We start from the raw sequence: 57,671 nt of genomic DNA, 5'->3' as shown, positions 1-57,671 counted from the left end.
GGCCATGATATTACATGGACAACCAACTTCAATATCTCATTCAACAGAAACAAAGTATTGGATATGGGTGGTTTAGACAACGTGGTTGTAAACGGTATCGGATCTGCGCAAAATGGTGTAGCTATACTTAAAGTTGGCAAACCATTAGGCGAGTTTTATGGCTACCAGTTTTTAGGAACATGGAAAACCAGCGAAGCGGCACAGGCTGCACTATATGGTATGAAACCGGGTGACGCTAAATACGCTGATTTAAACGGTGACCACAAATACAGCACTGATGATTTAACCGAAATTGGTAACGGTACCCCAAGCTATACTTTTGGCTTCATCAATGATGTTACTTATGGTCGTTTTACACTGAGCTTTATGTTCCAGGGTACGCATGGCAACCAGATCTTCTCGGGTACTATTCCGTACACTTTAGGTGGTTTGGGCGATGCGCGTAACGCAACCTCAAAAACTGCTTTAAATATCTGGACACCTGCAAACCAAACAGATGTACCAACCTTTAGCAGCACCAGTCAGAATTTTATTAACAGCAGCCGTTTCGTATATAACGCAAGCTACATCAAGCTTAAAAACCTTGCGCTGAACTATAATATCCCGACAGGTGTGTTAGAGCATATCAAAATCAAAAAACTTGAAGTATATGTGAGCGGGCAAAATCTATTTACAATTACCAAATATCCTGGTTACGACCCAGAGGTAAGCAATGCTACCAATGCGCTTACTGCTGGTTTAGAAACCGGTGTAATACCTAACCCGCGTACTTACACTATGGGTTTAAGGGCCACATTATAATATTGAATAGGTTATTGTCATAAACTTAAAGAGAAATGAAAACAAAATATTATTTATACATCACACTGTTTGCAGCTGCAGCCTTTTCTGCTTGTCAGAAATTGAACGAAGACCCCAAGGCAAGCTTAACGCCGCAAACGTATTTCAAAACCCAGTCAGATCTGGATGCATCTGTGGCAGCAATTTATCAGCAGCTTACTATTGATGGTGCCTGGGCATTTACCAGTAAAAGTACCTCTTATTTCGGGGCGGATGATTTGACGACAGATCCAGGCTTGAACAAGGGCGATATGCGCGCCTTCGACCAGTTAAATGGTAGCGCCGGTAATAGCAGCATGGTCGCTGAGTGGCAAGGCCCGTGGACTGCCATTTACCAGGCTAACAACGTGCTTTCTAATTATCAGAAAGTAAATTCAACCGATGTACTGAAAAATCAGGCAGCCGGTCAGGCTTACTTTTTACGTGCATTAGGTTACTATTATTTAGTTAGAACCTTTGGCGCCGTGCCAATTATCAACGGTACCATTGATGTAAACGATCGCCCGGACAGAAGCCCGGTGGCCGATGTTTACAACTTTATAGTAGGCGATTTAAAAGCAGCCAAACGTTTGTTACCGGTTTCTTTCCCTGGTTTACCGGGCAAAGCAAACCAGATGGCCGCACGCTCATTACTGGCCGATGTTTATTTAACCATGGCTGGCTGGCCTTTAAAAGTAACATCAAACTACGCGCTTGCAGCATCAGAAGCTGATACGGTAATTAATCAGGGCGGTTATACTTTGGTATCTGATTTTGGAAAAGTTTTTACAACCAATAACAGCACCGAGTCTGTATTTGCGTTACAGTTTAACGTAGGCGGTGGTTCACCTAACCGTACATTTGGCTCATCATGCGTGCCTTTGGATGAGGTTGCAACTAACGGTTCGAGCGGTTGGGACGATTATTATCCTGAAATTAACTTCTACCTCAACGCGCCTAAATGTACCCGTACAGATGCTACTTTCTATACCACTATTAAACTGCTCCAGGCGGATAAAACAACCTTTAAACTGGTTGACTGGAGTTCGAAAGAAACGCATGCCGGCCACCCTTATTATAAAAAGTTCAGAGCTGGGGTAGGTGATGGTGTTACCGAAACCGCAACTGCTCTTTTAAGTATCAACCCAAGTACTAACAAAGCAACAGATATTATCAGGTATCCGTTAGTGCTGTTAGATTATGCCGAGGCAACAGCTATGGCAGGCAGCGCACCAACAGCGCAAGGTTATGCAGCCATTAACCAGGTTCGTCACCGCGCAGGTTTACCGGATTTGACAGCAGGACTTGGCGGTACTGCCTTCAGAGACTCGGTAGTTAAAGAACGTGCTTATGAGTTTGCAGGCGAGTTTGGTATCCGTTGGTTTGATATTGCCAGGTTACAATTACTGCCGCAAATTAACGCCGCGCGAAGCCCGCTCGAAAATCCGCTGATTTTAACAGGTGGTGATCTGAGCACACGTTATCTGGCACCTATCCCAATTAACGAGATGTACCGGAACCCTAAGTGGACACAGAACCCCGGATATTAATATCATAAACAAGTTTGGCCATGTAATACGTGGCCAAACTTGTTTAAATTCTTTTTAGATTTAGGCTACCAATTAGCGGTAAATAATGACCGAAGACCGTATTAGAGATAATTCATTAAATGTGCTGAGCAAGAGAAAGATCATTTTGTTTAAAGTGATCGGTATTGTTATTGTTCCTTTACTTATCGTGTTATTTGCCGAACTCTGTCTGCGGCTTTTTCATTATGGCGATAATCTCAACCTGTTTATCGAAGCCCCTAATGATGCCCGTTATTGGATGATGAACCCGGATGCATCCAAAAGATATTTTACTAATCAAACTATAGCTACCAACGGGAATAAAGAACTTTTTGCCAAGGTTAAGGCTCCCAACACCATCCGCATTTTTGTACTGGGCGAATCAACCACTATTGGTTATCCTTATTTCCATAATGGTTCTTTCCATCGTTGGTTGCAGTATCGTTTAATGCATACCTATCCTGATAAAAATTTCGAGATAATTAACCTGTCGCTCACTGCGGTTAACTCTTACACTGTTTTGGGTTTTGCGCGCGAGGTTGTAAATTATCAACCAGATGCGGTACTAATTTATTCCGGGCATAATGAGTTTTATGGTGCAATGGGCGTTGGATCTACCCAGGCCATCAGTGGTAACCCTCATTTGGTGAATTTTATTTTACGGTTACGGGAATTTAAACTGGTGCAGTTGTTCTCGCATCTTTATCAATCCATTGGAAAACTAGCGGCTAAGAATGCCGGCAATGGAGAAAGCCGGATGCAATTAATGGTTAACAGTGAGCAAATTCCCTACAAATCTGATTTATATAACAGGGGGATTGAACAGTTTAAATATAACATGAATGAAACTGTTAAGCTTTTTAATGATCATCATGTTCCGATATTATTGAGCAATTTGGTGAGTAACGAAAAAGATCTGAAACCATTTATTGACATCCAACCGAACAACTCCAATCATTCAATCTTCGAAAGCAATTACAAGCTCGGGCTGAAAGCCTATCAGGATAAAGACTATAGTTTGGCTGCTAAGTATTTGCAGGCAGCCAATCAACCATATAATGGTAGTGCATTATGTAACTATTACCTGGGTAAGTCGGCGTATGCGCAAAGTAATTACCCGCTGGCAAAAGCATGTTTTGATAAAGCCCAAAGTCTGGATGCTTTACGATTTCGGGCACCTGAAGAATTGAATGAGGTTGTCGCGAAATTATGTAACCAATATCCGTATGCCCATTTGGTAAACACTAAAGCAGTATTTGAAGCACAAGCGGATAATCATATCATTGGCAATGAGTTAATGACCGACCATGTGCATCCTAATTTAAAAGGATATGCAATTATGTCTGATGTTTTCTATCAGCAATTAAAGAAGACACATGTTTTACCTAGGGAGGGAGATGAAATGACCTTCGATCAGTTAAGCAGGCAAATGCCGCTCACAAAAGTAGATTCATTGGCCGGTGATTATCGCATTGCTAACCTTAAAACTAAATGGCCATATAATGAGGCAGCGAAGGATACCATCACTGCCAAAAGTGTGGAACAGCAATTAGCTTATGCTGCGGTATTCAACAACGAAAACTGGGCGACTACAACAGATAATTTATACAGCTATTACATCAGCCAGAATAATTTACAAGCAGCCAAAAAAGTGGTTGAAGGTGTAGTGCTCGAATACCCAACCCGTGAAGAAGTTTACGAAAAGCCTGCCATGCTCAATGCTCGTTTAAATGATTTGGAAGGGGCTGCTTTTTACTTCAGAAAGTCATTTGACATCGCACCATCGTTTGATAAGGCGAGGTACATTTTTGTGTTGTATTTAGATTTAGATAAACCTGCATTGGCGATGCCTTATATCGATTATGCTATAGCCAATAACCAGAGTTCATTTAATTTAAATGAGGTTAAGCGCCAGGCGGAACAGGTTATTCAATTGCAAAAAAATTTGAATGGGGCTTCGGATGTGAATAAGCTTAATCAGATTGCTGCCTGTTATCTCAGAATGAATAATAAAATAGCAGCCTCGAAATACATTCAGAAAGTATTACAGATAGATAAGCAGAATGCGGAGGCTTTGGCAATGCTTCCGAAGACCGAAATTAAAACAGCAAACTAATGTTAATGATCAAGAAGCAACAGTGTGTGGAATTTGGGCAGGTAGCAATATTGGTTGTGTTGTTCTTTGCCCTCAAATATAAAACGGCTATATGGGTTGATGTGGCATTTAGCCTGGCATTGGTAACCGTATTAATCCCTTACCTGTTTTTTCCTTTTGCTTTTTTGTGGTTGGGGTTATCGAAGATATTAAGCGTGGTTGGACCGGTTATATTGATGCCCATTATATTTTTTGTAGTCGTGATGCCGGTCGGTTTATTCCGTAAATTAATGGGGAATGATAATTTGAAACTGAGGCAATTTAAAAAAGCATCAGGATCGGTAATGCACGTTCGCGACCATGTTTTTACCCAAGACGATCTCATCCATACTTTTTAAAAATGCAACATGGAGTTTATTAAAGAACTATTCCTTTTCCTCAAAACACGTAAACGGTACTGGCTTATCCCCCTCATAGTGGTTTTTGTTTTGTGTGCAGCGCTGATTGTGCTGAGCAGCGTACCCGCATTGGCGCCTTTTATTTACACCATATTTTAGTTGTTATGCCGTTGGTAATATTAGGTATTTCGGCATTTTATCATGATAGTGCGGCTGTACTGCTTATCGACGGTGAGATTATTGCCGCAGCCCAGGAGGAGCGTTTTACCCGCATTAAACACGATTCATCTTTCCCCCAAAACGCAGTTAACTACGTATTGCAGGAAGCCGGTTTAACTTATGCCGATATTACTAGCGTTGCCTTTTATGATAAACCGCTGTTAAAATTCGAACGCCTGCTCGAGACTTATCATGCGTTCGCACCGAAAGGTTTATTGAGTTTTGTTACGGCTATTCCCTTATGGTTAAAGGATAAACTTTTTATTAAAGGCGCATTAAAGAAAAGATTTTCGATCGATGGTAAATCGCCTGCACTTTTATTTCCCGAACATCATTTATCGCATACAGCAAGCGCTTATTACCCATCGCCATATCAGGAAGCAGCCATACTTACGGTTGATGGGGTAGGTGAGTGGGCTACCACCACAATATGCCACGGCAGGGGTAAAGAGATCAGGATATTGATGGAGCAACATTTTCCGCATTCTGTTGGCTTGTTATACGCAGCGTTTACTTATTATCTCGGTTTTAAGATTAACGAAGGTGAATATAAAGTAATGGGACTGGCATCTTATGGAAATCCAGAATCGACAGAAGTTTCAAACTTTAAAGAGAAGATAAAAGCAGATTTAGTCGACATCAGAACTGATGGCTCAATTTTACTCAACATGAAATATTTTGAGTTTGCTACCGAACTTAAAATGACTAATAATAAACGCTGGGCTGCCTTGCTCAGCGTAAACAAACGGGAACCGGATGAAGAACTAAACCAACAGCATATTAACCTTGCCCTGGCTATACAACAGGTAACAGAAGAAATAATGATCAGCCTTGCCCGCACGGCAAAGCGTTTAACAAATTCAGATAACGTGGTGATGGCAGGAGGTGTGGCCTTAAATTGTGTAGCCAATAGCCGTATCCAGGATGAAGGCATTTTTAAAAACATCTGGATCCAACCTGCTGCCGGTGATGCAGGTGGGGCTTTAGGTGCTGCTTATGCTGCGCATCATATTTATCATGATCAGGAGAAAATAAATTCTTCTGTAGATTTGATGAAAGGCGCTTACCTGGGCCCGGGGTATGATGATAAGTCCATTTTAAACACGATCAAAAAGCATGGTGCATTGTATGAGCATTATCCCGATTTTACTGAACTCGCCACTACAGTAAGCGAACTGATAGCAGATGGTAAAGTGATCGGTTGGTTTCAGGGGCGGATGGAATTTGGCCCACGGGCATTAGGTAACCGGAGTATTTTAGGTGATGCCCGCAACCCGTTGATGCAAAGCATCATCAACCGTAAAATTAAATTCAGGGAAGATTTTCGGCCTTTTGCGCCATGTGTTTTGGAGGAGGATACGCATCTGTACTTTAAAATGAATGCACCTTCGCCATACATGTTGTTTGTAAAGCAGGTTAATGATAATCTACTAAAGCCTCACCCGCCTAATTACTGGGAGCTGGATATGTATACACGTTTGGCTTATTCCCGATCTACCATACCTGCCGTAACACATGTAGATTATTCGGCACGGGTACAAACGGTGAATAAGCATATAAACCCTAAATTGTGGCAATTGCTTTCGGCCTTTAAAACGCTGACTGGAGATGGGCTGCTTGTTAACACTTCTTTTAATGTTAAGGACGAACCAATAGTCTGCACACCCGAAGATGCTTACCAGGACTTTCTAAAAACGGGCTTAGATGTGCTGGTGCTGGGAAATTATCTGTTGAAAAAGTAATCCGCTTTCCCCGTTAAGGAAATATTAAAGTTTAATTATTGTTATCGGTTTATTTAGTGAAAAACTAAAGCTATTATATGATCAACTCCATTTTAAAAACGATAATTATTCTGCTCGTACTGGTATCTGCCAAAGCAATTGCCGCAGCACCAGGCTCATTGCAAGACAAGCATATCAAATATATTGGCCGCTGGGATTTTAGTAATTCGTCCGAATATTTTAGTTACTGGGGAGGTGCCTATATCAAAGTAAACTTTACAGGTACTACCGTTAAATTAAGGACAGGCCACAAAACAAACTTCTTCGCCAAAATAGATAACGGCCCATGGATTAGTTTCCTTAACGTGGGCGATACCGTTAACCTTAGTCCCACACCCTTAACTAATACAACCCATACCATTACTGTTGCACAGGGTAAGGATTATGATTACGAGTTTAGCTTTAAGGGATTTTTATTCGATGATAAGGCCCGGACAAGCGAGCTTCCTGTATCAAAAATATTAGTAGAATATATTGGCGATTCTATTACAGCTGGTTACACCGATGCGCAAGTCAATGTGTCAGACTATGGATGGATTGCTGCCGAGAAATCAGGTGTCGAGCACACCCAGATCGCATTCCCCGGTATTTGCCTGGTTGATGGCGTAAAAGGGGTAGGGATGGAAGTTCAATATTTTAAATTAAAAGGTGCCAAAACAGTTACCCCCGAAGATTGGGATTTTAAGAGATACACGCCCCGGGTTATCGTAATTAATTTAGGTACAAATGATAATGCCAATAAAATACCCGACAGCCTTTTTAGAGAGCGTTATATTAAATTTTTAAAAGATATAAGGACTAAGTTTTTAGATGCCCAAATTTTAGTAATGCGGACATTTCTGGGGCTAAAAGAGACACCTACGCTCGCGGCAGTAAATGCACAAATTGCGGCAGGAGACAAAAAGATACACTTTATTGATACCAAGGGCTGGATAACTGTTAATACCGATGATTATAACGATGGTGCACATCCAAGTGTAAGCGGCCAGGTAAAAGCAGGCAATAAATTAGCTGAGGTACTTGCGCCTTATTTGTAAGTAGAATCAGTAGCGAGTCAGGAAGGCAACACGCTGGTAGTGGGGTGCGTTTGATAATATTTTTCCAGTTCTTTTAACCGTTCTATCTGGCCGGGGCGCGGGTTGATGAAGGTCCTCACTTTTTTAACCAGGGCAAAGGCATCTTCAAAAGTTAATCCTGTGCTAATCAAATAGGCGATGGCCATAGTAGGGCCGCGTCCTAAACCCTGGCGGCAATGCACATACACCTTGCCGCCATTCTTAATTTCATTACCGGCAAATTCAGCACCGCGGATCAATATATCTAAATCTGGGGGCGTATTATCTAAAGTGGGCAGGTGCAGGTATTTAAAACCTTCATATTGAGATTCCTGGTAAACGGGATGCATCCGCATATTAATAATAGCGGTTATACCAAGTGACTTTAGTTTTTGAAGACCAGCCAAAGTATATTGGCTGCCAAGGAATAGGTTGGCGGTTATCTGGCTGCGTTTTAGTGTTGGGATGCCATTAAATAGGCGATAAATATTATCCCACACCTTTTGCATAAAAATTATGATCAGCGTAAAAAGGCTTTTGATTTTAGCCAGCATATTTTCAGGAGTTTAGAGGTAAAACAACAGATAAAGAAGCCGGCACTACTTTAATATGCAGGCTCGTGGCTTTATCCTCACAATCATCACACAAATACAATTGTTCTTCAGGCATGGTAATGGTTACTTCCCGGCAGGCCCAATGGCTCACTGCATCCGTTTCATGGCCGAATAAAGCACTACCTGCTGCCTTAAGGATAGAGAGCACGCCGGTATCTTTCAGCAAAACAACATCCAGCAGGCCATCATTTATATGGATGTCGGGGCTTAGTTGCAAGTCGCCTATACCCATACTGCCCGAATTGGTAACTGTTAAAGATACCCCGTTAGCATTAACCGTTTCCCCATCTATATTTAATTGATAGGAGACAGGCTCGGCTTCATAGATACTTTTGATCGTGGCAACACCATAAGCCAGTTGCCCTATTTTGTCTTTGAGATCGGGGTCGGTTTCCGTAATCATTTCAGCCATAACACCAAGGTTCACCCTGAGTAAAAAAGACCGGTTATTAACCAGCCCGGTGTCAATTGTTTTTAATTGATATTGATTTTGTTGAATTAATCTTAATGCAGTTTCCGTATCCTGTGGTATGCCCAGTTCTTTGGCCAACACATTGGCCGTGCCGCCCGGGATAATAGCCAGCGGTATGCCGGTGCCAATGAGCGCAGCGGCAGCTTCAGTTACACTGCCATCACCACCATAAACAGCCACAAGGTCGGTTTCGGGCAACACCTTTCGTATCAGATCAGCTGCTTGTTCACCTTCTTCAAGTACATGCACTGTGATCGGCTGTCTCCCGCTGTCATGAAATATCCGGTCAATCATTTCCATTATCGGCTCATCCTGCCCGGCGCCCGGATTGATGATTAGGTATATACGTTGGTGTTGTTTCATTTTTACTTTGGTTGATAACAATGATATGGGGCTATTGCTTCTGAAATTGTAAATTAATTTTAGTGCAGATTAAAATTCATGAAAGCGTAACGTTGTCTTTATAAGCATTTACCATCTTGTAACTCACATAAAACAAATGCCATGAAAACAGAAAATTTTGAAACCACTGATCTGCTGGAAAATGGATCATTTTTAGCTGTGTCTGATCCTGAGCCGGATGACGACAATGAAACTGATGAACTTGCAGATGATGATACTGACGAGGACTACGATCTGGAAGATGAAGACGCAGATATCGAAGACCCTGCAGATGAAGAGCTGAACGAACAGCCGCTTCTGGAAGATGACGACGAATAATACCTAACGAACATAAACCGGGCTAATTAGCCGATAGGTTATGTTACTTTAAAAACATTTGCTAAAGAGGGCAAAGCCAACAGATGGTTTTGCCCTCTCTTTTTTGGTATATCTTTTTTTGATTTCTGTTGTTTATAATTAGTCTAAATAAATACATTTGCAGAAAATTAAAACTATGATTAAACGATACGCTCTGCTTTTATTAGCCATACTTTTCTGCGCTACATCTACCTATGCACAAACAACCGGCGATGTTACCGGTAAAATTACAATGGTAAGCGGCCAGCCGTTTGCATCCGCATCGGTATCTATTGTACAACTGGCAAAAACAACATTGTCTGACGAGCATGGCAACTATGCACTCAGAAACTTACAGCCAGGTACTTACCAGTTAAAAATTCAGGTGCTAGGCGCGGCCGAGCAAGATTTACAGGTAACTGTTGTTGCCGGCCAGGCTACAACTGCCAATTACCAATTTACTAAAGAAAACATCAGCGCCCTGCAAGAGGTAACCGTAACCGGTAATACCAATAAGTTTTCGAAGAAGGAAAGCGTTTATATTGCGAAACTGCCTTTAAAGAACTTAGAAAACCCGCAGGTTTATAACTCGGTTTCTAAAGAACTTATCCAGGAGCAAATGGTGGTTGATCTGGGTAGCGTGGGTAAAGACATTCCCGGCGCTGGTATCCCTACCGTAGCCAACCAGGGCCGTGTTACTTTTCACTCCAGAGGTTTTGAGGTTGAACCTAACGGCCGAAACGGCGTTGCTGGTACAGCTTTCTCGGTAATCGATCCAGCCAATCTTGAGCGTATAGAAGCCCTTAAAGGCCCTTCTGCTACTTTATTTGGTAATAGCGTTTCCAGCAGTTATGGTGGTTTTGTTAACCGGGTCACTAAAAAACCTTATAACGGTTTTGGCGGCGAAGTTGCCTATTATGGAGGTAGCTGGAACTTAAACCGCTTAACACTGGATATAAATACACCTGTTAATGCTGATAGAACAGCCTTGTTTAGATTAAATGGCGCTACAACGTATCAGAAAAGCTTCCAGGATCAGAGTTTTAGCAATACTTTAAGCCTTGCGCCAAGTTTCTCGTACCAGATAACAGATCGTTTATCCTTATTGCTCGATGTAGAATTTGGCCAGGCTAAAGCAACCTCTGTGGTACGTTTTAACCCTTATGCAGGCAGCAACAAAACACAAACTATTTTGGATACAGAGTTTCCTTACAAAAAAACTTTCCTGAGTAATGATTTACCGTACCAAACGCAAATGGTAAACATCTTTGCACAGCTTAATTATAAGATCTCTGGTAACTGGACTTCACAAACCATCATTTCACGCGCCAGATCAAACATCAACGGTTATATTACTGCACTTACCGGGATTAAAAACACCGGTACCCCAAAACCAGGCGCTAAGGATTCTTTGATCAGGCCGCAGGTTATTGTGGGATCTACCTCTTTTACTGCTACAGATGTACAACAGAACTTTATCGGCGATTTTAAGATCGGCCATTTCCGTAACAGGATCGTAGCCGGTTTAGATTATTATGGTAATTACAATGATTTTGATCGTGTAACTGTTAATACATCTACAGTTAACTTTATTAAACCATCACCTAAATATGTGGTAAACAAATTCAGGGTCGATTCATTAACTACCAGCGGTACTTTAAGAAAAGAGACCAATAGGGATAACACATATTCGGCTTATGCATCTGATGTGTTCAACATTACAGATCAGTTAAATGCCATGGTTAGTTTAAGGGTTGATCACTACCAGTACCTGGGTAATTATAACATTACTACCGGTGTAACCGGTGGTGGTATAGGTACAAGCGGTTCACAAGCTGGGCCATTCGGTCAAACCGCATTATCGCCTAAAATGGGTTTAGTTTACGAGCCTGTTAAAGATCATCTATCGTTTTTTGGTAATTACCTCAATGGTTTCTTCAATCACAGCGGTACTGCTAAAGACGGTAGTATCTTTAAACCGGAACATGGTAACCAGGTTGAATTTGGTGTTAAAGGCGATGTGCTCGACCATAAATTGGTTGGAACCATTAGCTTATACAACATCAATGTCGCCGATGTATTACGTACCGACCCCACCGATGCTAATTACCAGATCCAGGATGGCACACAACGCAGCAAGGGCTTAGAGGTAGACTTAACAGCTAACCCATTTCCGGGATTAAACCTTGTGGCTGGTTACGCTTATAACGATATTAAATTCACAAAAGGCGATCCATCGGTACAGGGTTTAAGACCTGCACTATCTGGCCCCGGTACTACTGTTAATTTCTGGGCAAGTTACCGCATGCTGGCTGGCGATTTAAAAGGTTTAGGAATTGGATTTGGCGGTGATTATGGCAGCAAATCATATCAAACCAACACGCAAACATCAAAATTGATCATTCCGGCTTATACCATGCTCGATGCTTCGTTATTTTACGATCAGCCGAGATACCGTATTGGTTTCAAGGTTGATAACCTGACGAGCGAAAAAGCTTGGTCAGAGCGTTTAACGCCGCAAGCACCAGCTACCTTTATTGGTAGCTTAGCGCTTAAATTCTAATTAGAACCATTTAATTCTGAATGATGAACAAACGTGTGACGATCACCATTGCAACCTGTATTGCATTTCTATTAATGTTCACAATGTTTTCGTTAAATGCGAGCGCAAGTGCATACTGGTTAGAAGTTTCAGGCTCTGGAAAGGTAAACGAGGCTGTAACCATCCAGGTATGTTACGGTAGCATTGATGATTATGGTGTGCGCCAGCGCGATACAGGTAAAGAACTGAAGCTAACCGGTGATTTCAAATTCTTTGTAACACTGAGTGATGGTAATCGCGAAGAAATTCAATTACACCCTAAAAAAGATTGCTGGGAAGGAAGTTTTTTACCGAGGGCGAATGGTATCTACCACATTGCAGGTATAAATGATAAACACCCCGTGGTTGATCGTTCAAAGTCAGGCGGTATCAATGAAAAACCGGTTGATTATCTGTGTGCCGATTATACGGTTGGTAATGGTACGTTGTTGGACAAGCCAACTCAGCAACTTGATATTATTACCCATTATGAAGGGAGGAAGGTGATTATAAAGACATACAATAATGGTTCGCCAGCTGCATCCGGAACAAAACTTCGGGTCTTTAACCCTGATAACTGGGAAAAGGAACTGACTTTGGATGAGCATGGGGAAGCTACTTTTGTACCCACTATAAAAGGCTTATACATCATCCGCCAGGATTGGATTGATAAAACAGCCGGGACCTATTTGGGGACAGCCTTTGCCGATACAAGATACCGGTGTAATTACTGCTTGAAATTTGAGTAACCTATAAATCAAAAGGCTTTAGTTATTACTAAGGCCTTTTGATTTTAATTATGGTATAATCATTCGGTTCGTCGGGTAAAACCGGGTGTTGGTCTATTATTCCTGCATCATAACCAAAGATGAGAGTTTCCTGACATTGAAAATGGATTAATATACGTTCATTTGTATTGACGAAAGCGTCAAACTAAACGGTAAAAAAAATGGCCACAAGAGACACAGGAGCCGAACAGTTAATAAAAGACACTGCTAAACGCATATTTTTTGCCGAAGGCAGAATGAATGCCACCACGCAGGATATTGCCGATGCTGCGGGTGTAACACGTACATTGGTTAATTATTATTTCCGATCAAAAGAGGCATTGTTTAAACAAGTTTTTGATGAATCGATGTATGATATGGGCCGCCGCATGGATGAGGTGTTGGTATCGGACATTCCTTTTCAAAAAAAAATAGAAAACTTTATCGAACTGTTTTACACGCAATTTACCGCTTATCCTTATCAGGAAGCCTTCATGATCAGCGAGATCAATTCATTAGGTTTTGATATTCCGCATAAACAACGTTCACCGGTTTTGGAAAAATTTCTGAAAGAAATACAAATACAGATGGATTTAGGAGTAGTAAAAAAAATGAAACCGGTTAATTTTTTAATTAATCTGTTTGCGCTATTAGCTTATCCTTTATTAACCCGTCCGTTGTTTAAAATTGTGTTCGAAATATCTGATCCACAATATGATAAGCTAATGAATAGCAGAAAGAAAATGATAATCGAAATGCTGCTCAATTAATATTTTTTTACTCTAAAATTGACAATAATGTCAAACTAAAACTTCAAATACAAACATCAACACACACAAACTAATATGAATTTCCAACTAATAAAAATGAAGAAAGCTATCTTCCCGGGCATATTATCAGCCATGGCTATACTCGTTTTATCGTCATGTGGCGGTGGCCAAAAGCAGGGTGCGGCTGCTGGTATGGGTGGGCCACAACCACCTGCAAGCTACCAGGTATTTACAATAACTCCAGAATCGGCTACATTAAACAGCGACTATCCCGCCACTATGCAGGGTGAACAAAATATCGAGATCCGCCCTAAAGTGGATGGCTTTGTGGATAAAATCTATGTAGATGAAGGTTCGGTAGTTAAAAAAGGCCAGCTATTGTTCCGCATCAGCGCGCCGCAATACCAGCAAGATTTAAATAACTCTGCTGCAGCTATCAGCAGTGCCGAGGCGGATGTTAGTGCGGCGCAGTTGGCGGTAAATAAAACCAAGCCACTGGTTGAGAAGGATATCATCAGCCATTACGAATTAGAGTCGGCAGAATATACTTTGACTGCACGTAAAGCTGCCCTTGCACAAGCCAAAGCAACTTACAATACAGCTAAAGTAAATCTGGGCTATACAACCATAACCAGCCCGGTTGATGGTGTAATTGGCACTCTGCCTTATAAAACAGGTAGTTTGGTAAGCAGCACCAATACCAGCCCGTTAACAACAGTATCAAACATCGGTAAAGTATATGCCTACTTCTCACTTAACGAAAAGCAACTGCTTGATTTCTCGCGTACCATTAAAGGCAGCACACTTAACGAAAAACTGGCTAATACCCCGGCGGTAACATTGATCCTGTCAGATGGTTCAACCTACCCCGAAAAAGGCCGTGTAGAAACCATCGCCGGTTTAATTAATACCGAAACAGGCTCGGCCAGTTTCCGTGCATCGTTCCCTAATCCGGTTGGGTTATTGCGTAGTGGAAGCAGTGCAAGCGTACGCATCCCGCAGGTAATTAAAGATGGTATCCTGATTCCGCAACGTTCCGCTTACGAGTTGCAGGGTAAGCATTTTGTTTACCTGGTTGATGCCAAAGGCTTAGTTAAGAGTACCGAGATTGAGGTGATGGACCTTACCGTCGGTCAGTTTTACGTAGTAACCAGCGGACTAAAAGCCGGTGATAAAATTGTATACGATGGTAACAGCTCCCTAAAAGATTCGGCCACAGTTAAGCCCGAAGAAATGGATGCCAGCAAGGTTTACCAGGACATTAACAAATAACCCAGGCTTTCTTAACCGGATGGGTGCCGCGTGGCATTCGTCCTCAAAATATTCAACATAAACAAATATTATGTTACGCAAATTTATAGAACGGCCGGTACTATCTACCGTAATATCGGTCATCATTGTAATATTGGGTATACTGGGTTTAACCTCGTTACCTATCTCTCAATACCCCGAAATTGCCCCGCCAACCGTACAGGTATCAACTTCGTACCAGGGTGCGAATGCCGATGTGGTAATGAACAGCGTTATTGTACCGCTGGAAGAGCAGATAAACGGTGTAGAGAACATGACTTACATGACATCCACCGCCAGTAATGATGGTACCGCCACCATTACCGTATATTTTAAACTGGGTACCGACCCCGATCTGGCTGCGGTAAACGTGCAGAACAGGGTATCGAAAGCCACCAGCTTGCTACCTGCCGAAGTTACCAAGGCCGGTGTTACCACTGCAAAACGTCAGAGCAGTATGGTGATGATCTTCTCCTTATACAGCGAGAACAAATCATTCGACCAAACTTTCTTACAGAATTATGCCAACATCAACTTATTGCCACAGATTAAACGGATCAGCGGTGTGGGTGATGCCAGCGTATTCGGTTCCAAAGATTACTCGATGCGTATTTGGTTAAAGCCAGATGCGATGGCTACTTATGGCTTAATCCCCGATGATGTAAACAACGCGCTTGCCGAACAAAACGTGGAAGCCGCACCGGGTAAATTTGGCGAAAACAGCGACCAATCTTTCCAGTACACTATTAAATATAAAGGCCGATTAAAAACGCCTGCCGAGTTTGAGAACATTGTAATCAAATCAACAGGTAACGGACAAATATTAAGGCTGAAAGATATTGCCCGTATTGAACTGGGTTCATTAAGCTACTCCAGTAATACGCTCACCAACGGCAATGCATCTATCGGTGTGGCTATCAATCAAACAGCGGGATCAAACGCGCATGAGTTGATTAAGCAGCTGGAGACTACCATCGAGGCTTCGTCAAAATCATTCCCTCCGGGCGTACATTATTCGTCGTTATTGAATGCGAACGACTTTTTGGATGCCTCGATTGAAAAAGTGATCCACACATTGATCGAAGCCTTTATTCTGGTGTTCATCGTGGTGTTTATCTTCTTACAGGATTTCAGGTCGACATTAATCCCGGCCATTGCGGTGCCTGTGGCTATTGTGGGTACATTCTTCTTCCTCAACTTGTTTGGTTTTACCATCAACCTGCTTACGCTATTTGCAATGGTACTGGCGATAGGTATTGTGGTGGATGATGCCATTGTGGTGGTGGAAGCCGTGCACGCCAAATTGGATCATGGTTACAAATCGGCCCGAAAAGCAACTATTCGTGCCATGGATGATATCAGCGGGGCGATTATTTCTATTACTTTGGTAATGGCGGCGGTGTTTGTACCGGTATCATTTATCACAGGTTCGGCAGGGGTATTTTACAAACAGTTTGGTTTAACACTGGCTATCGCGATTGTTATTTCTGCGATAAACGCCTTGACTTTAAGCCCTGCGCTTTGTGCCCTGTTATTGAAACCGCATAATGAAGATCAGCATCATAAAACCACTTTTCTGCAACGTTTTTACAATGCCTTTAACACCTCGTTCGAGTCGGTTACAGGTAAGTACAAACGCTCTGTAAACTTCCTGATCGGTCGTAAATGGCTGGCTGGTTTGGGTATTGTAGCGTTTGCAGGCCTATTCTGGTTCTTGTTAAAAACTACACCAACCGGTTTCGTACCAAATGAGGATCAAGGTGTATTATTCGCCAACATCAGCTTGCCGGCCGGTGCTTCGCTCGAGCGTGGTGCGGTTGTGGCTAAAGAGGTGGATGCCATTATCCACAAACTACCCGAGGTTGAAATGACGCTGCAAATTACCGGTCAAAACTTTATTGCCGGTGCAGGTGGCTCGTACGCCATGATCGTTATCAAGCTAAAACCATGGGATCAGCGTAAAGAAAAAGGTCAGGATTTGACAAGCCTAACTGGTAAACTTTTCGGGATGACATCGGGCATCAAAACAGCCCAGGTATTATTCTTTGCGCCGCCGACGCTGCAAGGTTTTGGTAACAGTAACGGTTTCGAGTTTCAGCTACAGGATAAAACCGGTGGCGATATCAGCAAGTTTGCTGCGGTAAGCAACAAGTTTGTAGCGGCGCTAAATCAACGCCCTGAAATTCAATATGCGGCAACATCATTCAATATTAATTTCCCGCAATACCAGGTTGATGTTAACGTAGCTAAATGTAAAGATGCGAACGTTTCTGTAAGTACCGTGTTGGGCACGTTACAAGGGTATTATGGTGGTTTATATGCCTCAAACTTTAACGAGTTTGGTAAACAATACCGCGTAATGATCCAGGCTGATGCACAATACCGCGGTACGCCGGAAAGTCTAAACAAGATCTACGTGCGCAATACCAACAATGTAATGTCGCCAATTTCTGAGTATGTTACGCTTAAAAGAGTTTATGGCCCTGAAGCTATTAACCGTTTCAACTTGTTTACTTCTATTGCGATACAAGGTTCACCTAAGCCAGGCTACAGCTCGGGAGATGCCATTAAGGCTATTGAACAGGTAGCTGCGCAGACTTTACCTGTTGGTTATAGCTACGAGTACTCGGGCTTAACCCGCGAGGAATTATCGAGCGGAAGCCAGACCATCTTCATCTTTATGTTGTGTCTGATCTTCGTCTATTTCCTGCTGAGTGCGCAGTACGAAAGTTATATTCTGCCATTTGCGGTATTGCTTTCATTGCCTATCGGTTTGGCCGGAGCGTTCATCTTCGCTAAGATCTTTGGGGTTGAGAATAACATTTACTTGCAGATCACACTCATTATGCTCATCGGTCTTTTGGCTAAAAACGCGATTCTGATCGTGGAGTTTGCTGTAGCGCGTCGCCGACATGGCTTAAGTATTGTAGAGGCCGCTGTTGAAGGTGCAACCGCACGTTTAAGGCCAATCTTGATGACCTCGTTCGCCTTTATCCTCGGGCTTGTTCCGCTGATGGTTGCATCTGGTGCGGGCGCCGTGGGTAACCGTTCTATCGGTACAGGTGCAGTAGGAGGTATGTTAATCGGTACCCTGTTCGGTTTGTTCGTGATCCCGGTTCTGTTCATCATTTTCCAAAGTCTGCAAGAGCGCATTAGCGGCACACCGAAATTTATCCCGGTGGTTGATGATGTTGAAGAAGAAGATGAGGAAGAAGTTGCACACGCATAAGCACGATTGATTATTAAGCATTTCATAAAATGACAACAAAATATTATAAATATATCGCCCTCGTTTTTGCCGGGGGAATGATCGCGGCTTCGTGCAACGTATCTAAAAAATACAAGCGCCCCGATGTAAAGGCCAGTAACCTGTATCGCGATAGTACAACCACAGATACCACTTCAATGGCCGATCTGCCCTGGAAAACGCTGTTTGCCGATACCGTTTTGCAAAACCTGATACAGGAAGGTTTAAATAATAACCTTGATCTGCGTACCGCTATCCTAAAGATCTCAGAATCTCAGGCTACCTTACGCTCGGCTAAGTTGGCTTATTTTCCAACACTGGATGCAGGGGTACAGGTTACGCAGGCTAAAACTTCGCAATCATCGCTGAATTTCCCGGCAGGTATCGGTATCAATTTAAATACCACTACTTACCAAGCTTCATTGACTGCAAGCTGGGAGTTAAACATTTGGGGGCAGCTAACCAGTTTGAAACGCCAGGCCCTGGCTAACTTTTTGCAAAGCGATGCCTCTAAGCGTGCCGTGCAAACGCAGCTGATTGCAGATATTGCGAATAACTATTACAGTTTATTGTCGCTCGATCAGCAATTGGTCATAACTCAACAAACGGTTAAAAACCGGATAGTTGATGTGGAGACGATGAAAGAATTGAAAGAAGGAGCTGTAGTAAACGGGGCTGCCGTAGTGCAAAGTGAGGCTAACCGTTACGCTGCAGAAGTACAGATCCCAGACCTGAAGCAAAGTATCCGCGAAACCGAAAATGCTTTATGTATTTTACTGGCCCGCGCTCCCGGACCAATCAAACGTACCACACTTGGCGAACAACAATCCGTTATAGATTTAAAAGATGGCTTATCAACCCAACTATTGCGTAACCGCCCGGATGTTCAAGCTTCTGAGTTTGCGTTCCGATCGGCGTTTGAGAATACCAATGTGGCGCATTCGTATTTTTATCCGAAGTTGACGATTACTGCTGAGGGAGGATTGTCATCATTACAGCTGAAAAACCTGTTTGATAACTCGATCTTCTACAACCTGATTGGCGGTCTTACCCAGCCCATCTTTAACCAGGGGCAAAACAAAGCACGTTACCGTATTGCGCAGGCGCAACAGTTAGAGGCCTTTAATACTTTTCAGCAAACCATTTTAACTGCTGGTCAGGAGGTTTCAAATGCGCTGTATTCTTACCAAAACGCGGTATCGAAACAAGAAACCCGGAAAATGCAGCTGGCTGCATTAGAGAAATCTGTTGATTATACTAAAGAACTGTTACGCTACAGTTCGGCAACAAATTATACCGATGTATTAACATCAGAACAAAGTTTACTGGCCGCGCAGATCAGTGGGGTAAATGATAAGTTGCAGCAGTTGCAAGCTGCAGTTAACCTTTACCGCGCCTTAGGCGGCGGATGGAAATAGTGAGAGAGCCGTGATTAATTCAATTTGATTTAGGGGCAGGTCTGGTAACGGATCTGTCTCTTTTTTATGCGTGCTCGCATCAGGTATACTTTCGTTGTTATACTGCTAAACAATATGTTAGTTTTGCCGTTTTATCACGATAGTAAAAAAACTACATGTCAAACAACGATTCTAATCTTTACAATAATCAACCATTTTTAGCCGGTGGCGGCTCAATGGGGGAAATGATCCGGAAGTTTGACTGGAGCAAAACAAGCCTTGGGCCGCCCGAACAATGGCCGGTAGAGTTAAAAAATATGACCAGCATGTTGTTAACCAACGCCTTCCCCGTACTAATATGTTGGGGCGATGATTTTATACAGATATATAATGATGCCTTTAGGCCTATTAATGGAGAAGGTAAACATCCCCAAGCTTTAGGAGGCAGCGCCAAAGATACTTATGCCGAAATATGGGAAACCATTGGCCCCATGTTTGCCGATGTAATGCAGGGTAAAACACATGGCTTTCCTGAGTTTATGGTGCCGCTTAATAGAAATGGCTATATAGAAGAATGCTATTTCGATTTTTCGTACAGTCCAATTAAAAGTGTTGATGGTATTATCGGTGGGATACTGGTGGTTTGCGTAGAGACAACCGAAAGAGTGAACTCATTAAAAGAATTTCAGAAAAGCGAAGATGCATTTCGTAATATGAATGAAGAGATGGCTTCAGCTAATGAAGAGTTGGCTACTACTAATGAAGAACTATTTGAGAGCCGCGAAAATTTGCAACAGTTGCTGGAAGAACTGGCAGACAGTGAATCGAAAACACGCAGTATAGTTGAGGCTGCACCATTCCCGATAGGGGTTTATATTGGTAAAGAGATGCGGGTGGTTTTGGCCAATAAATCTATACTTGATGTTTGGGGCAAGGGGTATGATGTAATTGGCAAATTATATGCTGATATTTTACCCGAGCTGGATAACCAGGCAGTGTTTACGCAACTGGATCATGTTTTTACTACAGGCGAACCTTTTGTTGCACGTAACCAGCGTTTAGATCTGGTAGTTGATGGCGAGACAAAAACTTCCTATTTTAATTATAATTTTACAGCCCTTGTTGGTAAATCCGGCGAGATTTACGGCGTGATGAATACAGCTGCCGATGTTACCGATGTTGCTATTGCCAGGCAAAAACTACAGGAAACAACTGACGATGTATCTGCCTTAAATGAGGAGCTTGCAGCTACTAATGAAGAATTGGCAGCCACTAACGAAGAGTTGTTGGTTGCTAATGAAGAACATGCACTCATTAACAATGAACTTGCAAAAGTTAATAATCAATTAAGCCTTGCCCAGGACGAACTGCAATTAGCCATAAATGCAGCATCACTGGGTACATTTGATCTGAACCCGGTTACCGGGAGATTTGTAGGTAATGATTTACTGAAATCGTGGTTTGGGTTACAACCCGAAGAGGAAATTGAACTGCATAAGGCAACCGATGTAATTGACGAAAATGATAGGGAAAGGGCAATCGCAGCCATACAAACTTCTTTAACCTATGAATCTGGCGGCGACTTTGATACTTACTATACTATTTTAAATCCGCTTAACCCTATCCCTAAAATTGTGAGGGCGAAAGGTAAAGCGTTGTTTAATGACGAGCGACAACCTATTCGTTTGAGTGGTGTTTTACAGGATGTTACGGAACAACGAAAAGACGAACAGCGCAAAAACGACTTTATAGGCATGGTGAGCCACGAGCTGAAAACGCCGCTTACCTCATTAACTGCCATTGTGCAGGTTTTAAATTCTAAGTTGAAAAGCAGTGAGGATAATTTTATCTCTGGTGCGTTGGATAAGGCCAATATCCAGGTGAGGAAAATGAGCTCGATGATCAATGGTTTTCTCAATATATCGCGTTTGGAGTCGGGCAAGATACATCTTGATAAAAGCGATTTCAATCTCGAGGTATTAATTGAAAATATGATTGCAGAAACCCAGTTCAGTTCGCCGGGATACCTGATTAGCTTATCGCCCTGCAATCCAATTTCTGTTAATGCAGATCCGGATAAAATAGGGTCTGTGATTTCTAATTTATTAAGTAACGCTGTTAAGTATTCGCAAAAAGGCACACATATAGAAGTGACTTGCCTTATTAAAGACAATGGCGTTGAAATTTCGGTACGTGATGAAGGGATAGGCGTAAAGGCAGAGGACGTACAACATCTTTTTGATCGTTACTACCGCGTTAACAATCCTAATTACAGCCACATCTCCGGCTTTGGGATCGGGTTATATCTGAGTTCTGAAATCATCCGACAGCATAGGGGTGAAATCTGGGTAGAAAGTACTCCCGGTAAAGGATCTACCTTCTATTTCAGTATACCACTTAAGTAATTAACAGATGTGAAATAAAAGGCCTTAGCATTATGCTAAGGCCTTTTTATTTTATTTACTGCCGAATGCATTTTCGAGCCATCCGCAACCCATGCTTAACACTTTCTTTCCACCTTTTATGATCGAAAACTCTGATCGTCTGTTTAACTGATGCTGCTCTTCCGAACATGGTACGCCATCCGGGCAATCAGTAACCAGGTTATTTTCACCAAAGTGCTCGGTGAACAATCGCGACGCATCGATGCCATTAGCCACTAAATAATCTTTTGCTGCTTGGGACCTGCGTAACGAAAGCGCCATATTGTAAGCTTTCGATTCGCGGCTATCACAATAGCTGGCTATCAGTAATTTTAATTCCGGGTGCTCATTCATCAGTTTAATCACCTTAGCCATTTGCACCTGTGCATCTGCGCGGATGAATGACTTATCCAGATCGTAATAAATTTTATTGATGGTAAGCATTCTTTTTACCGAATCACAATTAAAACCTGGCGAAGCAGTTTCTTTGTCAGTATCAAAAGGTCGTTTTACGCCGGTAATTTTAAGCACTACGTTAATGATTGTGTCGGTATGTATGCCTTTAGTGCTTATGTCGACAGATGCCGTACTGAAACCGTAATTGGTAGCCGTGATATGATAATCTGTTTCTGGCTGTAACAGGCTGCCGAAGCTGCAAGGCATATCAGGTTCCAAATCTTTCAGTCCATAAGGTTTTATTAACGCGGTACTATAGCAAATTGGCTCTCCGGTTTTGGCATCTACAATGGTACCATGCAGTTTAATCTGGAACTCTTTATGTAGGAAGCTATAAATATCATCGCTGCCTTTGCGGTTACTGGTGAAAAAGCCATGTTTACCATCATCGCTTCTGATCAACCCAAAATCATCAACAGATGAGTTAACCGGCGATCCTACGTTGATAGGATTATGCAAAGGTTTCAAATCGCTCAGCGTCACCTGGAATATATCCAAACCACCCAAGCCAGGGTGACCGGTTGATGAGAAATAAAGCGTGCTGTCTTTATACAGGGTAGGGAACAGCTCATTACCCTCGGTATTAATCACTGGCCCCATGTTTACAGGTTGTTCCCACTCACTGTTAACGGTGGCACGTTTGCAATAGTAAAGATCAGTGCCGCCGTAGCCTCCCGGTTTGTCTGATGCGAAGATCAACACCGTACCCGCCTTATTCAAAGCCGGGTGCCCAACCGAATACTGGTCATTGTTGTAAATAAACGGTACAATCTTTTCCCAGTTTGGTGCCTGGGCAGTGAAGATTTTTAGCTTATTTATGCCGTCCTTACTCTCTTCATATTTGCCTTTGTAATAATTATTACGGGTAAACATTAAAGAGCCATCGGGCAATAAAGCCGCAGATCCTTCGTGGTAAGGCGTGTTTACATTACCCATTACCGGTTCGGCTTTAACTTGTGCGGCCAGATAATCGCCCAAAGTATCATTTAAAAACTTGGGGTTGTAATTACCCTGCGTATGTGTATCGTTGGCTGTTGGCGGGGTATCGTCATCGTTAGGTTTATACTTTTTGCCTTTGGTCTGGATATCTCTTCTTATCGCATACCTAAGGCTGTCCATATTAACCGCCTTAATATCCATCCGATTTTTTACCTCGTATAAATCACTAAATGGTGTTTGGTCCCAGCCGAAAACCTTTTTTACCAAGACTCCCGGTTTACGGTTACTGCTGAAGATCAATCCTTTCTTATAATACAAAGGCGAATACTCTGAAGCAGCGGTGTTGATGTTTAGATAGGAGATAGTCCAGTCTTTACGGTTACGCAGAAAGGCATCAATCTCAGGGTAAGCTTTGGTAAAGGCTGTGGCACGGTCATCCTTAGTTACCAATTCGAGATATTTCTGATACCATTGCTCAGAACCTGCATAGTCTTGCTTGTTGGCCAATGCTTCGGCATAATATAAAGCCCATTGCGCTTTAAGTGTTGGCGCCTGGGTTAGCTGGGCATACCAGTAAACAGCCTTATCGTAATTCTTAATGTTACGATAGCTATCGGCAATCATTTCCTGCGCTTCAATATCTTCGGGATGATCTTTCAATTCGCGCTCCAGTAATTTTATGGCAGGGGTATATCTCAAAGCCAGATATTCTTTACGAGCGGCTTTCATCAGGTTGCTTTCTTCCTTCTTAGTCTTTTGGCTAAAAACTAAGGCCGGTAAAAGCAGCAGTGCAATTAAGGTTATGTATATCGTTTTTAACATATCAATGCTCTAGAAATAACGTGGAGACAGGATTTTACCTTTAGTTGAACCAAACTCATAACGGATCATGATCTCGTGGCTACCCGAGTTAAATTGCACCAGCGGGGTCGTGCTCCGGTCGTATGAATAACCTAATCGGATCTGCGGCGAAACCTGGAACTCTACCATTCCCGAAATATCAGCCTCGGTACGGTACTGTGCGCCGATCCCTAATATATCCCTGATCCATAAGGTAGCATTTAAATCACCTTCGATAGGGGCACCCTTTACATATTTAATCAATACAGATGGTTTCAGGTGAAGGTCATCATTCAAAGGAAACACATAACCCGTAGCCAGGAAAAGATGCATGGCCTGCCCGTCGAAACTGTTATTATTCTGTACCGTAAAGTTGTGCAGCTGGTTATTCAATAATTGTGGTGATGACAAGCCGAGGTAAAACTTATCTGTGCTGTAGTAAAGGCCTACACCAAAATCAACCAGTGTTTTATTTACATTGGTGCTGAATGCCTGATCGGGTGTGTTATCAGAACCCAGGTTAACCGAAGTAAAATCGGCCCGGTACTGGCTGGCACCTGCCTGTAAGCCCATGGCCAGTATACCCTTACCCATCGGGATCCGGAAGGCATAGCTACCGAAAGCGCCCGTGGTATTGGTAATACCTAAACGGTCGTTAAAAACCTGTAAGCCTAAACCTATCTTTTTATTATCAATCGGTGCATCAATGCTAAAGGTTGCCGTTGTTGGTGCGCCCTGTATACCAACCCATTGGCTGCGGTACAATGCCGTGGCCGAAGTCACGTTCCGGCTACCCGCATAGGCAGGGTTAATAGCCAGGGTGTTAAACATATATTGGGAGTACATGGCCTCTTGCTGCGCTATAGCTTGTTTCCCCACGCACGCTATAAAAATTACTATAATTAATATTCTCAAGCTCTTCATAACTATCTGTTTAGGGTTATATAGCCCACATAGCGGTCTGTGTTATCAAATTTTACAATGTAGTAGTAGGTGCCTTCAGGCAAATCATCGCCTATGTGGATGCCTTGGTTACACTTGCCTCCCCAGTCGTTTTTGTAATTTGTATCGCGGTATACGAGGTTACCCCAGCGGTTATAAACCTCGAGGTTGATCTTTCGTCCGCTTGCATTTTCAATCACAAAAGTATCGTGCGAACCATCGCCGTTAGGGGAGAAACCCTGCGGGATAAACTCGTTAGGCCGTTTCAACTCAATAGGTGTAGGTATTGATGAACTCACATCGCCCGTTCCGGCAACATCAGGTTTATAACCATCGGTCGATTGATCGGTGGTTGTTGCACCCGTAATAGATGTGCCTGTAGCCGTAGCCCGGTTCAAATAAGTACTTCCGTTGGTTAAAATAGTCAGGTTTACTACCAGTTCAATCTCCTCAACCTGGCCAATGAATAGCGTATTGCCCGATGCCAGCATTTCGGGGTTGCTGTTTCCGTTGAAACTGTTGTTAACCGATAACCTGCCCAGCGTTCTGATACTCTTAACCTGCCATTGCTCACCGCTGAAAGTGGCGTTCAGGTTATCCTTAATACTCACGTTGTTTAAATCGGTAATACCATAGTTACCCACAGTTAAAACATAAGTTACATCATAAGTACCATTGGTGGCTTTAACGGCAGATTGCACTGCTTTTGCCAAACCAATAACCGGTTTATCATTCGTATTGATGGTAACCGTTGCCACGTTACTTACTGCTCCATTTTTGTCCTTAACGGTATAAGTAAACTGATCCGGCCCTGCGTAATTCTGATTCGGTGTATAAGTTACCAAACCGGTTACCGGGTCAACAATCAATGTACCGTGTGCCGGCTGACTAATGATAGTTACCGTTGTCGGATCCAGATCTGCACTGCCTGTTTTATCATTATTAATTACAGGGATGCCTACCGGTTTATTAGGTGTGGTAGTTGTAACATCATCAACAGCGGTTGGCCCTTGCGGGATAGCTATGGTAACATTCGCCACATTCGATATCGATCCATTTTGATCTTTAATAGTATAAGTAAAATTATCCTGACCAAAATAACCCGGGTTAGGGGTATAAGTAGCTACGCCTGTAGTTGGGTTAACCGTAACTGTACCATGTAATGGCTGTTGTACAATAGCTACTGTAGAAGGATTCAACGGAGCACCACCGTTAACATCATTAACAGGCAGATTAATGGATACAGGTGTATTAACCGCTGTAACTGCATTATCATTGTTAGCAACTGGTGCCTGGTTTACAGTGATGGTTGCTGTCGCGATGTTTGATGTACCTCCGTTGGCATCGCTCACGGTGTAAGTAAAGGTATCTGTTCCAACATAACCTGCATTAGGGGTGTAAGTTGCTATACCGGTTGTTGGGTCGATAGTTACCGTACCGTGTTGTGGTGGGGTAATAATAGTAACTGTGCCTGGTACCAGATTGTCTGATCCCCTAACATCGTTATTCAGTAAGTTGATGGCTACAGGAGAATTTGACCCTGTACTTGCTGCATCGTTATTAGCTACCGGTAATTGTTTAGGTGTAACAGTTACCTGGCTGCTGTTGTTGGTAGGGTCGCTATCTGTTTCGGCACCGCTAATAGTAGCTGTATTGGTATAGCTGCCTGTTGCGTTTACTTTGGCTGTTACTGTGAGTGTTGCATTAATAGTATGTGCTAATGCCCCGATTGCCCATGTGCCGCTTGCATTATTATAGGTACCTGTTGATGGTGTAGCACTTACGTAAGTAAAGCCGCTCGGCAGTAAATCAGCCACGTTAACATTGCTTCCCACGCTTGGTCCGTTATTACTTGCCGTAATGGTAAACGTAATCTGCGTGCCGATAGAAGGTGTTAAGGTTGAGGCCGTTTTAACTACTTTCAAATCGGTAACGCTATTCTGCGTATCAACATCAGTAGCGGTATTATTGGCTGGTGTAGGGTCGGTTACACCAGCAGGTGTGGCTACTGTGGTGGTATTGGTAATGCTACCACCGGTAAAGTCTGGTGGTACTGATACTACATAAGTATAGGTTACGATACTACCCGCAGGCATATTTACCAGCTGACCAATATTGCCCGTGCCCGATGCTGCACCTGTTGCACCGCCGGTATAAACGGCAGTCCAGGTGCCGGTTACACCGGCTGGTAAGTTATTGGTTACAGTTGCGCCGGTTACATCGCTTGGACCAATATTGGTTACCACAATGCTGTAAGTATTATTGGTGCCCGGCGTATAGCTTGGTTTGCCATCACTATTGGTTACGCTTAGATCGGCAAGGCTGCTTTGGGTATCGGTATCAACCGCCGTGTTATTGGCAGGGGTAGGGTCTGCTAAACCTACAGGGGCGATAACCGTTGCCGTGGTGCTAACATCTCCCGTAAAATTACCAGGTATGGCTGCAGTTACTGTATAAGTAACTGTGCCATTAGGTGGGATAGTTACCGTTTGATTGATATTACCAGTTCCCGATGCTACGCCTGTTGCGCCGCCTGCATAAACAGCGGTCCAGTTTCCGGTAATGCCGGTAGGCAGGGTATAAGTTACTGTTGCGCCGGTAGCAGTACTTAAACCTGTGTTAGTAGCAACAACGGTGTAAGTATTGGTTGTGCCTGGGCTGTAAGTTGCTTTGCCATCGGTATTGGTAATGCTTAAATCAACCTGACTAACCGGGGTATCCGTATCAGACGCGGTATTATCAGCAGGGTTAGCATCTGTTAATCCCGGTGGGGCAGTCACGGTAGCAGTGGTAGTTAAATTACCCGTTACGGAACTGCCAACTGCGGCAGTTACTACATAAGTAACCGAACCACCAACCGGTAAGTTCACAATCTCATTAATGCCTGTATTTCCACTTGCACTGCCGCTTGCGCCGCCTGCGTAAGTGGCCACCCAGGTACCTGTTACCCCAGTTGGGAATGGGAAGGTTACCGTTGCGCCATTGGCATCGCTTGTGCCGTTATTACTTGCTACAACGGTGTAAGTATTGGTACCACCCGGAGTGTAAGTTGTTTTGCCATCGCTATTAGTGATACCAAGATCAATAACGCAGTTGGCTACCGTGATCACAATATCATCATGACTATCGGTACACTGACCGGTAGAAACTGTCCATCTGAAAGTATAAACTCCGGCTACTAGCCCGGTTACTGAAGCATGGTTGTCATTTATTGAGCTAAATACCGGATCGGCTGCGCCAACTGGTTTAGACAGCACTGTCCATGTACCCGTACCCACGGTTGGGGCTGTTGCAGATAATACTGCCGGGGCAGATAAGCAATAGTTAGCCGCAGGCTGGCCTGCATCTGCCTGTGATGGTGGATCGAATATGGTGAAGCTTACATCGCTTGTTGATGTACATGCGCTGTTGTTGGCAATAGTCCATCTTAAGGTATAAGCACCTGCTTTTAAATTGCTGGCTATGGCTGTTGCGCTGTGTACATTATTAAATGTTACAGTCGGACTAAAATTAGGTTGCGTTACAACGGTCCATGTACCCTGATCGTTACCCGTTAAGGTCGTGTTGCTTGAAGCAAGGTTTACCGAAGCAGTACCGCCTGCAGTTGTAGCGCAGCTATTGGCAACTGTACCCGCATTAGCGGTGGCAGGTGTATTATCCTTTACTGTGATATTTACATCGGCCGATGAAGCTGTACAAGTACCGTTGGTAATAGTCCACCTGAATTTATATGGATTTGCAGGATCAACCACTAAACCCGAAACCGAAGTTGTAGGTACATTGGGTGCATCGATAACAGGGGTGCGGGTATCGCCGGGGCCGTTTGGTACAAATGTCCATGTACCGATACCCACGGTAGGTGTATTGTCTGATAATACAATATTACCCAAACAAGCCGCAGGCTGATCTGTCATTGGAGCAGCAGCGGTTGGCGGGTTATAAACACTGATCCGTACAATATCATTGCTTGATTGGTTACCGGTACAATTGGCATTGGTAACAGTCCACTGCAATAAATAATCACCCTGAACACTTAAATTAGCCAATACGGCATGAGGGTCTGTTGTTGATGAAAGCGTTAGTACGCTGCCGTTAGGCCTGCTGATCACGTCCCATGAACCTGTACCTACAGTAGGAACGGCTGCATCCAGTATTACCTGCGTAGTGTTGCTGGTACAGATCTGCTGATCCGGGCCTGCATCTGCTGTTGATGGCGGGCCGCTCACGGCTACCGTCATATCATCGGTCAATGTACCGCAACCACCTGCATCTTTGCCACCTACTAAGCCTGTATTAATAGTGTATCTAAATATATAATTGGTATTCGGTACCAATCCGCTTACAATAGCTGTGTTACCAAAACCTGTTGATGAACCATTTTTAGTGATCGTAACAGGAGGTGCGCCTGCAGGTGATGACGAAACTAATGTCCACGTACCATCGCTGCCTTCGTTACCGGATAATATCGTTGTTGAAGTGTTACATAAAGCTTGGTCTGCACCTGCATTGGCAGATTGGTGTACGGTGATAGTTACATTAGAGGTTGATGCCGGGCAAATAGTACCATTGGTTGATTTCCATGTCAGTACGTAAGTACCTAACACCAGCCCGCTTACGGTAGCATGCGGGTCGCTTAGGCTGCTGAATGTTGGCGCGTTTGGCCCGCTTTGTACCAGCCATAATCCCGTGCCTACAGTAATGGTATTGGCATCTAAAACTGTTGATGTACCATCGCAAAGCGTAATAGGATTATTGCCCGATACCGAAGCATTAGCAGGGGTAGGGGGCTGGCTCAGATTAAGATTGATGTCTGCAAATGAACTTGAGCAGGCGCTGTTGGTAATGGTATACCTGAAGGTATAACGGCCTTCACCCAAACCAGTAATAGTGGTTGATGTGCCATTTGGCGATGTAATTACAGCGCCACCGGCTCCGGCGGTTTGTGTCCATGTACCAACCTCACCTGATGCTAATGCTGCGTTGGTAGAAGTTAGGGTGACTGGACCAAGCCCGCAAATATCCTGTGCAGATGTACCTGTGCTGCCATTTATTGCTGCTACCGTTGTGCCCGGTGATATGGTTATTACCACGGTATCACGTGTGGTGCTGCAACCGCCTTTGCTTAGCTGCCATTCAAATTTATAAGTACCTACAGTTGCGCCGGTAACCGTTTGGCTGCTGGTGTTGGTAAATGCAGGCGTGTTAGGGCTGCCGGGCAATAATGTCCATATCCCGGTTTCGCCTGCATCGGGCGCGTTGGCTGCCAGGTTGAAAATAGTGGTACTGGCTCCCAAACATTGGTCGGGGCCTGCATTAGCCTGTTTAGGGCCGTTAGTGCTGTTGGTATTAATAACCATAGGATCGGTAATACTACCGCAGCTATTTTCAATTTTCCATTGCAGTGTATAAGTCTTATTGGCCAGTAAACCGGTTACAATTGCATTAGGGTCATTAACATTAGAGAATACTACTGTGCTTGCCGGGGTAGCAGGGCTTTCAGAAATTACACTCCAGGTGCCTTTTTCGTTCAGTGCAGGTGGGTCGGCAGCTAGTTTTACCGGTGTTGAAAAACATACGCTCACATCGGGGCCGGCATTCACATGTGTTGGAGGAGAGGCTACAATCACCTTTACATCCGATTGTGAATCGCCGCAATTGGTACCCCCACCGGTAACAATCCATCTGAAAGTATATACGCCGCTAACCAGGTTTGAAATACCGGTTGTATTTAAAGTCTTATCAGCAATAGTAGCCGTATTTGGTCCGCTTACCTGGCTCCATGTCCCTGTGCCCGAATCATCACCCTGTGGCGCATTACCCGCCAGCGAAGCTGATGTTACACCGCAGGCCAGAAACTGTGAAGTACCGGCATTAGCCTGGTACGGTGCTTTTGATACTACGATGGTAATATCGGCAAAGGCATCATTACAACCACCTGTAGCAATATCGCTATAACGCCTGAACCTGATTACATAAGTACCGATCTTGTTCATGCCCACAATCGGCTGAAAATCATCAGCCGCGGTGGTGAAACTATTGATATGCGCGTTGGCCTCGAGCTGTGAACCCGGAGGGGCGCTTACCAAAGCCCATTGCGAGCGGTTACCACCTGCTACCGTATAATGTACGGTTAGCTGGGAAGCATTACATGGTAAATAGGATGGGTTGGGTGTAGCGAAGCCAACAAAAGGTGGCGTTGTGTACCGAACATGATAAATAGCTACTGATGAGCAGTTGGTAACTGTGTTAGTAATGGTATATACAAAATCATAAGCAGAAGCGCCATCCATACCCGATATAGTGGTGGTAGGTGATGTTGGATTTGAAATAACCACACCTCCGGGGTTTGTGGAAGCCGAAACCCAGCTCACTACCTCATTCTTATAAAGCGGTACCACACCGTTTAACGCAGTGCTGGTACGGCCATCGCAATAGGTAAAAAATGGCTCGCCACCTGCATTGGTAACATCTTGCGAAGGGGGTGAAACATTAATGGTAACGTCCTTAAAACCGCTAAAACATGGGCCTGTTACCGTCCATCGCATCACATAAGTACCACCGATAAGGTCTCCGATCCCCATATTCTGGTCGTGAATGTCACCTAAAGAAGGGGTACTCGGACCACTGATGAACGACCATGTGCCTATTTGTCCGTTACCACTTCCGCCGAATGATGCGTGTAAGCCAACAGCAGCCTTTATTGAATAACAGCTTACATTAACCGGGGTTACAACAGAGATAGGCTCGCCGCCAAGATTGGTTACCCTTACGCTTGATGAAGAAGAGCAACTGCCTGAGCTATTGGTGATTGTCCAGGTATAAACCGAGGTGCCAACGGTATTACCCGTAGCCGGTAAAGAAATTGTACCTGTGGGTGATGTAACCGGGTTGGGTAAAGGCAAATTACCGCTTACAGACCATACGCCCGTTTCGCCTGCTTGTGGGGCGTTTGCGGCCATGGTTACCGCATTAGGGCCCGGACAAGAGCTAATATCAGGACCGGCATTGGCTACAGTTAAAGTTGAAACCGTATACACGGCATCGTCAAAAACAGGTGAACCATCGGTACAGGTAGCCGATAGCCGGAAGGTATAACTTTGCCCAACTGTATACCCGGTAACTGTTGCTATAGCTGTACCGCTATTTACTGTTGTTGCCGATACAGTAACCGGTTGGCCTGAAACCTGCGTCCAGGTGGCTTGCTGGGTAAGTAAACCAGTTGCGTTACCGGTAAGTACAAATGCACTACCGGGGCAAATGGTACGGTCGGCACCGGCGTTAATGGTACAGTTTTGCGCAAACGCAGAAACATGCACTATTAGCGCGAGTAAAATTGCAGGAAAATAAAAACGTAAAAATTTGATCATACAGTTGTATAAGCAAGTGAATAAATAGCAAATGCGGGTTGCTTGTATTGAATAGCCGAATTGGATTTTTCGACAGAAATGGTTGAGACGGGGCTTAGATATTGTGACATGTAAAGTTCAGTTATATATCAAGAATATAATTAGTGCAATATCCGACTATCGCTGATAATTACCGCTTAAAAAGACACAAAATAGGCATTTATTTACTTTTACGATAAAACTTTGCAATTAGATTTACTGTAAACTAATATTTTTGAAAATGCACAAAATGAACGGCGGTAAATATTGATTGTATATATAAGCTGTACCTCGAAAAGATACTTGCCTTACAAATTAGGCAACAAGAAAAATATTAATGCAATACCCGAAATAAGTATCAGTACGGTAACCAGTATAGCAAGCAAATAAGATGGCCTGTATTGGTGTTGAAATAACTGACGTTCTGTAATGCGATAGCGTTTATAGGCGTAACCGACCATAATAATGCCACCGGCAATTAACATGGTGCCAATTTGTGATGAATAGGCCGGGCTGGGTTCGGGCATGCCGGGTTTATGCAGCGCCAATGCAATTTGCCTGATAAACAGAGCAAACTTAACCACCACAAAACCAAAGCCCATTAACGCAATGCCTGTTCTGATCCATGCCAAAAAGGTGCGCTCGTTGGCCAGATGGTCGCTGGGATTACTTATTGATGGCTTTATGTTGTCGCTATTTTCTTCCATTATTTATGAGGGTTTCAATAATTATACTGCTTGCTCTTAAATTGTTCTTATCAAACAAAGCTTAAGTCGGGTGGTTAATATAACCGTAGCCAAATTCTGGTTACCGAACTAAATATACCAATAAACTACAACGCTTAGAACTTGAAAAACAAAAAACGGATCGCCATTCTTGGCGGTGGGCCGAGCGGCTTATTCATGTTTAAAAGGTTGTTAGAGGCTAAATCGTCTGATTTATCTATCACTATCTTCGAGAAGAAAAATAACCTGGGTGCAGGGATGCCTTACAGTACAGATGGCGCTAATGATGAGCATGTTACCAACGTATCTGGCAACGAAATCCCTGATTTGGTTACCCCGCTTGCCGATTGGATTAAAACGATACCTAAAGATACCCTCGATAAATATCATATCGATGTAGACCGTTTTAACGAATATAAAGTATTACCGCGTTTGCTATTCGGGCAGTACCTTAAAGCACAGTTCGATCTGTTGCTGAAGCAGGCTAAAGAAGCAGGTGTTGATTTCGAAGTACACTATAACAGCCACGTAACTGATATAATTGATTACCCCGAACAGGAATTGGTTTTAGTAGAAATAAATCAAGAGCAGAAATTCGAATTCGATCATGTAATTATTTGTAGCGGTCACAGCTGGCCGGTTAAAAATGAAGGTAAGAGCCCCAATTATTTCGATTCGCCTTATCCGCCCGCAAAACTCAGGTTAAAACTCAATCATCCCGTGGCTATCACGGGTTCGTCGCTTACTGCCATTGATGCCATCAAAACGCTGGCCCGTTATAACGGTACCTTCGATAAGGATAAAGATGGTAAACTCTTTTATCGCCTTGCAGATGATAGCCCTGGTTTCAGATTGGTGATGCACAGCCGCGAAGGCATGCTGCCTGCGGTGAGGTTTCATTTGAAGGATTCGCACCTGTCAAACAAGCCATTGGCCGGCAAAGAAGAGATCAAAACTCACATTGCGGCCAATGATGGCTTTCTAGCGCTGGATTATATCTTCAAGAAAGATTTTATTGAGCCTATTCGCGTGGAAGATCCCGGTTTTTATGAGCGGGTTAAGAATATGCAACTTGAAGATTTTGTGGCCTTTATCATGAATTTCAGGGAAGATAAAGATCCCTTTCAATTGCTGAAAGCCGAGTATGCCGAAGCGGAAAAATCGATTAAAAAAAGAGAATCCATTTACTGGAAAGAGATGCTGGGCACGCTCAGCTTCGCATTGAATTATCCGGCCAAACATTTATCGGCAGAAGATATGCAAAGGCTGCAAAAAACGCTGATGCCATTGATCTCTATTGTTATAGCCTATACACCACAAAGTTCGGCCGAAGAATTGATTGCCCTGCATAATGCCGGTGTGCTGAGCCTGGTTGAGGTTGGATACGATAACAGGGTAGAGGCAGAACCCCACGGCGGCGCTACTTATTACTACACAGATCCGCAAGGGAAACAGCAGTCGGTATACTTTAACACTTATGTAAATTGCATAGGCCAGCCGCATTTAACGTATGATGAGTTTCCGTTTAAAAGCCTGCGCGATAAGCATACCATTACCCCTGCGCGGCTCAAATTCAGATCGGCAGAAGCCGGTCGCAAGGCTTTGATTGATGGAAAAGATGTTACGCAAGACCAACGTGGCGATTATTACTTGAAAGTACCCGGCGTTGCCATTAATGATAGTTTCGAGGTGGTGGATGCCTACGGGGCATTAAACGAACGGATTTATATTATGGCGGTTTCTTACATAGGCGGATATAACCCCGATTACTCGGGGCTTGATTTTTGTCAGCAAGCTTCGTCCATTATTATTAAGAGTTTATTGCCGGATTTATAATCATTTAGCTACAACAATCTTCTTTTTCTGATATTCGTTGAGCGCTTTGATAATCCTTGATGGTTTTTTCCACTCAAATAAATGGATGAGCCATACAGTTAAGCGCATAAAGCCACTTGTATCAACTATGCTATTGCCAAGGTTGTGGATGGTTTTATCTCTCGTGGCGATAAAGGCTGCATAATCTTCGGGCTTTTGAGCAATCAGGCTTTCTGCAAAACACCAGGCGCCATCACGGGCATTGCCAATGCTAAATTGTATCAATGCAGAATTAGCGTTTGAGGCATGCAGCCCCAATAAGGAAAGCAAAGGCGAAACCTGTCCTAATTCAAATAACACCTGGTTGGTTAGTGCAGCGATGATGGTATTAATAGCATCAAAATCCTGCGATAAGTTTGCCAGGGGCTGGCCCTCGCAAACTTCAACCGCGGCAATGCCCAGATCTAGGTTGATGTGGGCATTCATCCCTAAAAGTAAATGTTGTAATACCAGCACAGATGATTTTTCGGCCTGCTCAAATGCAATAGCCCATGAGGTTGTGGTGGGTTGGTGGCTGGTCCACTTTTGGTATGCGTCGAGATACCGGCTGGCAAATACTACATCCAGTTTTTCCATCCTCTGCCCGTCCTGGAACTGGCCGGACGCAATGCCGTCTTTAACGCTTTGCGTTACCTTTAAATACAGGGTAGCGAAGTAACCTAAACGGCTGTTAGCAGCTGCACATTTTGCAATAATGTTTTGCAGCGACTGGATAATATCATCAATTGTGGTTTCGGTCATGATAAATAAATATACCAATTATTTGATAATAAGTATTTTATCGACACGGTGTTGCTCATCGCAATTTGCTAACCTTAAATTAACATATTGTAACAAATTAGTTGATGAACGCTACTATGGCCGTTTATCGGTTAAAATTCAACTTTAGTACAGAGTTTTATTAGATTTTTGCAGCTTATAGAATTTCCATCAGAATGAAGTATTGCTGTATCTTAATCATATCCGTTTTATTTAGTTTAACAGTTTTTGGCCAGTCAAAAGGCATTATATCAGGTAAAATTATCGATGCTGATACCAAACAGCCGGTTGATTATGCTACCATCAGTGTTTACAAATCCGGGTCTACCAGTCCGTTTAATGGCGCAAGTTCTGATGCGAAGGGCGGTTTTAAAATTAGCAATATCCCGGATGGTACTTACCGTGTTACGGTTGATTTTCTGGGTTATCAACGCCAAACGATTGATAATGTTACGGTGGCGAATGGCGCTAATAAATCCATCGGCACTATAATATTAAGCCCGGCGCAAACTACATTAAAGGATGTAAATATTGTAGCCAAAGCCCCTGTTGTAGAAAATAAGATAGATAAAATGGTGTACAATACCGCCAATGATTTAACAGCACAAGGTGGTGTGGCTATTGATGTATTGAAAAAGGTACCGCAGGTAAGTGTTGATATTGATGGTAATGTGGAGTTGCAGGGAAATTCAAACATCCGTTTCCTGATCAATGGGAAGCCATCAAGTATTTTTGGCTCGAGTTTGGCCGATGCACTGCAATCAATCCCAGCCAGCCAGATTAAAAGTATTGAAGTAATTACCAGCCCCGGTGCTAAATATGATGCTACGGGTACAGGTGGTATTATTAATATAGTTTTGAAGGATAGCAAGGTACAGGGCATTAATGGTACGGTTAATTTATCTGCTGGTACCCGTTTAGAGAACGGTTCATTTAATTTGAATGCACGCAAAGGCAATTTTGGCGCAGGTGTGTTTTTTAGCGGAAATGAACAGTTGAGTTCAACCACCCATACAAGAACCACCAGGCAATCTTATAATGATTCGCGCGATAGTTTAACTAACCTGCTACAAAACGGGGACGGTAAATTTAAGCGTGGGGGATACCAGTCGGGCGTTAATTTTCAGTGGGATCTTAGTAAGCATGATAACCTTACCGGTTCAGTAGGGTTTAATCATTTTAGCAATACCAATACCAGTATCACTAACCAGGATCAGCAAATCCTGGGCTTGCCGTCTAATAACCTACTGTCAGATATTTCAAGTATCCGCAATTCTGCAAGTCGTTTCAACGCCCACTCAACCGACTGGAGTTTAGATTATAAGCATACCTTTAAAAAGGAAGGACAGGAGCTGGAGATCTTATATAATTCGAGCTATGGTAAAAACACATCTTACTATTCGCAGGAGCAGGATTATTTAACAGGCGGTTATCCATCATCGGGATCGATGAGTAATAACCCCGGCCGCGATCATGAAACCAATATTTCTATTGATTATACTCAGCCGTTCAGCAAGGCATTTACCTTAGAAACAGGTGCCAAAGCAGTTTTAGAGGACCTGAACAACAGTGTAGCTACCGATACTTTATTTAACGATGGTAGTTACGTGCCGAATGCTAATCAGACATATAGCTTTAACTATGACAGAAAGATATATGCAGGTTATGTATCGGGTTCATTTCAACTATTTAATGATTTTCTGGAAGGTAAGGCAGGCTTGCGTTATGAGCGCACAGTTACCAATGCTGATTTTCCCGGAACACAAATTCCTGGTTATAATACTTTCGCACCGTCGTTTACGGTGTTGCACAAGTTTGGAAAAAACCAGTCGCAATCTATCAAGTTCTCTTATTCATACCGTATCGAGCGCCCCGATTACGGCGACCTGAACCCATTCTATAACATCAGCGACCCGCACAACATCAGCACAGGTAACCCTAATCTGAAACCGGAAATTGGCCATAATTATGAGCTTGGCTACAGTAAATCGTTTGATAGCGGCAGCAATATATCGGCTTCAGCTTTTTACAGGCACAATACCGATGATATACAATCATTAACTACTTTTTATTCGGTACTGGATATTGGCGGAACGGAATACAGCAACGTTGCCTTAAGCCAGCGCTATAATATAGGTTCACAAACAGGGGTGGGGTTGAATTTATATGGCTCTGTGCCTGTGGGTAAATTGAGCCTGCGGTCTAATATTCAATTAGGATCACGCAGCAACAGTACGCCAGGTTTGGCAACGGTTACGGGCTTTGCTTATCGTGCTAACCTGAATGCGAGCTACCAGTTTCCACATAACTTGGTGGGCGAAGTATTTGGTAACTATAACTCGAGCCAGAAAGGTATCCAGGGTGAGCGCCCGGCATTTGGGTTTTATAACATCGCGTTCCGCAAACAGTTTATGGAAAAAAAGCTGAGCCTGGGGTTAACTATGGCTAATCCGTTTAACCAATACGTTAAGCAAACAACCACTACCAATGGAGCCAACTTTAACCAGTCGAGTTTAAGGGAAGTGCCGTACCGTTCATTCGGTATCAGCCTTAATTATAAATTCGGTAAACTGGAGTTTAAAAAGAATAAAGAAGACAACGGCGATCAATCTGTTCCGCAAGATCAGGGTGGTAAATAATCAACCTGATCATATTAGCTAAAACAGCGTTGTGGTAAAACCAATGTTGATGTTGAAGAAACTTGGCGTAAGGTTGTTTTTGTTCGATAGGTTTTGATAGTAAGAAGGCTCCAAGACCAGGGCAAAATGCGGAACGATATAATATTCAATCCCCGCCGCTAACTTGATAATGGCATTGTGCTGCGTGGCGCTACTCACCGTAATTTCGTTATTATCCAGGTAGGTAACCTTATCATAGCCATGATTAATTAAGCCAGGTTGGGCAAGCGCATAAAGGCCCATGCCTTTGTAGCTCATGCGGTAACCGGCACCCAATACAAAGCAGTTACTCGTAAACTTACCATTGCTTACGTTGGTGTTTATAAAACTGTTATGCGTATAGCTACTGTTTAAAACATCATAGTTAAAACGGTAAAATAAGGCGTTGATGTATTTGGGGCGATACTCAGCCCCGGTATTAAGCGAGAAGCCGTTTTTAAAAGCAATACCGGCGGCATCGTTATTTACTGCGTTGTAGCCAATGCCACCTGGAAAATAAAGCCTTGACGTAAACTTTTCTGTTTGTGCTAAAAGATGATTGCCTGTTAGTAATGCAAAGAGACAAATGTATATCGCCTTATTGATCTTTAATCTGTAGGGTATTTTCGAAGGGGTATTTCTAAGCATTTGTCAGGCGGACCAGGATTTGTACCACCTGATTCTGACTGAAAATAGATAAGAAATCTGTAGAAAAATTGTACCGTAGATTTAGAAAGATGTAGGAGATGGGTGCTTTATCCGGCCAGGCTGATTGGGAAATATTTGGTCTCTGCCTCCTGGGTAAGTTTTGATAAGCCTTTGTAATTGGTGATGATGATACTTTTGCCTGTTACGCTAACCAAGCGCTCGCCCATCAGGTCATTCATTACCCTAAAAACAGTTTCGTAAGTAGTGCCGGCAAATGAAGCCAAATCCTGACGGCTTAGTTCTATATTGATAACGCCATTATAATCATGGCCGAATTGTTTATCTAACAATAATAATGCTTCTGCAATACGGCCCTTAACAGGCATGTGTGCCAGGTTACGCATCTTTCTTTCAGATTCCCTTAATTCCTCTGCAAAAAACATAAGCAGCTTATAGGTAAAACCGCTGTTTACTTTGATAGTATTTTCGAAGAAATCCATATCAAAAAAACTGATAATGCAGTTCTCTAAAGCTGTTGCCGAAACCGGATAGGGTTCATTATCGCCGCCCAAGCCACGGTGTCCCAGAATAGATCCGCTTTTGGCGAACCTTATAATCAGGTCTTTATCATCATCCCATCTTTTATGGACTTTAACCACGCCGGTATTAACAAAATAAATGCCCTTAACCTCGTCGCCTTCCTTAAAAATGAGCTCGCCTTTCTTTACTTTGAAATCTTTTCGATTAAAAGCAATAGCAGGTAACCATTCTTTAACACAATTTTGAGATAAGTAGCAATTATTTATATCGAATTCGAGCTTTTTCTTGTCCATGAAATTAATTGCAAATGATTTTATATAAAATTAGTAACGTTTTTCTTCGTTTTTATTTGTTAAATTAATTTAACGAACAAATTTATAGGTTTTATTTTGTCTTTTTTATTAAAATTTAATAATTATATGAAAAAAATGACTTTTTGATTGTGTTAAATGATTGATTAGTTCTAAAATGGTCATTTTTAAACAAAAAATGCAACACAGTGTTTAAATTAATTAAACGTTTTTGCAAATATTCAGTTAATTGTACGTTATGTATGTATAAAAAAAGACCAGAAAAATAGTTTTCCGGTCTTTTCTATATGCTAATTGAAACTTTACTAAGTAATTACTCATCAGTTAGTTCTATCCATACCGGGCAATGGTCGCTTGTTTTTTCCCATCCGCGCACGTTGCGGTCAACACCTGCGGCGATAAGACGTTTGTCAATTTTGGGGCTTAATAAAAAGTGATCGATCCGTAAACCTGCATCGCGGCCATAAGCATTGCGGAAATAATCATAAAAGGTATAAACCTTCTCGTGGGGGTGCAGCTTGCGGATGGCATCCGTCCATCCCTGGTCAACCAGTGTTTTAAAAGCTATCCGTGTTTCAGGTCTGAACAGGGCATCTTCCAGCCAGCGCTCTGGTTTGTAAACATCAATCTCGGTAGGTATTACATTGTAATCGCCGGTTAATATTACGGGGATATCTTTGGCCAATAAACCGCTGGCATGGGTTATCAGGCGCTCGAACCAGCTTAATTTATAATCAAACTTGGGGCCGGGAGCAGGATTGCCATTAGGTAGATATAAACAGCCAATAACAACACCATTAACTAATGCTTCTATATAACGGCTATGCTCATCCTCGGGGTCGCCGGGCAGGCCTCGTTTTAATTCCTGTATGGGTAGGTTGCGTGATAATATCGCTACGCCGTTCCAGCTTTTTTGTCCGTGCCATATCGCATTGTATCCAGCATCCAGTATGGCTTGTTCAGGGAATTTTTCTTGCGGGGCTTTTAATTCCTGCAGGCAAACAACATCGGGTTGGGTTTCTTCGAGCCAGCGGAGTAATACAGGCAGGCGTCCGTTTACGCCGTTAACATTATAGGTAGCTATTTTCATAGGTGGAAATTTTAGGTTGATGATATCAGCAACAATTTCCGTAAAAATAAGGGCTTGCGCAACAAGTTTCACATTTGTTTATAAATCATATATAAAATATTATAAAAAAGATTTGTATTTATATAATAATATTATATACCTTTATAATATACTATCAGTGCCAGCTATTATCCCGTTTTAAGCCGTTTGTTTTTCACCTTTTTCTTTTAAAAGATCTACTGAAATAACTATCTGTTAGCTCCAATTAACCTAAGTATAGTTTTATGATCTACGAGACAATGAAGTTTCTGTCGGATGAGATTAATGCTTATCTGTCTGGTAAACTTGGCGTTAATACCGACCCAAGGCTAATTTTGGGCAATGTTTCCAAAGCATTGGACAATGATACCACAGGCCCTAACAGCCTTAACGGTAAGGCTGTATTAACGCTTGTTAATGTAGAGGAAGACCGTATTGCCAAGCAGCAGGAAAACTATTTTAAAAATAATACTTCTGTAGTTTATAAAAACCCGCCGATATATATTAATTTATATTTATTAATATCTATTAATAAAGCCGAATATGCCGATGCCTTAAAATGGCTGGCTTATATTATCCAATTTTTTCAATATCAAAATGTATTTACGCCGCTTAGTCACCCCGATTTAGATCCCCGTATCATTAAGTTGATAACAGATCTGTATACGCTCAATTTTGAGCAGATCAATCATCTGTGGAGTACACTTGGTGGCAAATATCTGCCTTCAGTAATGTATAAGGTAAGGCAAATTACGCTCGACGAAGATGCTGTAGTTGCAGGCGGCGGCCTCATCACCGAAATCAATGTTAACAGTTTAAACCAACAGGCCGTATCATGAATTTAAATTACGCCATATTATTCAGCGTTGAGTTGATGCATGATTATTATACAGATCAGCGCTGCCCCGATTTTGCCATTGTACCTACTGCCGAAACAGCCGTAGCAATGAAGAATATGGGGATGGTGTACAAATTTGCCGGCAACCAATTGTTTGTATTGGTGCGGGTAAATGAGAGTGGCTTGCCATTAATACCCATACAATCAACCAAAAACTTTGTATTTGCCATGCTATTACAGCATGTACATTTTTATAATTTCACCAATCTCAGCTATACACCATCGGCACCGCAGCGGTATTATTTTAGCAATACCAATCAAAATCAATCGGGTACTGATGTACTGCTGCAATCTAAAATAGCGCTATATAATAATGCTACTACCTATAATATAGGCGATCTGGTAGCAACCAACACCGGCAATATTTATGAGGCACTGAAACCCGGCTCGGGCAACGCACTAACCAATACCGATGCCTGGCTTAACCGCAATAAAGTTCAATATGTAAACGGTGGCGATCTGATTACCCTTGCGCCTTACATAACCAGTTTCGCGGTAACACCTGCAAACACATTTACGGTAAACGTTAATGGCTTAAATAATGCTGGTACGGCTTATGATCAAAAGGTGTTAGATACCATTAACCTTACCTATGATACGGCGCAAAGCACTATTCAGCTAAAGCTGGATAACCTGCCGTCCGGTAAATATAGCATCGATATTAACGGGCAGAAAAACCTGATTTATATAGATAGCACCCTGGCTGCATCGCGGGATGTGTTCGGTATTATTAATATCGTAAATAATTACGCCTCTCCATCGGTATTTGGCTTGTTTGATGCTGCGGGTAAGCCCAATAAAACACGCTTTGTTATCAGGTTTGCCAACCGGGCTGTTATATGGCGATACATAGCCCGCACGGCTGATGTAACATCGGTCAATGATTCGCGCCCTGCGCCAGATAAGTACACCTTTACAGCCGGCGACCCTAACGAGTTTATATCTGTAAAGCCAATACCATTTAATCAACAACCTGTTAATACCCTGTCGATCGAATCAACCTCTCTGGGCAATATATCGCCAATAGCTAATCCAACTATTAACAGGTTGGGCACTATCAACAAGGATGGGTTCAATTACTACTGTTCGGAGCTGCATTTAAATTATTAACATAAACAATTCAATATTATGGCATTCAGTTACAAAACCCCGGGTGTTTACATCGAAGAAATACCCAAGTTTCCACCATCAGTAGCCGAGGTAGAAACAGCAATTCCGGTATTTATTGGATATACCGAAACCAGAGGTATTGCAGGCGCACCTTTGCCGGTAGTAACCATTAATACTGTTGACGTTACAGAGGCGCTAAGGATAACATCGTTATTGGAATACGAAACCTATTTTGGCTATGGTGTTAATGAAGGAGTGGCAGTAACCATTACCGAAACCTACAACACAGCCACGCCGCCGGTACTGCAAACCCGGGTTATTAATGCCGCTATAGCTACACCATCAATCCAAACCATGCACTACCACATGCAAATGTATTTTGCCAATGGTGGCGGGCCTTGCTATATTATAAGTGTAGGTGATTTTTCGGTATCTGCCATAGCTGCTGCCGATCTGGAAGCAGGGCTCGAAATGGCCGGCCGGTATGATGAGCCAACATTGATTGTGTTTCCGCAGGCTATAGAGATGGCCGATGCCACCGGCGTCGATACAGGCAATGTTTACGAAGAAGCCTTATTACAGGCCGGTACTTTGAAAGACCGTTTTGTAATAATGGATTGTTATGGCGACGACCCCAGCCTACTACGTGGCACAACCGGCACTACTTATTTAAATTATGGTGCAGCCTATTACCCGCAACTGCGTACTGCGCTTAACTATCAATATGATAATACCGATGCAACCACCTTTACAGTATCATACAGTAAAGATGCCACGGTTACCACACCGGCGTACACAGCATTGAGCACAGAATTGCAATCGTTGGTTACACTTGAGGTAAACAAACTGCGGGTTACCCTGCCACCAAGCAGTACCATAGCAGGCGTATATGCACTGGTTGATAGTACACGCGGCGTGTGGAAAGCACCCGCCAACGTAAGCTTGAACTTAGTGAATGGCCTAACCGTGCAGGTTACCGAAGCTGAGCAAGCTGATTTGAACGTAGATAGCGTTGCCGGAAAATCAATCAACGTAATCCGCTCCTTTACAGGCAAGGGGATACTGGTTTGGGGTGCACGCACACTGGCGGGTAATGATAACGAGTGGCGCTACATCTCGGTTCGCCGTTTCTTTAACATGGTTGAAGAAAGTTCTAAAAATGCAAGCGCAGCCTTTGTGTTCGAGCCTAATGATTCCAATACCTGGGTAAAAGTGCAGGGTATGCTCGAAAACTTCCTGACCACATTATGGCGACAAGGTGCTTTACAAGGTGCCAAACCAGAGCAGGCTTTCTATGTAGCCGTTGGCCTCAACAAAACCATGACCGCCCAGGATATTTTGAATGGGTTGATGATTGTGGAGATAGGCCTGGCAGCCGTTCGCCCGGCAGAGTTTATTGTGCTGCGGTTTAGTCACCTACTGGCACAGAGTTAATGGTCTGTAATGTTCGATCTATAAAAATCAATTAAACCAAAACTTAAAAAAATGGCAAATACATATCCACTACCCAAGTTCCATTTTGTGGTGCAATGGGGAGGTACAAGAATCGGGTTTTCTGAAGTAACAGGGCTCGATATGCAGGCCGAAGCGATTGAATACCGCGAAGGTTCGAGCCCGCAGTATTCTAAAATTAAGATGCCTGGCATGCAAAAGTTCAGCAACATTACGCTTAAGCGGGGAACATTTGCGGGCGACCTTGAATTTTACACCTGGATAAAAACCATCAGCCTGAACACGGTAGAGCGCCGGGACCTCACCATCAGTCTGTTGAATGAAAATCACGATCCTGTAATTAACTGGAAAGTCATTAACGCCTTTCCGGTTAAAGTACAGGCCAGTGATTTAAAAGCCGATGGCAACGAGGTGGCCATTGAAACGCTTGAGTTGGCACACGAAGGACTTGATTTAATAACCTAAGCGGTTTTTCTTCTTTATAACAATATAAATTATGGCACAGACAACTGCAGCCGGTGGCTATTACCCGCCGGTAGGTTTCCACTTTAAGGTAGAGTTTGTAGGTATCGGCAATGATAATGATGTTCGTTTCCAGGCGGTATCGGGTTTAAGTATTGAGTTTGATACCGAGGCATTTAAAGAAGGCGGTGAAAATCGTTTCGAACATACTTTGCCGGTACGCACCAAGTATCCCGACCTGTCATTAAAGCGCGGTATGCTCACGGATTCGAAGGTGATTGATTGGTGCCTGGATGCATTTCAGAACCGTGTATTTAACCCGGTACACATCAATATTGTATTGTTGAACGAAGAGCATCAGCCCCTTAAAACATGGAACGTATACAATGCATGGCCCAAAAAATGGTCGGTGTCTGATTTAAACGCGCAGGATAACTCTATCGTGATAGAGACGCTGGACATCAGCTATAACTACTTTACAGTAAACTAATATGCCTTTAGAGATCAGGGAATTACATATTAAAGTAACTGTGAACCAGCCACAGGGCGGCGAAGGTACACCCGCCGCTAATGGTGGCGGGGGCGGCGATAAGGCTGCTGCAACTGACAAGGAAAAAGTGATTAAGCAATGCATTGAAGAGGTAATGGATATCATCAACAACAAAAACGAACGGTAATGGGTAAGCTTGAAAAGGTACAGATACTGGCCTATAATAATCCTGATTTTGCCGATAGTCACCAGGTGGGCGATCCTTTTAAGGCATTGATTAACCCGGAGACTTATGCTTTAGAGTATAAGGTGGAATTTACCGAAGGGCAGGGGCACGGTACCAGCAACGCCACCCAGCGCTTCAATGTAAAAGCACCCGAAGAACTATCGTTCGAGTTTTTGTTTGATTCTACCGGTATTATCGACCAAAACCCGCGAAATGATGTTTTTGATGATGTAAACGCCTTTAAAACAATGATGCTCGAGTACGATAGCCAGTCGCACGAGCCTAAGCATTTTAAACTGGTTTGGGGGCATTTGCTGTTCAAAGGTCGTTGCACTTCACTGAGTATTACTTATAAGTTGTTCAATCCGGATGGCAGCCCGATCCGTGCGGTGTGTAAAGCGGGATTTAAAGGGAGTATTGAAGAAACGTTGAGAGTTGCTATCGAAAACCCACAATCGCCGGACTTAACACATTATAAAACCGTGATGCAGGGCGATACATTACCGTTGCTGTGCTACCAGGTTTACGGTGATTCTAAATATTATCTCGAAGTAGCCAAAGTAAATAACCTGATTAATTTCAGGCAGATAGCACAGGGAACCGACCTGTTTTTTCCGCCTTTAACAACAACTACTGCATCATAAATAAATATGCCAAACGACAGGACCATACCATCAGAAGCACCCAAAAGTGTATGCACGTTCACGATACTCTCTGAAGGGAATGCGGTTTCTAAAACATACCAGGTATTGTCCATCGTGGTGAACAAAGAGATTAACAGGGTTCCGTCGGCAAGCATAATTATAATGGATGGCGAGCCCTCGAAGCAGTCGTTCGAGATTAGTAATAAGGATGATTTTATCCCCGGTAAAAACATTGAGATCAAAGCCGGTTACCGGGCAAATGAGGAAACCATTTTTAAAGGTATTGTGATTAAACACGGTATCAAGATCAGAAAAACGAGTTCGGTATTGGTGGTTGAATGCCGGGACGTAGCTATTAAAATGACGGTGGTTTGTAAGAATAAATACTTTACAGATTTAAAAGACAGCGACATGATAGAAGAATTAATAAGCCCTTATCAGATTGATAAAGACGTGGATGCTTCGACAGTGCAGCAAAAAGAAATTGTGCAGTACAACACCACCGACTGGGATATGCTATTGTGCCGCGCCGATGTAAACAGCCTGTTATGTATTGCCAGTGATGGCAAGTTAAGTGTAAAGAAACCGGATTTTACGTCTGATACCGCACTAACCATTCAATACGGAGCAACGGTACATGATTTGGATGCTGAGATTGATGCCCGTTACCAATTGAAAGGTGTAAAAGCAATTGCCTGGAATTCCACCGACCAGGAAATGATTACCGATGTAGAAAGCGAGGATCCCGGCGTGCCCGATGCAGGGAATTTATCGGCGGATACTTTATCAGGTGTAATTGGTGCCGATGATTTTCAGCTGCAGCACAGCGGCAAATTGCCCGACCAGGAATTACAGCAATGGGCCAACTCGAAAATGCTAAGGCACAGGCTGGCCAAGTTGCGAGGCCGGGTAACTACGGATGGCACCCCGGCAGTGATCCCCGGAAAAATGATTGAATTGAAAGGCGTGGGCGAACGTTTCGAAGGGAAATTATTTGTAACCGGGGTTAGGCACGAAATAAATAAAGGCGACTGGAAAACTACTTTCCAGTTCGGTGTAAACCCCGAATGGTTTGCACAGACTTACGAGGTACAGCAACCGTTAGCAGGTGCATTATTGCCAGCCGTGCAAGGTTTGCAAATTGGCGTAGTAACCAAACTGGAAAACGACCCGGATGGGGAAGACCGTATTATGGTACGCCTGCCCAACATTAGCACACAGGAAGATGGCATTTGGAGCCGGGTAAGCACATTGGATGCAGGCGATAAACGCGGTACATTTTTTCGTCCCGAAATTGGGGATGAAGTAATCGTTGGCTTCATTAATAACGACCCACGTTTTGCCATGATTTTGGGAATGCTGAATAGCAGCAAAAAACCTGCCCCTCTAACAGCCAGCGATAAAAATGATGAGAAAGGTTATGTATCGCGTAGCGAAATGAAAATGATTTTTAACGATGATAAAAAGACCATCGATATAGAAACACCTGCCGGGAATAAAGTGCTGATTAGCGAGGATGAAAAGATGATCCAGCTAACAGACCAGAACGGCAACAAAATTACCATGAACCAGGATGGTATAAAACTGGAAAGTATTAAGGATATAGTGATGACAACCTCTGCCGGCGATGTAAAGATGGAAGGTGTTAACGCCAACCTCAAGGGCAGTGCCCAGGTAAAAGTTGAAGGCAGCGCCGGTGCTGAGATTTCATCGAGCGGCAGCACAGCAGTAAAGGGATCAATTGTACAGATAAATTAAAACGATATGCCACCAGCAGCACGAGTAGGAGATATGCATGTCTGCCCGATGTCAACCGGGCCGGTGCCGCACGTAGGCGGGCCAATTTTACCACCGGGTACACCAACGGTTTTAATAGCAGGGATGCCCGCAGCAAAGGTTGGCGATTTATTGACATGTGCCGGTCCGCCGGATAGTATAATCCAGGGTTCATCAACAGTATTGATAAGTGGCATGCCCGCAGCACGCATGGGCGATGCAACAGCACACGGAGGCACCATAGTTTTAGGCGCACCCACAGTAATGATAGGAGGATAAATTATGGCAGGCGAAATAACCAACGATTTTATAGGCCGGGGATGGAGCTTTCCACCAACATTTAACCTGGTACAGCAGGATGTGGCTATGACCGAGAAAATGGATGACATTGAGAAGAGCCTCCAGATCCTGCTCTCGACCAAAGTGGGCGAACGGGTTATGGAACCCAAATACGGCTGCAATATGGATCAGTTGGTTTTTGAATCGCTGGACACCACCACGCAGACCATCATTATTGATAAGATCCAAACGGCCATCCTCTACTTCGAACCAAGAATAGATGCCAAGAAGATAGAACTGAATGTTGATGACGAACTGGAAGGCATTGTACTGGTGAGTATCGAATACGTGGTACGGTCAACCAATTCACGATTCAATTTTGTGTACCCATATTATATTAATGAGGGTACGGAGATACAAATTATAACAACTAATAACCTGGTAGCCCTGTAAAATTATGGCTTGCAGCGACAAAAAAAATCCATTAGTGCGCAGCGGACTTAGTCAGCAGCAACGTATAGCCAGTGCATTGCAAAATGGTTATATCAATGTTGACGAGCGGCAGTATGCCGATTGGATTGTTTTTGCCAACAAGTTTTCGGCCTGGCTCAATTACTATGATAACACGAATACAGCTGTTGCAACCTGGCAACCATTCTTCGCAAGCGATATTTCTGCAGTACTTGGTTCAATCGCTATCCAGAAAATTGATGATTACAAATTAGCCATTGCCGAACAATTCAAGATCCTGAAAAGTGAAGATTCGGTTTACGGGATCAACCCCAAAAAAGAAGCCTTTAGCAGCCTGACAGCGGCCATTATCACACTGGCCGGTTCGCTCGATTATTATTTGCAGCAATTGCCAGATGGGAATGATGTGAAAACGCTGATTCAAAACCAAATCACCGGGAAACTGCAATTGGCCCTGCAAAAACTATTAGCAGATTATAAAGGCGCCAAACAACAGCACTTAATTAAAGAAGTTGATAACCCAGACTGGCTGGTACTTAACCGACCAGTGCTAAAAGTTACCACATTAATAGGCCAGAACCTTTCACCGCTGTGGTTGAATGGCGCAGCATCTCTGCACGATTTCTATCATCATTTACCAGTTGATACCAGTATTTATGGTGATTTAACCTGGGGATCATCGCGCAAATTGATGCATGCGGCTAATCATAATTTGTTTTCGGGCTTGTTCGATCAGTTTTTGATGGCTTTGTCTAAGCTGTTCAATAGTGCGCAAACCACCTTGCTTCAAACCTTGTCTAACTGGAATAGTCACCCTGCTCATTACGCTTTGTTTTTAACCTTTCTTCGTTTATATAAAAATGCACAGGACGATGCGAATACCCTTACCCAAAGGCACCTCGATTTCTATTATAAAGAAGTTTTACAACTCAGTCCGCAAGCAGCTACACTAAATCAGGCACATATATTGGTTCAATTGGCCAACCAGGTTGATGCCTACCAGCTAAGCGCGGGTGCTTTGTTTAAAGCAGGGAAAGATAGTTTGGGCAAAGATGTAGCCTACGCACTTACTAAAGATACGCTCTTTAACAAAGCACAGATAGCGGGTTTAATGAGTGTTTACAAAGGCAACACCGCTGACCAGATAGGTACCGTTAATAACAATGGCCGTTTATTTGCCGCACCAGTTATCAATTCGGCAGATGGTTTGGGGGCTAAATTGACTTCGGCTAATAATGAGTGGCAGCCTTTTGCAGGCAAAACATTTTCAGATGGCACGCTAACATCAATCAATATCCCTACAGCTAATATTGGCTTCGCGATAGCCTCACACTATTTGTCGTTGGCGGAAGGCAAACGATTGGTGAATGTAAAATTTGCACCGGCCTTAACATCTGCCCAGATAACTGCAATCAATAATATAAGCGTAAGCCTTACTACTGCAAAAGGCTGGTACAATGCTGTTTCGCCAAGTTGGGCAAATGGGGGAGTTATAGATGGTACAACTACTCCGGCAACCACGCTTTCATTCACCATTCCCGGCGATGCACCGGCGATTGTGGCTTATGTTGCTAAAGTGCATGGCGGTACATTTAATGTGGATGTACCTGTTTTAAAGGTGTATCTCAATAATGATAATGCTGTTCAATACCCTTATGATCTGCTAAAAGATATTAATATCACCACGGTAGAGGTAGAAACAAAGGTTGGTTTAAAAAGCGATGACTCGATCACCACCGGCATTAAAAATCTGATGTTGTTTGGCGATAACGGCGTACTCGACCCATCTAAGCCTTTTGTGCCATTCGGCACTGCGCCTAAACAAGGCGATACCATGATTATTGGTAACGAAGAGGTTTTTAAAAAGAAAGATGCGCAATTACAGTTGCAGGTAGAGTGGAAAAATTTACCGGCATCTGCTAAGGATATTGATTTTTCGGATGGTACAACGGTTGATTATGCTCATGTAGTAGACGTTTTTACAGACCTAAACCCCAAGGTAAACATACTGGCTCTCAACAAAGGCGTATGGGAGCAGGTAACTACTAATGTGGGCATCCTGGCCGATTATATTCAATATAAGCTATATGGAAGTGTAATTGGCACTACGTCGAACCCGAGTGTACTAACTATCCCCGTTAATTTAATGAGTCCAAACGATGGTGTTTTTGCGGACTATGAAGATATCTACCTGCCTTATACCATTACTGCCAATAATGGCTTTATTAAACTGATGCTTACCGATACATTCGGGCACGACGAATACCAGGCAGCATATACCAAATATTTAATTACCCAGGCAAAAACACCTACTAATGATGCTGCTCCGGTAAAACCTTACACACCGCTAATTCAAGCACTAACGCTGCATTATAAGGCGCATGCTATTTCTAATGTTACTACCGCTACTGAAGCTAGCTTCGATGCCCGTGATTTGCAATTTTTTCACCTTTATCCTTTTGGCCAGGCAGAGCAGCATAGCTTTTTAAGCGGCAGTTCAACAGTTGCGCTATTGCCTCAATTTAAATCGACCGCGAAAACCGAAAACATAGGCGAATTCTACATTGGCATACAAAATATTATCGGCGGCCAAAGCGTGTCCATTTTATTCCAGGTGCTGGAAGGGACAACCGATCCGCTGGAAGAAAAGCCGGATAACCATGTAACCTGGAGCTACCTCAGCAATAACAAATGGGAAGATTTTAGCAAAACGCAGGTAAGTGATGCCACTTTACAATTGATCCAATCGGGCATTATTTCTTTTATCTTACCTGCCGATGCCAGTACTGATAATACTTTATTACCCGCAGGTTTGCTGTGGATAAGGGCAGCTGTAACCACAGAAACCGATGCTGTTTGCAAAATAATTTCGGTTGATACGCAAGCTGCCGTAGTTATTTATCAGCCAAACAACAATGCGCCCGATTTTATGAATAACGTGCTGCCTGCGCAAACCATCAGTAAACTGGTTGTGGCCGACGCTGCTGTTAAAAAGGTAACACAGCCTTATACTTCGTTCGGTGGCAAACCGGTAGAAAACAATCAGCAATATTATGTGCGGGTGAGCGAGCGCTTAAGACATAAGGACAGAGCTATTACTATATGGGATTATGAGCATTTGATATTGCAGGCTTTCCCGTCTATACAAAAGGTGAAATGCCTTAACCATACCAGTTACATCGGCAACAATTACAACGAGGTAGCGCCGGGCCATATTACCATCATCACTATTCCCGACTTAAATAACCGAAATGATGCCAACCCGCTGCGCCCATACACCAATCAGAATGTGCTGACAGATATTGAAGCTTTCCTGAAAACCAAAGTATCCTGCCATGTAAAGCTGACTGCGAGGCAACCACAGTTTGAAGAGGTGAGGCTGAAATTTAACGTCAAATTTTTTGATGGTTACGAATTCAGTTATTACCACGATCAGCTGCAGCAGGAAATTACGCGCTTTTTAACGCCATGGTCGTACAACAGCAATGCCGAAATTGATTTTGGCGGCAAGGTTTACAAATCAGTCCTCATCAATTTTATTGAAGAACGACCTTATGTTGATTACGTAACCAATGTAGCAATGTATCAGCGTGTGACGGATGGTGCACCGGAGAGCGCAGATCAGGATGAGATCATAGCTTCAACAGCAAAATCTATACTGGTTTCGGCATCGCCATCAAAGCATGACATAACAGAAATAGTGCCGATAGCCTTCTCATTCATAAAGAACTTAATAAAGCTAAATCTTTAAGCAATGGCCGATAATATTACCATACCTAAGAATCCGCAAACGTCTGCCAGTCAGGACTACAACTTGCTGCGCAGTATGGGGATGGCCTATATTGAAGAACTAGGCAGTAAGCTATGGACTGATTACAACATCCACGACCCAGGTATTACCCTGCTCGAGGCGCTTTGTTACGCTATTACGGATCTGGGTTATCGCACCGCTTTTGATATTAAAGATTTACTGGCCAGCCCCATTGGTGTAAAACCGAACTTCGATAAACAAGCATTGTTTACAGCCCGTAACATTTTAACCGTAAACCCCTGGACAATTGCCGACTACCGTAAGTTACTCATCGACATAAAAGGCATTAAAAACGCCTGGCTGGCCTGTAAAGATGATGGCCAAAGTTGCAATAACATGGCGCTGTATGCCAATTGCAAAAAAAGTATCCTGCAATACAATCCGCCAACCGGGCACCTTATCAACATTAAAGGGTTTTATGATGTATGGGTTGAGTTTGAAGACGAAGAAGCCATTGGCGACCTGAACAGCGGCAAGATTAAATACAATTTCAACTACCTGCAATCGGACGTAAGCACGCAGGTGGTAACCGCCACTATAGAAATGCGTTTGCCAAGCTGGCAAACTATTAACGCTAATAGTGCGCAATACAAATTATTCATTAATCCCTTAAGCCAGGTTACTCAGGTGGGCGTGAGTTATATCACTGGTAATAATACCCAGCCAGCCAATATAACTGATGGCGATGTTTTCTGGAAAGCGTTGAGGCAGCCGATGTTCGCCACATTGATTGTGACTTTCGCACCAGATAAAAGTGACCTCAGCACAACTGAAACTTTAGAGCTGGACTATGTGCCGTTTACGGTATGGTTTCAAAGCGATAGCGACCGTAAACTACTCAAGGTAAATGATTTGGCATTGGCTATTGAAGATGCAACTTCGAGCGGAATATTAGCCAAATATCTCGATAAAATTAAAACGGCTGCTGCGGTAATGGACACCACCCGGTATACCTTACAACAGCACCGCAACCTGTGCGAAGATTTCTGCTCTATCAACGCTATACAGGTTGAAGATATAGGTATTTGTGCCGATATGGAGGTGACTACTGATGCTGATATTGAGAAGGTACTGGCGCAGGCTTATTACTTGATTGATCAATATTTTAGTCCGGATATTAAGTTTTACTCTTTGGCTGAATTGCTGAACAATGGTAAAACCGTCGACGATATTTTTGACGGCCCGCAACTGGATAATGGTTTTATAGATAATGATCAGTTAGATAGCACACAGCTTAAAACAGTATTACATACATCGGATATCATTAACCTGTTGATGGATATCCCCGGTGTGGTTGCGATTCGGAATTTAGTGCTTACGCGATACAATGCAATCGGCAAACTGGTTGAAAGCGAACCCTGGACGTTGAATGTTACAACCAATATGCAACCCCGATTGTACCTCGAAGCTTCCAAATTCTTAGTGTTTAAGAATGGCTTACCCTTTTTACCTGATGCTGAAGAACTGGCCGATACACTGCAGGTAATCATCGGGGCAAATGCACAGCCGCAATATTCCATCATAGATAATGATTTGCCCGTGCCTGTGGGTACTTACTACCAGTTGGATGAATACCAGGCGGTTCAAAACACATTGCCGCTTACTTACGGAGTTGGCTTTGAAGGTTTACCGCGTAATGCCTCAGACCTACGCCAGGCGCAAGCCCGACAGTTAAAGGCTTATCTGATGGTTTACGAGCAGATACTGGTTAATTACCTGCAGCAGTTAAGCCATATCAAAGATCTGTTCTCGCTGGATACCACCATCTCACGCACCTATTTTACGGAGTTTTTAACAGGCGGTAATATCAGTGATGTAAACGCATTGTTTGGTAAGGTTAATGGTAACCCGGTTGGGCAATCTGATCTTGATGCATTGGTAGAGGATCAGGAAACCTTTCTTGATCGCCGGAACCGCTTCTTAGATCACTTAATGGCCCGCTTCGGCGAACAGTTTACCGATTATGCTTTAATGCTGTACAATTATAGCGATACCAAAAAGGTGGCAGATGAGGAGCTAATTAATGACAAGATCAGCTTTATGGAAGCCTTGCCTTTAATGGGCAGCAACCGGGCACGGGCTTTTAATTATAAAGATGCCGCAAATGTATGCAGTGATGCCAACGTTGCCGGTTTACAAACACGGATAGCGCGCCTGCTGGGCTTTAAGCAAATAAGCGATCATTTTAAATTATACGAAGAAGTTGATACCGACGGCATTGTTTACGAACGCCGCTGGCGGCTGGTGGATCATAAAGGAAAGATTTACATCAGCGGAAGCACCCATTATGTAAACGAAGATATAGAAACTGCCAATGCCAAAGCCGAGCTTGAAATACAACAGGTAATTAAATATATCCTGGATGAAAGCCGCTACACCATCAAGAAAAACAAGGTCTGGACCGTGGATTTAACCGACCCGACAGGCGAGATCATCGCCACGCGCAAACAAGGCTTTATTACCGAAGATGCCGCCAAAGCAGCTCGACAACAAATTATTGATTATGCAAGCACCATCATTTATGCCGAAAAGGTTTACGTGGTAGAGCACCTGCTGTTGAGGCCGCGTAATGTACCAGATGCGGATATCCCCAACGGCGATCCTTTGTTACCCGTATGTGTGGCCGCTAATTGCGATTTGTGTGGCGAGGAAGACCCATACTCATTCCGCCTTACCATTATCATGAATGGCGAGGCCGGGATAGCCAATTCTGGCATTATATTCAGGCGCTTTGCCGAAAGTACCATCAGGCAGGAAGTGCCTGCGCATCTGGCGCTAAAAATTTGCTGGGTGAGTAATGATCAGATGGCTGTATTTCAAGGTGTATACTGCGCCTGGTTAACAGAGCTGGCTAAAACCGAACCCGATAAAATATTACTCAGCCAAAAACTGAACGACCTGATTAATGAATTTATAACCCTTAAAAGTGTATACCCTAAAGCTTATTTACACGATTGTGTAGATGGTAATGATGAAAATCGTGTATACCTGAACCAAACCATCGTTTAACCTTTTAAAGAATCTGTTATGCTACCATCAAATGATAACTACCCGGTATTTCAGCCCGACCAAATGCTTACTTCAGATAACCTGAACGATCTGTTTGGCTACCTGGAAGAACAAGGTCGCCTTACCAGGACAAACCTGATAGGGATGGGCATAGTATGTGGTTTAGAAGTAACAACCAGTGCCGATGGCAAATCAATTACCATTAGCAAAGGTTGTGGCATAACATCAGAGGGTTATTTGGTTTCGGTTCCCGAGGTTACTTATACATATTATAAGCTTTATGATGCCACACAACAGTTGCAATACGATCGTTTCATCAATGGTGAAGGAAAGCAACCCTACACCTTATATGCCCTAAAACAGGATGCCGCCGAAGAAGATACTATCGCCTTAAGCAGTTTAAATCTGAACGCCAAAGTGGTACTCATTTTTGTTGAGATACTGGAAGTCGGAGCCAAAAACTGTAACCCAGATTCGTGTGACGACAAAGGTGTTAACGCCACCGTAAATTTCGTGCCCATGCTGATAGATCAGGCCAATGCCGATTTATTGGGCGATGTTGCCCCGGTTGATCTCTCAGCCCCTAAAACAAGTAAGAAACCAACGCTTGTATCGGCCAATAATAATTATGTAAGCCTGGCTGAGATCAGGATGAAGAGGGTCGATATTCCGGCTTCTACCTTATCAACTGCATCAGCAATCTTTCTGGCTTATTTAAATGTACTCAGTACAGCATTTCTAAGCAGTTTAGAAACTACGCTCAATAACCTGTACACCACCTTTTCGCCATTGGTTATTGATATTTATCCCGATAACCCTTTTGCAGGACTGGCCGATTCATTTGCCTTTTTGCACACCAATGATCTCACAAGCGACCAACTAACCAGCATTCAGTATTTCTACGACCTGTTTTCGGATGTTTTACTGGCTTATGATGAGTTTCGCAAAACCGGCATACATGTAATAAGCGACTGCTGCTCTACTGATGATCTGTTCCCGCGACATTTATTGTTATCGCTGGCTATTACCTCGGCAAGTCCGGATAAGTTGACTTATCGAAATTACTTTGTCTCTTCGCCCATATTACAGGGTTGTTGCAGCAGTACATTAACCGAGTTGCGGTCGCTGTTTACCCGCATCGTTTTACTGCTCGAGAAGTTCACCATAACACCTCAAACACAAGTAACTATTCCGCCGAGGCGATTCTTTGATACTAAAATTCTATTGAGAAGTAAAGGTCCGGTTATCCGCATCACACCAAGCAAGTTCGGTGAAGTGCCGTTGTCTAAAAAGGCCATACCGTACTATTATAATGTAACCGACGGGCCAGAACAGCTATACACTTATTGGAACTATGGCAAAACGCTTTACAATAAACAAAGTCAGAATTTATCGTACCATGCCATTGAGTATAATGCTGCCGATGATTTTGTAAGAGCACCCTTATCGTATGACCTGGAAGAATACAACTTTCTGCGAATAGAAGGCCACATCGGCATGCCATATACGACTGCTTTGCAAAGCATTCAGGATTTAAAAAATCAAAACCGTTTGCCATTCCAAATTTTAGCGTTAAGCGGTGATATCAATCAGCTTAAACAGCAGATCAACAATTTAACAACCA

General features: G+C 43.2%; 40 protein-coding genes (2 of these 40 only partly in view). 30 read left to right on the top strand and 10 right to left on the bottom strand.

The annotated features are described in order from the left end of the window. The 7 genes from PQO05_RS16880 to PQO05_RS16850 form a co-directional block, all read left to right on the top strand. Nucleotides 1-801, top strand: partial view of a SusC/RagA family TonB-linked outer membrane protein gene (locus PQO05_RS16880; protein WP_273628599.1) — the 3' end only. It extends 2,232 nt beyond the left edge of the window; only the last 801 of its 3,033 coding nucleotides appear in the window; its start codon lies beyond the left edge, outside the window; its stop codon occupies nt 799-801. Between the two features lie 35 nt (nt 802-836). Beyond that, the gene (locus PQO05_RS16875; protein WP_273628597.1) at nt 837-2,369 is read left to right on the top strand and encodes a RagB/SusD family nutrient uptake outer membrane protein; all 1,533 of its coding nucleotides are present in this window, start codon (nt 837-839) and stop codon (nt 2,367-2,369) included. An 85-nt stretch (nt 2,370-2,454) separates the two neighbouring features. Continuing rightward, nucleotides 2,455-4,503: a hypothetical protein gene (locus tag PQO05_RS16870; RefSeq protein ID WP_273628596.1), complete on the top strand. Its 2,049-nt coding sequence runs from the start codon at nt 2,455-2,457 to the stop codon at nt 4,501-4,503. Between the two features lie 5 nt (nt 4,504-4,508). Then, nucleotides 4,509-4,880: a hypothetical protein gene (locus PQO05_RS16865; protein WP_273628595.1), complete on the top strand. Its 372-nt coding sequence runs from the start codon at nt 4,509-4,511 to the stop codon at nt 4,878-4,880. A 9-nt stretch (nt 4,881-4,889) separates the two neighbouring features. Next, entirely contained in the window at nt 4,890-5,039 is a 150-nt protein-coding gene (locus tag PQO05_RS16860) for a DUF5989 family protein (protein WP_174311534.1), read from the top strand. A 5-nt stretch (nt 5,040-5,044) separates the two neighbouring features. Then, entirely contained in the window at nt 5,045-6,841 is a 1,797-nt protein-coding gene (locus PQO05_RS16855) for a carbamoyltransferase family protein (protein ID WP_273628594.1), read from the top strand. Nucleotides 6,842-6,918: 77 nt separating this feature from the next. Beyond that, entirely contained in the window at nt 6,919-7,917 is a 999-nt protein-coding gene (locus tag PQO05_RS16850; RefSeq protein WP_273628593.1) for an SGNH/GDSL hydrolase family protein, read from the top strand. A gap of 17 nt (nt 7,918-7,934) precedes the next feature. Here the strand turns inward: PQO05_RS16850 and PQO05_RS16845 are convergent, their stop codons facing one another. After that, nucleotides 7,935-8,489, bottom strand: coding sequence for a dual specificity protein phosphatase family protein (locus tag PQO05_RS16845; RefSeq protein WP_273628592.1), 555 nt, complete (start codon nt 8,487-8,489; stop codon nt 7,935-7,937). Nucleotides 8,490-8,493: 4 nt separating this feature from the next. Beyond that, nucleotides 8,494-9,384 (bottom strand): diacylglycerol/lipid kinase family protein, encoded by an 891-nt coding sequence (locus PQO05_RS16840; protein WP_273628591.1) that lies wholly within the window; start codon nt 9,382-9,384, stop codon nt 8,494-8,496. A 141-nt stretch (nt 9,385-9,525) separates the two neighbouring features. Here PQO05_RS16840 and PQO05_RS16835 point away from each other — a divergent pair, with 141 nt between their 5' ends. The 8 genes from PQO05_RS16835 to PQO05_RS16800 all read left to right on the top strand — a co-directional run bounded on the left by PQO05_RS16835 (nt 9,526) and on the right by PQO05_RS16800 (nt 22,216). Further along, nucleotides 9,526-9,741: a hypothetical protein gene (locus PQO05_RS16835; RefSeq protein ID WP_273628590.1), complete on the top strand. Its 216-nt coding sequence runs from the start codon at nt 9,526-9,528 to the stop codon at nt 9,739-9,741. Between the two features lie 175 nt (nt 9,742-9,916). Continuing rightward, nucleotides 9,917-12,322, top strand: a complete 2,406-nt coding sequence (locus tag PQO05_RS16830) for a TonB-dependent receptor (protein ID WP_273628589.1) — start codon at nt 9,917-9,919, stop codon at nt 12,320-12,322. Nucleotides 12,323-12,342: 20 nt separating this feature from the next. Then, the gene (locus PQO05_RS16825; RefSeq protein ID WP_273628588.1) at nt 12,343-13,089 is read left to right on the top strand and encodes a hypothetical protein; all 747 of its coding nucleotides are present in this window, start codon (nt 12,343-12,345) and stop codon (nt 13,087-13,089) included. Nucleotides 13,090-13,289: 200 nt separating this feature from the next. Continuing rightward, on the top strand, nt 13,290-13,877 hold the full coding sequence (locus PQO05_RS16820) for a TetR/AcrR family transcriptional regulator (protein ID WP_273628587.1): 588 nt from the start codon (nt 13,290-13,292) through the stop codon (nt 13,875-13,877). 96 nt (nt 13,878-13,973) lie between these two features. Continuing rightward, nucleotides 13,974-15,149, top strand: a complete 1,176-nt coding sequence (locus PQO05_RS16815) for an efflux RND transporter periplasmic adaptor subunit (RefSeq protein ID WP_273628586.1) — start codon at nt 13,974-13,976, stop codon at nt 15,147-15,149. A gap of 70 nt (nt 15,150-15,219) precedes the next feature. After that, nucleotides 15,220-18,396 (top strand): efflux RND transporter permease subunit, encoded by a 3,177-nt coding sequence (locus PQO05_RS16810; protein WP_273628585.1) that lies wholly within the window; start codon nt 15,220-15,222, stop codon nt 18,394-18,396. Nucleotides 18,397-18,425: 29 nt separating this feature from the next. Next, on the top strand, nt 18,426-19,832 hold the full coding sequence (locus PQO05_RS16805; RefSeq protein ID WP_273628584.1) for an efflux transporter outer membrane subunit: 1,407 nt from the start codon (nt 18,426-18,428) through the stop codon (nt 19,830-19,832). 155 nt (nt 19,833-19,987) lie between these two features. Next, entirely contained in the window at nt 19,988-22,216 is a 2,229-nt protein-coding gene (locus tag PQO05_RS16800; protein ID WP_273628583.1) for an ATP-binding protein, read from the top strand. A 51-nt stretch (nt 22,217-22,267) separates the two neighbouring features. On the opposite strand, the gene PQO05_RS16795 is transcribed toward PQO05_RS16800, so the two are convergent. From PQO05_RS16795 to PQO05_RS16780, 4 genes are all read right to left on the bottom strand, one after another. After that, complete coding sequence (locus tag PQO05_RS16795) at nt 22,268-24,451, bottom strand: OmpA family protein (protein WP_273628582.1); 2,184 nt, start codon at nt 24,449-24,451, stop codon at nt 22,268-22,270. 9 nt (nt 24,452-24,460) lie between these two features. Next, on the bottom strand, nt 24,461-25,393 hold the full coding sequence (locus PQO05_RS16790) for a PorP/SprF family type IX secretion system membrane protein (RefSeq protein ID WP_273628581.1): 933 nt from the start codon (nt 25,391-25,393) through the stop codon (nt 24,461-24,463). A gap of 2 nt (nt 25,394-25,395) precedes the next feature. Continuing rightward, nucleotides 25,396-32,778, bottom strand: coding sequence for an Ig-like domain-containing protein (locus PQO05_RS16785; protein ID WP_273628580.1), 7,383 nt, complete (start codon nt 32,776-32,778; stop codon nt 25,396-25,398). Between the two features lie 326 nt (nt 32,779-33,104). Next, nucleotides 33,105-33,503: a YidH family protein gene (locus PQO05_RS16780; protein WP_273628577.1), complete on the bottom strand. Its 399-nt coding sequence runs from the start codon at nt 33,501-33,503 to the stop codon at nt 33,105-33,107. Nucleotides 33,504-33,644: 141 nt separating this feature from the next. Here PQO05_RS16780 and PQO05_RS16775 point away from each other — a divergent pair, with 141 nt between their 5' ends. Beyond that, a complete protein-coding gene (locus PQO05_RS16775) occupies nt 33,645-35,357 on the top strand; it encodes an FAD/NAD(P)-binding protein (protein ID WP_273628576.1) in 1,713 nt (570 codons plus the stop codon). Here PQO05_RS16775 and PQO05_RS16770 read toward each other — a convergent pair whose 3' ends face one another. Continuing rightward, complete coding sequence (locus PQO05_RS16770; RefSeq protein WP_273628575.1) at nt 35,358-36,137, bottom strand: DUF5995 family protein; 780 nt, start codon at nt 36,135-36,137, stop codon at nt 35,358-35,360. It lies immediately after the preceding gene. Between the two features lie 194 nt (nt 36,138-36,331). On the opposite strand from PQO05_RS16770, the gene PQO05_RS16765 reads away from it, so the two are divergent. Then, nucleotides 36,332-38,794, top strand: a complete 2,463-nt coding sequence (locus PQO05_RS16765; RefSeq protein ID WP_273628574.1) for a TonB-dependent receptor — start codon at nt 36,332-36,334, stop codon at nt 38,792-38,794. 18 nt (nt 38,795-38,812) lie between these two features. On the opposite strand, the gene PQO05_RS16760 is transcribed toward PQO05_RS16765, so the two are convergent. From PQO05_RS16760 to xth, 3 genes are all read right to left on the bottom strand, one after another. Beyond that, entirely contained in the window at nt 38,813-39,460 is a 648-nt protein-coding gene (locus PQO05_RS16760; RefSeq protein ID WP_273628573.1) for an outer membrane beta-barrel protein, read from the bottom strand. A gap of 107 nt (nt 39,461-39,567) precedes the next feature. Next, on the bottom strand, nt 39,568-40,293 hold the full coding sequence (locus PQO05_RS16755) for a Crp/Fnr family transcriptional regulator (protein ID WP_273628572.1): 726 nt from the start codon (nt 40,291-40,293) through the stop codon (nt 39,568-39,570). A gap of 331 nt (nt 40,294-40,624) precedes the next feature. Continuing rightward, a complete protein-coding gene (gene xth / locus PQO05_RS16750; RefSeq protein ID WP_273628571.1) occupies nt 40,625-41,401 on the bottom strand; it encodes an exodeoxyribonuclease III in 777 nt (258 codons plus the stop codon). Between the two features lie 263 nt (nt 41,402-41,664). Here xth and PQO05_RS16745 point away from each other — a divergent pair, with 263 nt between their 5' ends. The 13 genes in view from PQO05_RS16745 to PQO05_RS16685 are tightly spaced (at most 51 nt apart) and all read left to right on the top strand, a layout consistent with a single transcriptional unit that may run on beyond the window. After that, a complete protein-coding gene (locus tag PQO05_RS16745; protein WP_273628570.1) occupies nt 41,665-42,258 on the top strand; it encodes a Pvc16 family protein in 594 nt (197 codons plus the stop codon). Next, nucleotides 42,255-43,427, top strand: coding sequence for a hypothetical protein (locus PQO05_RS16740; RefSeq protein ID WP_273628568.1), 1,173 nt, complete (start codon nt 42,255-42,257; stop codon nt 43,425-43,427). The genes PQO05_RS16745 and PQO05_RS16740 overlap by 4 nt, the downstream gene beginning before the upstream one ends. Before the next feature lie 18 nt (nt 43,428-43,445). Continuing rightward, on the top strand, nt 43,446-44,861 hold the full coding sequence (locus tag PQO05_RS16735; RefSeq protein WP_273628567.1) for a phage tail sheath family protein: 1,416 nt from the start codon (nt 43,446-43,448) through the stop codon (nt 44,859-44,861). Nucleotides 44,862-44,912: 51 nt separating this feature from the next. Next, entirely contained in the window at nt 44,913-45,344 is a 432-nt protein-coding gene (locus PQO05_RS16730; protein ID WP_273628566.1) for a phage tail protein, read from the top strand. A 31-nt stretch (nt 45,345-45,375) separates the two neighbouring features. Then, nucleotides 45,376-45,831 carry a phage tail protein gene (locus tag PQO05_RS16725; protein ID WP_273628564.1) on the top strand — a complete coding sequence of 152 codons (456 nt, stop codon included), beginning with the start codon at nt 45,376-45,378 and terminating at the stop codon, nt 45,829-45,831. Between the two features lies 1 nt (nt 45,832). Continuing rightward, entirely contained in the window at nt 45,833-46,018 is a 186-nt protein-coding gene (locus PQO05_RS16720) for a DUF5908 family protein (protein ID WP_273628563.1), read from the top strand. Next, on the top strand, nt 46,018-46,701 hold the full coding sequence (locus PQO05_RS16715) for a CIS tube protein (protein ID WP_273628561.1): 684 nt from the start codon (nt 46,018-46,020) through the stop codon (nt 46,699-46,701). The genes PQO05_RS16720 and PQO05_RS16715 overlap by 1 nt, the downstream gene beginning before the upstream one ends. Before the next feature lie 6 nt (nt 46,702-46,707). Then, a complete protein-coding gene (gene vgrG / locus PQO05_RS16710) occupies nt 46,708-48,459 on the top strand; it encodes a type VI secretion system tip protein VgrG (RefSeq protein ID WP_273628559.1) in 1,752 nt (583 codons plus the stop codon). Between the two features lie 6 nt (nt 48,460-48,465). Further along, complete coding sequence (locus tag PQO05_RS16705) at nt 48,466-48,756, top strand: PAAR domain-containing protein (protein ID WP_273628558.1); 291 nt, start codon at nt 48,466-48,468, stop codon at nt 48,754-48,756. A 3-nt stretch (nt 48,757-48,759) separates the two neighbouring features. After that, nucleotides 48,760-49,209: a GPW/gp25 family protein gene (locus PQO05_RS16700; protein ID WP_273628557.1), complete on the top strand. Its 450-nt coding sequence runs from the start codon at nt 48,760-48,762 to the stop codon at nt 49,207-49,209. Nucleotides 49,210-49,213: 4 nt separating this feature from the next. Beyond that, nucleotides 49,214-52,978, top strand: coding sequence for a baseplate J/gp47 family protein (locus PQO05_RS16695; RefSeq protein WP_273628556.1), 3,765 nt, complete (start codon nt 49,214-49,216; stop codon nt 52,976-52,978). 3 nt (nt 52,979-52,981) lie between these two features. Next, nucleotides 52,982-56,047, top strand: coding sequence for a hypothetical protein (locus PQO05_RS16690; RefSeq protein ID WP_273628554.1), 3,066 nt, complete (start codon nt 52,982-52,984; stop codon nt 56,045-56,047). Between the two features lie 18 nt (nt 56,048-56,065). After that, nucleotides 56,066-57,671, top strand: partial view of a hypothetical protein gene (locus PQO05_RS16685; RefSeq protein ID WP_273628553.1) — the 5' end (the start) only. It continues 2,471 nt past the right edge of the window; the window shows 1,606 of its 4,077 coding nt (coding positions 1-1,606); the start codon lies at nt 56,066-56,068; the stop codon falls past the right edge of the window.

Source organism: Mucilaginibacter jinjuensis (assembly GCF_028596025.1).
GTDB classification, from domain to species: Bacteria; Bacteroidota; Bacteroidia; order Sphingobacteriales; family Sphingobacteriaceae; genus Mucilaginibacter; species Mucilaginibacter jinjuensis.
The sequence above is the reverse complement of the archived record's forward strand: the minus strand, read 5'-3'. Positions and strand labels throughout refer to the sequence as shown.

What these genes read in the sequence shown, in the direction of transcription:
- PQO05_RS16770 (WP_273628575.1), bottom strand. Translation starts at nt 36,137, where the DNA reads ATGACCGAAACCACAATTGATGATATTATCCAGTCGCTGCAAAACATT.
- PQO05_RS16860 (WP_174311534.1), top strand. Translation starts at nt 4,890, where the DNA reads ATGGAGTTTATTAAAGAACTATTCCTTTTCCTCAAAACACGTAAACGG.
- PQO05_RS16830 (WP_273628589.1), top strand. Translation starts at nt 9,917, where the DNA reads ATGATTAAACGATACGCTCTGCTTTTATTAGCCATACTTTTCTGCGCT.
- PQO05_RS16805 (WP_273628584.1), top strand. Translation starts at nt 18,426, where the DNA reads ATGACAACAAAATATTATAAATATATCGCCCTCGTTTTTGCCGGGGGA.
- PQO05_RS16870 (WP_273628596.1), top strand. Translation starts at nt 2,455, where the DNA reads ATGACCGAAGACCGTATTAGAGATAATTCATTAAATGTGCTGAGCAAG.
- PQO05_RS16850 (WP_273628593.1), top strand. Translation starts at nt 6,919, where the DNA reads ATGATCAACTCCATTTTAAAAACGATAATTATTCTGCTCGTACTGGTA.
- PQO05_RS16740 (WP_273628568.1), top strand. Translation starts at nt 42,255, where the DNA reads ATGAATTTAAATTACGCCATATTATTCAGCGTTGAGTTGATGCATGAT.
- xth (WP_273628571.1), bottom strand. Translation starts at nt 41,401, where the DNA reads ATGAAAATAGCTACCTATAATGTTAACGGCGTAAACGGACGCCTGCCT.
- PQO05_RS16755 (WP_273628572.1), bottom strand. Translation starts at nt 40,293, where the DNA reads ATGGACAAGAAAAAGCTCGAATTCGATATAAATAATTGCTACTTATCT.
- PQO05_RS16700 (WP_273628557.1), top strand. Translation starts at nt 48,760, where the DNA reads ATGGCAGGCGAAATAACCAACGATTTTATAGGCCGGGGATGGAGCTTT.
- PQO05_RS16735 (WP_273628567.1), top strand. Translation starts at nt 43,446, where the DNA reads ATGGCATTCAGTTACAAAACCCCGGGTGTTTACATCGAAGAAATACCC.
- PQO05_RS16875 (WP_273628597.1), top strand. Translation starts at nt 837, where the DNA reads ATGAAAACAAAATATTATTTATACATCACACTGTTTGCAGCTGCAGCC.
- PQO05_RS16840 (WP_273628591.1), bottom strand. Translation starts at nt 9,384, where the DNA reads ATGAAACAACACCAACGTATATACCTAATCATCAATCCGGGCGCCGGG.
- PQO05_RS16790 (WP_273628581.1), bottom strand. Translation starts at nt 25,393, where the DNA reads ATGAAGAGCTTGAGAATATTAATTATAGTAATTTTTATAGCGTGCGTG.
- PQO05_RS16730 (WP_273628566.1), top strand. Translation starts at nt 44,913, where the DNA reads ATGGCAAATACATATCCACTACCCAAGTTCCATTTTGTGGTGCAATGG.
- PQO05_RS16795 (WP_273628582.1), bottom strand. Translation starts at nt 24,451, where the DNA reads ATGTTAAAAACGATATACATAACCTTAATTGCACTGCTGCTTTTACCG.
- PQO05_RS16760 (WP_273628573.1), bottom strand. Translation starts at nt 39,460, where the DNA reads ATGCTTAGAAATACCCCTTCGAAAATACCCTACAGATTAAAGATCAAT.
- PQO05_RS16800 (WP_273628583.1), top strand. Translation starts at nt 19,988, where the DNA reads ATGTCAAACAACGATTCTAATCTTTACAATAATCAACCATTTTTAGCC.
- PQO05_RS16765 (WP_273628574.1), top strand. Translation starts at nt 36,332, where the DNA reads ATGAAGTATTGCTGTATCTTAATCATATCCGTTTTATTTAGTTTAACA.
- PQO05_RS16825 (WP_273628588.1), top strand. Translation starts at nt 12,343, where the DNA reads ATGATGAACAAACGTGTGACGATCACCATTGCAACCTGTATTGCATTT.
- PQO05_RS16845 (WP_273628592.1), bottom strand. Translation starts at nt 8,489, where the DNA reads ATGCTGGCTAAAATCAAAAGCCTTTTTACGCTGATCATAATTTTTATG.
- PQO05_RS16705 (WP_273628558.1), top strand. Translation starts at nt 48,466, where the DNA reads ATGCCACCAGCAGCACGAGTAGGAGATATGCATGTCTGCCCGATGTCA.
- PQO05_RS16780 (WP_273628577.1), bottom strand. Translation starts at nt 33,503, where the DNA reads ATGGAAGAAAATAGCGACAACATAAAGCCATCAATAAGTAATCCCAGC.
- PQO05_RS16820 (WP_273628587.1), top strand. Translation starts at nt 13,290, where the DNA reads ATGGCCACAAGAGACACAGGAGCCGAACAGTTAATAAAAGACACTGCT.
- PQO05_RS16785 (WP_273628580.1), bottom strand. Translation starts at nt 32,778, where the DNA reads ATGATCAAATTTTTACGTTTTTATTTTCCTGCAATTTTACTCGCGCTA.
- PQO05_RS16815 (WP_273628586.1), top strand. Translation starts at nt 13,974, where the DNA reads ATGAAGAAAGCTATCTTCCCGGGCATATTATCAGCCATGGCTATACTC.
- PQO05_RS16745 (WP_273628570.1), top strand. Translation starts at nt 41,665, where the DNA reads ATGATCTACGAGACAATGAAGTTTCTGTCGGATGAGATTAATGCTTAT.
- PQO05_RS16720 (WP_273628563.1), top strand. Translation starts at nt 45,833, where the DNA reads ATGCCTTTAGAGATCAGGGAATTACATATTAAAGTAACTGTGAACCAG.
- PQO05_RS16690 (WP_273628554.1), top strand. Translation starts at nt 52,982, where the DNA reads ATGGCCGATAATATTACCATACCTAAGAATCCGCAAACGTCTGCCAGT.
- PQO05_RS16835 (WP_273628590.1), top strand. Translation starts at nt 9,526, where the DNA reads ATGAAAACAGAAAATTTTGAAACCACTGATCTGCTGGAAAATGGATCA.
- PQO05_RS16810 (WP_273628585.1), top strand. Translation starts at nt 15,220, where the DNA reads ATGTTACGCAAATTTATAGAACGGCCGGTACTATCTACCGTAATATCG.
- PQO05_RS16865 (WP_273628595.1), top strand. Translation starts at nt 4,509, where the DNA reads ATGATCAAGAAGCAACAGTGTGTGGAATTTGGGCAGGTAGCAATATTG.
- PQO05_RS16855 (WP_273628594.1), top strand. Translation starts at nt 5,045, where the DNA reads ATGCCGTTGGTAATATTAGGTATTTCGGCATTTTATCATGATAGTGCG.
- PQO05_RS16695 (WP_273628556.1), top strand. Translation starts at nt 49,214, where the DNA reads ATGGCTTGCAGCGACAAAAAAAATCCATTAGTGCGCAGCGGACTTAGT.
- PQO05_RS16715 (WP_273628561.1), top strand. Translation starts at nt 46,018, where the DNA reads ATGGGTAAGCTTGAAAAGGTACAGATACTGGCCTATAATAATCCTGAT.
- PQO05_RS16725 (WP_273628564.1), top strand. Translation starts at nt 45,376, where the DNA reads ATGGCACAGACAACTGCAGCCGGTGGCTATTACCCGCCGGTAGGTTTC.
- vgrG (WP_273628559.1), top strand. Translation starts at nt 46,708, where the DNA reads ATGCCAAACGACAGGACCATACCATCAGAAGCACCCAAAAGTGTATGC.